Below are 51601 nucleotides of genomic sequence, written 5' to 3' on the forward strand. Positions count from 1 at the left end.
TGACAATGCCGCTGGTGGATATTCCGCAGGCGAATGACGCTCTATTGGACAACGAGGATCTGGCGTGACGCACTGCTTTGTCGATACCCACTGCCACTTTGATTTTCCACCGTTTACAGGGGATGAAGAGCAAAGTATTGCGAAAGCTGCTGAAGCAGGCGTTCAGGCCATCATTGTGCCGTCAGTTGAAGCTGCTTACTTTTCCCGTGTGCTGGATCTTGCCACGCAGTATCCTGCGCTCTATGCCGCGCTCGGCCTCCATCCGATTGTCATTGAACGACATCTTGATGAACATATTGAGAGGCTTGATGAGGTACTGCAGACCGCGGGAGAAAAACTTGTCGCCATCGGTGAGATCGGCCTCGATCTTTACCGTGAGGATCCGCAGTTTGAACGTCAGCAGACGATCCTTGATGCGCAGCTCAGGCTGGCAAAGCGTTACGATCTGCCGGTGATCCTCCACTCAAGACGCACGCACGATAAGCTGGCGATGCACCTGAAACGCATCGATCTACCACGGCGAGGTGTCGTACACGGTTTCTCCGGCAGCCTGCAGCAGGCGCAGCGTTTTACCGAACTGGGCTATAAAATTGGCGTGGGCGGAACCATCACTTATCCGCGCGCCAGCAAAACCCGCGACGTAATGGCTCAACTGCCCCTGTCGGCGTTATTACTGGAAACCGACGCCCCCGATATGCCACTTAACGGTTTTCAGGGGCAACCGAATCGCCCGGAACAGGCGGCACGCGTGTTTGCCACGTTGTGCGAGCTGCGTGATGAGCCAGAAGAGGTGATTGCTGATGCCTTGCTTGAGAATACGCGCTCGGTATTTGGTATCACACTATAGATAAAGCGCCGGGCGGATCACGGTTATCTTCTGTTTTTCCAGTGCGAGCGCCAGCGGCTCAACGTCTTCCGGTGTAGCGCTACGCCATGACGCCGCTTCGCCGTAAACACCCTGGGCATGAAACGCGTTGATACGCACCGGGACGTTTCCAAGCCCGTGGATAAACGTCGTCAGCGGTTTGATTTGTTCCATATAATCGCACTGATCCGGGATGACCAGTAAGCGCAGTTCCGTCAAACGGTGATGATCGGCCAGCCAGCGAATGCTTTGTTTAATCAGCGGGTTTTCGCGTCCTGTCAGGAAACGGTGATGCTCATTTCCCCACGCTTTTAGATCCAGCATCGCGCCATCCAGCACCGGCAGGAGTTTCTGCCAGCCGGTTTCACTTAACAGGCCATTGCTGTCCACCAGACAGCTTAGATGACTCAGGGCGGGATCTGTTTTGATCGCCGTGAAAAGCGCGATCAGAAAAGGAAGTTGCGTGGTAGCCTCACCGCCACTCACCGTAATACCCTCAATAAAGGGCGCAGCTCTGCGGATTTGCGTGAGGATCTCCTCCACACTAAAACGATGCGCCATGGGCGTTGCCTGCTGCTGGCACTGGTGGAGGCAGGTGTCGCACTGCTGGCAGTCACTTTCCTGCCACCAGACGCGCCCGGCATGAATGGTCAGCGCGTCGTGCGGACAGTGGGGCACGCAGTCACCGCAGTCGTTGCAGCGCCCGATGGTCCACGGGTTGTGGCAGGTTTTACAGCGCAGGTTACATCCCTGCAGGAACAGTGCCAGGCGACTGCCCGGTCCGTCCACGCAGGAGAAAGGGATAACCTGACTAACTAAAGCGCATCTGCTGTTCATGGCTAATCACGCGCGGCTGACGTTCCAGGATGCGGGTGTTACGCGCGGCTTCTTCTCCAAGCCACGTGGTATTAGTACGTGATCCGGTTTCACGGTATTTTTCAAGATCTGACAAGCGCACCATATACCCGGTCACGCGTACCAGATCGTTACCGGATACGTTAGCGGTGAATTCACGCATACCGGCTCTGAACGCACCAAGACATAGCTGAACCACCGCCTGCGGGTTGCGTTTTACCGTCTCATCCAGGGTCAAAATATCGCTGATCCCTGAGTGGTAGTATTTATGATGCGGCGCTACGGCCAGCAGATGGTTGATTGGGTCCGGTTCATCTCCATAGGGCAGACGCGCCCCCGGTGTCGTGCCGGAGTCAGAGCTGATCCCTGACTGAGCATGCAGCATTGCGCGTTGCTTCCAGCCGTGTTTCACCGGTGTGTTTTCCACAAATGCCGCAAGCTGCCCACTGATGCGGTAGCCCAGTGCGTTGGCATGCTCGTCTTTACCGTAGCGCCCTGCAATACCTTCCTTTTCGCAAAGTGTGTTCACTGCTTCTGCCAGACCGTACATCCCAAACATAGGCACAAACCGATCGGTATCAATCAGCCCCTCTTTTACCAGGAAGCTATTCTCAAAGAAGCCAGATTGCTCATACAGGAAACCGCAGCGTGCATCGATGATAGCAATTTGCTGCTGGCAGTAATGCGGGAGCGTGCGGGTGAAGAAGTCTTCAATGGATGTGCTGCGTTCAGCAATGGTTTTGAGGTTAAGGCGTACAAGGGTGCTCCCACCGCCTGCAAGCGGCAGGGAGTTGTAACAACTCACCACGCCGTAACGGCCTTTTGTGAAAATTTTATCATTAATTGGGCCATTAGAAATATGCGGTTTACTGCATTTACATATGTTTTTTGCCACCTCAAGCAGTAAATCGTCCGGGGTAATATCTGGATCGTAGATAAAGGTGAGGTTTGGCGCGACCTGCTTCAGCTCTGCATCGGCACGCAGAATTGCACGGGTGATGGGGCCGTCAGCAGGCCCGATGTTTGCGTGCATAAACGCATCCGGCAGCGTTCGGTCGAGATAGCGCCAGAAACGTTTTATTCGGCTATCAACTTCTTCTTGTGTTAGAATTCTAACATATGGTTGCAGTAACACATCAAGATGACCCAGATAAACAGGCATGGATGTTACGGATGGAACATGGTGGTAAAGGATGGTGAGTAGTGAAAGGGCGTCATCCAGGTCTTTCGCGCCTTCCAGCTCCAGCCATTCTGAGCCGTTGGCCAGAAATTTAGCATAATCCGGCAGAACATAGCGGGGTTTGTAGGGTGCGTGGCCTTCGAACATATCGCAGATAAAACCCTCGTCCAGCGCGGCGCGCGCAGCCTGAGGGAGTTCCGGATAAGGCAGGTTGTTTTCCGCTTCCAGCGCCAGGAAATGACGTTTTTGTTCCGGGGTTAACACCGGGCTTGTCACAATGTGCTGGCAACGTTGTTGCAGGGCGTCGGGGCTGGAGTGGGACATGATCGCTTCCTTGATTATTCTGCGGATGATGAACGGATTGTAGGAAGCCAGCCTGTTATGGCTTTTGATCCGACAGGGGGTATTGCTGCTTTAGTCGGCAATTAGCACGATAAAGTTTGAAGAAGATCTCATTACAGTAATGCAAATTTGTACGTAGTTTTCATTAACTGTGATGAATGTCGAAGTGTAGATGCGGGTGAATGTTAGAATACTCACAGACCCGCAAGGTAAAATTTATACGGCACTGCCGTTGGAGAATGTTATGACCGATTTAACTGCAAGCAGCCTGCGCGCGTTGAAACTGATGGACCTGACCACCCTGAACGATGACGACACCAATGAAAAAGTCATCGCCCTGTGCCATCAGGCGAAAACGCCCGTCGGTAACACCGCAGCTATCTGTATTTACCCGCGCTTTATCCCGATTGCCCGTAAGACGCTGAAAGAGCAGGGCACGCCGGACGTGCGTATTGCAACCGTGACTAACTTCCCGCACGGCAACGACGATATCGAGATTGCGCTGGCAGAAACTCGCGCAGCTATTGCTTACGGTGCAGATGAAGTTGACGTGGTATTCCCATACCGTGCGTTGATCGCGGGTAACGAGCAGGTCGGTTTTGACCTGGTGAAAGCCTGTAAAGACGCGTGTGCTGCGGCAAACGTACTGCTGAAAGTGATCATCGAAACCGGTGAGCTGAAAGAAGAAGCCCTGATTCGTAAAGCATCTGAAATCTCCATCAAAGCGGGTGCTGATTTCATCAAAACCTCTACCGGTAAAGTGCCAGTGAATGCCACCCCGGAAAGCGCACGCATCATGATGGAAGTTATCCGCGATATGGGCGTGTCCAAAACTGTTGGTTTTAAACCAGCGGGCGGCGTACGCACCGCGGAAGATGCACAGCAGTTCCTGGCCATTGCGGATGAACTGTTCGGCGCTGAATGGGCAGATTCCCGTCACTATCGCTTTGGTGCATCCAGCCTGCTGGCCAGCCTGCTGAAAGCGCTGGGTCACGGCGATGGTAAGAGCGCAAGCAGCTACTAAGGTTTGAATTGCCGGGTGACGCGAAGCGATCCCGGCTTATTTCGGGAGGTTACCGTGTTTCTCGCACAAGAAATTATTCGTAAAAAACGTGATGGTCATGCATTAAGCGACGAAGAGATCCGCTTCTTTATCAACGGCATTCGTGATAACACCGTCTCTGAAGGGCAGATCGCTGCGCTGGCGATGACCATTTTCTTCCACGATATGTCGATGCCTGAGCGGGTCTCGCTGACGATGGCGATGCGAGATTCAGGAACCGTTCTCGACTGGAAGAGCCTGAACCTTAACGGCCCGATTGTGGACAAGCACTCCACAGGTGGCGTAGGTGATGTGACTTCCCTGATGCTCGGCCCAATGGTGGCAGCCTGTGGGGGTTACATCCCGATGATCTCCGGGCGCGGCCTCGGCCATACCGGTGGTACGCTCGACAAACTGGAAGCCATTCCGGGCTTCGATATCTTCCCGGATGACAACCGCTTCCGCGACATTATTAAAGACGTTGGTGTGGCGATTATCGGCCAGACCAGCTCTCTTGCTCCGGCAGATAAGCGTTTCTATGCCACCCGCGATATCACCGCGACCGTTGACTCCATCCCGCTGATCACCGCCTCTATCCTGGCGAAGAAACTGGCCGAAGGGCTTGACGCGCTGGTGATGGATGTAAAAGTAGGTAGCGGCGCCTTTATGCCAACCTATGAACTTTCTGCCCAGCTTGCCGAAGCGATCGTTGGCGTCTCCAACGGTGCCGGCGTGCGCACCACAGCACTGCTCACCGACATGAACCAGGTCCTGGCCTCCAGTGCCGGTAACGCGGTTGAAGTGCGTGAGGCTGTACAGTTCCTGACTGGTGAATACCGCAACCCACGTCTGTTCGACGTCACCATGGCGCTGTGCGTTGAGATGTTAATCTCCGGCAAGCTTGCCAAAGATGATGCAGACGCGCGCGCGAAACTGCAGGCGGTGCTGGATAACGGCAAAGCGGCGGAGATCTTTGGCCGCATGGTGGCGGCGCAGAAAGGTCCTACCGATTTCGTGGAAAACTATGTGAAATACCTGCCAACGGCGACGCTCAGCAAAGCGGTTTATGCCGATAGCGAAGGCTTTGTGTCAGCCATGGATACCCGTGCACTCGGCATGGCGGTTGTCTCAATGGGCGGCGGTCGTCGCCAGGCATCGGACATGATTGATTACAGCGTCGGCTTTACCGATATGGCCCGACTGGGCGACAGCGTTGACGGACAACGTCCGCTGGCGGTGATCCACGCCAAAGATGAAGCCAGCTGGCAGGAAGCGGCGAAAGCCGTTAAAGCGGCCATTACACTCGACGATAAAGCACCGGAAAGCACACCAACGGTCTATCGTCGTATCACTGAATAGCAGTATACTGATCTGATCAATCATTTTTAAGCACTACGTACGGAGAACAATTATGAAACGTGCATTTATTATGGTGCTGGACTCATTCGGCATCGGCGCAACCGAAGATGCAGAACGTTTTGGTGACGTGGGTTCCGATACCATGGGTCACATCGCTGAAGCCTGTGCCAAAGGCGAAGCGGACAACGGTCGTAAAGGCCCTCTGACTCTGCCAAACCTGACCAGCCTTGGGTTGGTGAAAGCCCACGAAGGTTCTACCGGTAAAATTGCCGCGGGAATGGACGGCAACGCGGAAGTTGTGGGTGCTTATGCCTGGGCGCATGAACTCTCTTCAGGTAAAGATACCCCGTCTGGTCACTGGGAAATCGCCGGTGTTCCGGTTCTGTTCGACTGGGGCTACTTCTCTGATCATCAGAACAGCTTCCCGCAGGAACTGCTGGATAAGCTGGTTAAGCGCGCAAACCTGCCGGGTTACCTCGGTAACTGCCACTCTTCCGGTACCGTGATCCTGGATGAGCTCGGTGAAGAGCATATGAAAACCGGCAAACCGATTTTCTATACCTCTGCTGACTCGGTGTTCCAGATTGCCTGTCACGAAGAAACCTACGGCCTGGATAAACTTTACGAGCTGTGCGAAATCGCCCGTGAAGAGCTGACCGAAGGCGGATACAACATTGGTCGCGTTATCGCACGTCCGTTTATCGGCGACAAAGCGGGTAACTTCCAGCGTACCGGTAACCGTCACGATCTGGCCGTTGAACCGCCAGCACCAACCGTGCTGCAAAAACTGGTTGAAGAGAAAGACGGTCACGTGGTTTCCGTAGGTAAAATTGCGGATATCTATGCCAACTGCGGTATCACCAAAAAAGTGAAAGCCACCGGCCTGGACGCGCTGTTTGATGCCACCATCAAAGAGATGAAAGAAGCGGGTGACAAGACCATTGTCTTCACCAACTTCGTCGACTTCGACTCTTCCTGGGGCCACCGTCGTGATGTTGCCGGTTATGCAGCGGGCCTGGAGTTGTTCGACCGCCGCTTGCCGGAGCTGATGGAGCTGGTGGGTGAAGATGACATTCTGATCCTGACTGCGGACCACGGCTGTGACCCAACCTGGACCGGTACCGATCATACCCGTGAGCACATTCCTGTGCTGGTATACGGCCCGAAAGTGAAACCAGGCTCGCTCGGTCACCGTGAAAGCTTCGCGGATATCGGCCAGACCCTGGCGAAATACTTTGGTACGTCCGACATGGAATATGGCAAGGCCATGTTCTGAATCATGTTGGGTGCGGTCTGATGCCCTCACCCCGATCCTCTCCCGGTGGGAGAGGGTGAAAAGAATAAACAATTTAAAAGGAACTGAAGATGGCAACTCCTCACATTAACGCAGAAATGGGTGATTTCGCTGACGTCGTATTGATGCCGGGTGACCCGCTGCGCGCGAAGCACATTGCAGAAACTTTCCTCGAAGACGTGCGTGAAGTGAACAACGTTCGCGGCATGCTGGGCTTCACCGGGACTTACAAAGGCCGCAAAATCTCCGTGATGGGCCACGGTATGGGTATCCCATCCTGCTCCATCTACACCAAAGAGCTGATCACCGATTTCGGCGTGAAGAAAATCATCCGTGTGGGCTCCTGCGGCGCGGTTCGCATGGACGTTCAACTGCGTGATGTGGTGATTGGTATGGGTGCCTGCACCGATTCCAAAGTCAACCGCATGCGTTTCAAAGATCATGACTTTGCTGCAATTGCAGACTTTGGCATGGTACGTAACGCCGTTGATGCTGCGAAAGCGCTGGGCGTTGATGCTCGCGTAGGTAACCTCTTCTCTGCTGACCTGTTCTATGCACCAGACGGCGGCGAGATGTTCTACGTGATGGAAAAATACGGCATCCTGGGTGTGGAAATGGAAGCGGCAGGCATCTACGGTGTGGCAGCTGAGTTTGGGGCGAAAGCACTGACCATCTGCACCGTGTCTGACCACATCCGTACTCACGAGCAGACCACCGCTGCCGAGCGTCAGACCACCTTCAACGACATGATCAAAATCGCGCTGGAATCCGTTCTGCTGGGCGATAAAGAGTAATTCTGTCTCTTCCCTCCCTCTCCCGTTGGGAGAGGGCCGGGATGAGGGTACCAGACCGCATCTAGCGCACGGCCTGTGCTATCCACAGCGATAATTCACGCAACTCTTTCTCCTGCGCCGGGAAATCCCCGATCAACACCTCGCATTCCTGTTGCAGCATATCCGCCCGATACAAACAGCCCTGTAAACGTGCCGCAAGTGCTTCCAGTGGTGCCGGATTCAGGCTATCGGTAAACACCTGTGTGCGGGTGATATGACCTTTTTCAACGTCAAAGTGCAGCTCCACACCGCCCCAGGTAAAACGCTCATCCAGCAGGTGAGAAAATGCAGGTGCCTGACCGAAGTTCCATTCCCAACTGCTCTGACGGGCAAACGTCCCGGCAAAGTTGGGCAGGTCCGGGGTTTTGTCAGGGGAGATCACTTCTGCTTCTACGCGCTCGCCATAATGTTCAAAGAAAGCGTCACGGATCGCATTACAAATCTGCTCGTGAGTAATCCCCGGCAGCAGTTCCACCAGATTCGCCACGCGGCCGCGCACTGAGGTGATTCCTTTGGCCTGTAGTTTTTTCTTGTCCGGGTTCAGGTAGTTCGCCAGGCGGCTGAGATCGGCGTTCAGAAGAAGGGTACCGTGGTGGAAGCCGCGATCCATCGTTTCGCGGTAAGCCGAACCCGAGACTTTCCGGTCGCCTTCAGCGGTTTTCACCACCAGGTCGTTACGCCCGGAGGCCTCTGCCGTCACACCGAGCGCATTCAGGGCGTTCAGGACGATGGATGTTGAGATGGTTTTGTCGTACTCCGGTTTGCCCGCCATAAAGGTAAAGCAGGTATTGCCCAGATCGTGAAACACCGCGCCGCCGCCGCTACTTCTGCGCGCCAGGCGGACGTTATCCTCTTCCATACGCCGCGTATTGCACTCTTTCCACGGGTTTTGCGCGCGACCGATGACCACCGTGTCCGCGTTGCGCCAGAGAAACAGTACGCGTTGGGTGGCGGGCATCTGGCGGAAGATGCACTCTTCTACCGCGAGATTAAACCAGGGATCGTAAGAGTCAGAGATAAGCAGGCGCAAGGTGGTCATGGCAGAGTTCCTTTTCCGGGGCGTCCGCCTATTTTATCATTAATCTTTCTTCTCGCTCTCTTCCTCTTCGGGAATCGACTTGCTTGCGGTCAGCAGAAACGGCGACTGTTGCCAGCGAGTGCGCTTGCCCTGCAGCAACGTGCGTGCCAGCACGACGCCAATAGCCAGAGAGAGCAACAGCATCAGGCGGAGAATATTGGTGGTGTTATCCACCTGTTTGGCTTCGGTTGGCAGGGTGTGGGTGTCGAGCGTCATACGCAGATACCCCAGTGGACCATTTTTACCCTGGACAGGTTCGACAATCTGCTGGTTGAAATAGCCTCCGGCTTTTTTGCCGTCCAGTGCCAGCCTGTCACGCACGTCGACATGTTCGCCGGCGCGGGCAATCAGGTCTCCCTGCTCGTCATAAACGCCCGCATCCAGAATACGACTGTTTTCAGTGAGCAGGCGTAAGACCTGACCGATTCGCTTATCGTCCGGCGTCTCGGTACGCATATAGGGTGCGACGTTGAGTGTCACCTGACGCGCCAGCGTACGGGCCAGCTCTTCAAACTGTGGGTTACGTTGCCGTTGATGGTTCTGGCTAAACCACGACGCCCCCTGCATCAGCACCACGAGGAGTGCGAGACAGAAAAGGACAATCACGGCGCGATGAAGCCGGAATTTCAGTTTTGCGCGAGCCATATTCCACCTGTTGAAAATTTAGGGCTTAATGTTGCCAGAAGTGATGGTTACAAGGTAGCCTCATGCGTTATTTTCCCTCTGGAACCTTCCGGCGCGAACGAAATTACAGGAGCTTTAATGCCGAACATTACCTGGTGTGACCTGCCAACGGATGTCTCTTTATGGCCAGGATTGCCGCTCTCTCTTAGTGGCGATGAGGTGATGCCTCTGGATTACCACGCTGGCCGTAGCGGCTGGCTGCTGTACGGACGCGGCCTGGATAAGCAACGCCTTACCCAATATCAAACCAAACTGGGTGCCGCGATGGTCATTGTCGCTGCCTGGTGTGTCGAGGATTATCAGGTCATTCGCCTGGCAGGCTCCCTGACGCAACGTGCGACACGCCTGGCACATGACGCCGGGCTGGACGTTGCTCCACTGGGTAAAATTCCGCACCTGAAAACGCCGGGCCTGCTGGTGATGGATATGGACTCCACCGCAATCCAGATCGAGTGTATCGACGAGATCGCCAAACTGGCGGGTAGCGGCGACCTGGTGGCGGAAGTCACCGAGCGTGCGATGCGCGGCGAACTGGACTTCACCGCCAGCCTGAGGCAGCGCGTGGCAACCCTGAAAGGGGCCGATGCCAACATCCTGCGTCAGGTGCGCGATGTGCTGCCGCTGATGCCAGGGCTGACACAACTGGTGCTGAAGCTGCAGTCGCTGGGCTGGAAAGTCGCGATTGCCTCCGGTGGCTTTACTTTCTTCGCGGATTATCTGCGGGAAAAACTGCATCTGACCACTGTGGTGGCCAACGAGCTGGAGATCATGGACGGCAAGCTGACCGGCCAGGTGATCGGCGATATCGTGGATGCTCAGTACAAAGCTAACACCCTGACCCGTCTGGCGGAAAAATATGAAATTCCGCACGTCCAGACTGTCGCCATCGGCGATGGCGCGAACGACCTGCCGATGATCAAAGCTGCCGGGCTTGGCATTGCCTATCATGCTAAGCCGAAAGTGAACGAAAAGACGGAAGTGACTATACGTCATGCTGACCTGATGGGGGTGTTCTGCATTCTCTCTGGCAGCCTTAATCAGAAATAACGAGGTAAACCGTGGCGAAAGCTCCAAAACGCGCATTTGTCTGTAATGAATGTGGTGCGGATTATCCGCGCTGGCAGGGGCAATGCAGCGCCTGTCATGCCTGGAACACCATCACCGAAGTGCGTGGTGTGGCGGCTTCGCCGAGCGTGGCCCGCAATGAACGCCTGAGCGGCTATGCGGGTAATGCTGGCGTGGCGAAAGTACAAAAACTTTCGGATATCAGCCTTGAAGAGCTGCCGCGCTTTTCTACTGGCTTCAAAGAGTTTGACCGTGTACTCGGCGGCGGCGTGGTACCGGGCAGTGCCATTCTGATTGGTGGTAACCCTGGCGCGGGTAAATCGACCCTACTGCTGCAAACGCTCTGTAAGCTCGCCGAGCAGATGAAAACCCTGTACGTCACGGGTGAAGAGTCCCTGCAGCAGGTAGCAATGCGTGCGCACCGTCTGGGCCTGCCGACCGGCAACCTGAACATGCTGTCGGAAACCAGCATCGAGCAGATCTGCATGATTGCCGAAGAAGAGCAGCCGAAGCTGATGGTGATCGACTCCATCCAGGTGATGCACATGGCGGATATTCAGTCCTCGCCTGGTAGCGTGGCTCAGGTGCGCGAAACCGCTGCCTATCTGACGCGCTTTGCTAAAACGCGCGGCGTGGCGATTGTGATGGTTGGCCACGTCACCAAAGACGGCTCACTGGCGGGGCCAAAAGTGCTCGAACACTGTATCGACTGCTCCGTGATGCTCGACGGCGACGCAGATTCCCGTTTCCGTACCCTGCGCAGCCATAAAAACCGTTTTGGGGCGGTGAACGAACTGGGCGTATTTGCCATGACCGAGCAGGGGTTACGCGAAGTCAGCAACCCGTCGGCCATCTTCCTGAGTCGCGGAGATGAAATCACCTCCGGCAGCTCGGTGATGGTGCTGTGGGAAGGGACGCGTCCGCTGCTCGTTGAAATTCAGGCGCTGGTGGACGTGTCGATGATGGGCAACCCGCGGCGCGTGGCGGTCGGTCTGGAACAGAACCGCCTGGCGATCCTGCTGGCCGTGTTGCACCGTCACGGTGGGTTGCAGATGGCGGATCAGGACGTCTTCGTTAACGTGGTCGGCGGCGTTAAAGTCACTGAGACCAGTGCAGACCTGGCGCTGCTGCTGGCGATGGTCTCCAGCCTGCGTGACAGACCGCTGCCGCAGGATCTGGTGGTATTTGGTGAGGTCGGTCTGGCTGGAGAGATCCGTCCGGTGCCAAGCGGCCAGGAACGTATCTCCGAGGCGGCAAAACACGGCTTCCGCCGGGCGATTGTACCCGCCGCTAACGTGCCGAAAAAAATCCCGGAAGGGATGCAGGTTTTTGGCGTTAAGAAACTCGCAGATGCGTTAAATGTCTTTGACGACTTATAATTACGTATTCGATTTTGCAGGAGGCACCGTAATTGATGTCATCATTTGACTACATTAAGACCGCAATCCGCCAGAAAGGCTGCACGTTACAGCAGGTGGCGGACGCCAGCGGAATGACCAAAGGCTACCTTAGCCAACTGCTGAACGCCAAAATCAAAAGTCCCAGCGCGCAAAAGCTGGAGGCGTTACATCGCTTTCTGGGGCTTGAATTCCCGCGTATGCAAAAGAATATCGGCGTGGTATTCGGCAAATTTTACCCGCTGCATACCGGGCACATCTATCTGATTCAGCGCGCCTGTAGCCAGGTGGATGAGCTGCACATTATCATGGGGTACGACGAAACCCGCGATCGCCAATTGTTTGAAGACAGTGCGATGTCGCAGCAGCCGACCGTGCCGGACCGCCTGCGCTGGCTACTTCAGACCTTCAAATATCAGAAAAACATCCGCATCCATGCTTTTAACGAAGAGGGCATGGAGCCCTATCCGCATGGCTGGGACGTGTGGAGTAATGGCGTTAAAGCGTTCATGGAAGAGAAGGGCATTACCCCGAACTGGATCTACACCTCTGAAGAGTCAGACGCACCGCAGTTCCGCGAGCATCTGGGTATTGAAACGGTGCTGATTGATCCGAAACGGACATTTATGAACATCAGCGGGGCGCAAATCCGCGAAAACCCGTTCCGCTACTGGGATTACATTCCAACTGAAGTGAAACCGTTCTTTGTGCGCACAGTCGCCATTCTGGGCGGTGAGTCGAGCGGGAAATCGACACTGGTTAACAAACTGGCAAATATCTTCAACACCACCAGCGCGTGGGAGTATGGCCGCGATTACGTCTTCTCGCACCTCGGCGGTGACGAGATGGCGTTGCAGTATTCCGACTACGACAAAATCGCGCTCGGTCATGCCCAGTACATTGATTTCGCGGTGAAATACGCTAATAAAGTGGCATTCATTGATACTGATTTCGTCACCACTCAGGCGTTTTGTAAAAAGTATGAAGGGCGTGAGCACCCGTTCGTGCAGGCGCTGATTGATGAATACCGCTTTGACCTGGTGATCCTGCTGGAAAACAACACCCCGTGGGTGGCCGACGGGATGCGCAGCCTCGGCAGCTCCGTGGACAGGCGGGAATTCCAGAGCATGCTGGTGGATATGCTCAATGAGAACAACGTTGAGTTTGTGCATGTTGAAGAGTCTGATTACGACTCCCGTTTCCTGCGCTGCGTTGAGCTGGTGAAGGAGATGATGGGAGAGCAGAGGTAAGCTTTAACCTCCCTCTCCCGTTGGGAGAGGGCCGGGGTTAGGGAATCAGACCACTCAGAACTCAACCACCACTTTTCCGCGCATATGCCCGTCCAGCACTTTTCGGTGCGCCTCGGTAATGCTTTCCACGCTCAGCCCGTGCAATGTTTCACTCAGCGAACTCTCTACCACTCCGTTATCCACCAGTTTCGCCACTTCATTGAGGATCTCTCCCTGACGAGCCATGTCGGCAGTCTGGTACATGCTGCGGGTGTACATAAATTCCCAGTGCAGGGCGGCAGATTTTGATTTCAGCTTATCCTGGTTCAGCGGATGCGCATTCTCAACGATGGAGCAGATATGCCCCTGCGGTGCAATCAGCTCACTGACCGCATCCCAGTGGCCATCAGTGTCGTTGAGAATGAAAATGTAATCCACAAAGGTGATCCCCTGTTTTGCCAGTTCACCTTTCAGATCGCGGTAATTCACCACCACATCAGCACCACGATCGTGGCACCACTGGGCGGAATCCTCTCTTGATGCCGTCGCGATGATCTTCACCTTGCTGTTGTGCTTCGCAAACGGGATCGCCAGCGATCCTACGCCACCCGCACCGCCGATAATCAACAGCGTTTTATCCACCTCCGCATTCTGAATGTTCAGTCGCTCGAATAAACCTTCCCAGGCTGTCAGGGCGGTCAGTGGCAATGCGGCTGCTGCGGCCCAATTGAGGCTTGCCGGTTTGCGCCCGACGATACGTGCATCAATCAACTGGTGGGTAGTGTTGCTGCCCGGACGGGTGATATCCCCTGCGTACCACACCGCATCACCCGGTTTAAATCCGCTAACGCCAGCACCAACGGCTTTAACGATACCGCTGGCATCCCAGCCGAGAATACGCGGCTCCTGCAGGCCGTTTCTGGCAATACTGGCATGCACTTTGGTATCGACAGGGTTGATGGAAACGGCCTTCACCTCGACCAACAGATCATGCTCACCAGGTTGTGGCATTGGTTGGGTGATCTCAATAAAGGCAGAAGGGTTAGACGGGTTAACGGCAATGGCTTTAACGGACATGGTGTGCTCCTCAATGGAATGCGTTTTGTTGAGGCTAGTCTATTAAGTGGCCAGCTGCATGATAAGATGGACAATCAAGAACGAAGTGTTCGTACAGGGTGAACAATCATGTTTAAACAGCTGCAGGATATGGCGCTGTTTGCGCTGGTGGCAGAGATGGGAAGCTTTACCGCTGCGGCGCAGAAGGCTGAACTGCCTAAATCCAGCGTCAGTCAGCGTATCAGCCAGCTTGAGCAGCAGGTGGGGATCCGCTTGCTCAACCGTACCACGCGCAGGTTAAACCTGACGTATGCAGGGGAGCACTATCTGGTGCACTGCCGTGAGATGCTGGCGGCCAGTGAGCGGGCGGAGTACGCCATTCAACGGCTGCGCGAAAACCCGAGTGGGCGGCTAAGGATCACCTGCCCGGCAGGGATTGGCGCGACGCTGCTGGCGCATATGAACGCCGAGTTCCAGCTTCGTTATCCTGACGTTTCACTCGATGTTTCTATCTCAGACGATGTGCTTGATCTGGTCGGGTCTGGCTTTGACGTGGCGTTGCGTACTGGCAAGCCGCAGGACTCCTCCCTGATAGGCCGGATGATCGGCCACTGCCCGCGCTATATGCTGGCCTCGCCCGAATATCTTTCACGTCGGGAGCCGCTGACGCATCCCCGCCAACTGGTGGAGCACCGCTGCATTACGCACAAAGCCTGGTCTGAGTGGTTGCTACGCAGCGAGAGTGAGGATTACCGCTATCTACCGGATAACGCCCATATGACGGATAACCTGGTATACGCACGTGAGTGCGCCATTGCCGGTGCCGGGATTACGCTCTTACCCGCATTTCTGCTGGAAGATAAGGTGGAGAAAGGGGCGTTGGTAAAGGTGCTGCCAGAGTGGAATGTCGAGGGGAATGACCTGTGGCTGGCCTATCCAAGCCGGAAGCTGAATTCACCTGCGCTGATGAGCTATGTCGAGTTTGCGATGCAGTTCGATGAAGTGAAGCGGTATTACGTGGGCAAATAAACAAGCCGGGTAAGCGTGAGCGCCACCCGGCTTTTTAGACACTTACTTAGCAATACGCTTGTACTTAATACGCTTCGGCTCCAGCGCGTCTGCGCCCAGCGTGCGTTTCTTGTACTCTTCGTATTCGGTGAAGTTACCTTCGAAGAACTCTACCTTCCCTTCGTCCTGGTAGTCCAGGATGTGGGTCGCGATACGGTCCAGGAACCAACGGTCGTGCGAGATCACCATCGCGCAGCCAGGGAACTCCAGCAGGGCGTTTTCCAGCGCGCGCAGGGTTTCGATGTCCAGGTCGTTGGTTGGTTCATCGAGCAGCAGAACGTTACCGCCCACCTGCAGCAGTTTCGCCAGGTGCAGACGACCGCGCTCACCACCGGACAGCTCGCCTACGCGTTTGCCCTGATCAGTGCCTTTGAAGTTAAAGCGGCCAACATAGGCGCGGCTTGGCATCTCGGTGTTGCCGATACGCATGATATCCAGACCGCCGGACACTTCTTCCCACACGGTTTTGCTGTTATCCATCGCGTCACGGAACTGGTCAACGGACGCCAGCTTCACGGTTTCACCCAGAGTGATAGAGCCGCTGTCAGGCTGTTCCTGACCGGACATCATGCGGAACAGGGTGGATTTACCCGCGCCGTTCGGACCGATGATACCGACAATTGCGCCTTTCGGTACGGAGAAGCTCAGATCGTCGATCAGCAGGCGGTCGCCGTAAGACTTACGCAGGTTGCTGACTTCAACCACTTTATCCCCCAGACGTGCTCCAGGTGGAATAAACAGTTCGTTGGTTTCGTTACGTTTCTGGTATTCGGTATTGTTCAGCTCTTCGAAGCGTGCCAGACGGGCTTTGCCCTTAGACTGACGGCCTTTCGCGCCCTGACGAACCCACTCCAGCTCTTTCTCAATAGACTTGCGACGCGCCGCTTCCTGAGAGGCTTCCTGCGCCAGACGCTGATCTTTCTGCTCCAGCCAGGAGGAGTAGTTACCTTCCCATGGAATACCTTCACCACGGTCCAGCTCCAGGATCCAGCCTGCAACGTTGTCGAGGAAGTAACGGTCGTGGGTAATCGCCACAACGGTGCCTTCGAAGTCGTGCAGGAAACGCTCCAGCCACGCCACGGATTCTGCATCCAGGTGGTTGGTTGGTTCGTCGAGCAGCAGCATGTCTGGTTTTTCCAGCAGCAGGCGGCACAGCGCTACACGGCGGCGTTCACCACCGGACAGGTTTGCGATTTTTGCATCCCAGTCAGGCAGACGCAGGGCGTCAGCGGCGCGCTCCAGCTGCACGTTCAGGTTGTGACCATCGTGTGCCTGGATAATTTCTTCAAATTTACCTTGCTGAGCAGCCAGTTTATCGAAGTCAGCATCCGGTTCAGCGTATTTGGCATACACTTCATCCAGACCTTTCAGGGCGTTAACCACTTCGGACACCGCTTCTTCAACGGATTCGCGGACGGTGTGTTCCGGGTTCAGCTGAGGTTCCTGCGGCAGGTAACCAATCTTGATGCCAGGCTGCGGACGGGCTTCACCTTCGATGTCTGTATCGATGCCGGCCATGATGCGCAGCAGGGTGGACTTACCGGCACCGTTGAGACCCAGAACACCGATTTTTGCGCCCGGGAAGAAGCTCAGCGAGATATTTTTAAGAATATGACGTTTCGGCGGGACAACTTTGCCGACACGATGCATGGTATAAACGAATTGAGCCACGTTGGACTTCGCCTCTTTTATCGTAATGAGAAGGAATTTCAGCCTCGAAGTGTAGCCTTTTTCACGACCTAATCCCAGCCAGGAACGTCGGGAGTGTTAAAACGCGCAAGAAAGGTAAAAAAGTGTCCATGACGTGGCGCGTTGCAGGATGCCTGGTTAGCATAAGTTGATTAGACTTTGACGTGGCAAGACGCTGCAATTGACGAAAAACAAAGAGGAAGAGCTTGTGGAAAAAGCCAAACAGGTGGTCTGGCGTCTGCTCGCTGCCAGCGTATGCGTAATGGCGGTAAGCCAGGCAGTGCATGCCGATTCACTGGATGAACAACGTAATCGCTACGCCCAGATTAAACAGGCGTGGGACAACAAGCAGATGGATACCGTGCAGGCGCTGATGCCGACACTGAAGGATTACCCTCTGTATCCGTATCTGGAGTATCGCCAGCTAACTGACGATCTCATGAATCAACCGACCGTCGCGGTGAATAATTTTATTCAGGCTAACCCAACCCTGCCCCCTGCGCGAACACTACAATCTCGTTTTGTGAATGAGCTGGCTCGTCGTGAAGACTGGCGCGGGCTATTGGCTTTCAGCCCTGAAAAACCGAACACCACGGAAGCGCAGTGTAACTATTACTACGCAAAATGGGCCACGGGGCAGCAGGAAGAGGCGTGGAACGGCGCCAAAGACCTGTGGTTAACCGGTAAAAATCAGCCCAATGCCTGCGACTCTCTCTTTGGAGCCTGGCGCGCCTCTGGCAAGCAAGATCCACTGGCGTATCTGGAGCGTATTCGCCTGGCGATGAAAGCCGGAAACACGCGTCTGGTCACCGCACTGGCGGGGCAGATGCCATCGGATTATCAAACCATTTCCACTGCGGTGATTGGGCTGGCCAACGATCCCAACTCGGTGCTGACCTTTGCCCGCAGCACAGGCGCGACCGATTTTACCCGCCAGATGGCTGCGGTAGCCTTTGCCAGCGTGGCGCGTGATGATGTAGAAAACGCGCGGCTGATGATCCCGCAGCTGGTGCAGGCGCAGCAACTTAATGAAGAACAAACCCAGGAGTTGCGCGATATTGTGGCGTGGCGACTGATGGGCACGGATGTGACTGATGAACAGGCGCGCTGGCGAGACGATGCCATTATGCGTTCGAACTCCATGTCGCTGGTGGAACGTCGCGTGCGAATGGCGCTGGGCTCAGGCGATCGTCGTGGGCTCAATACCTGGCTTGCGCGCCTGCCGATGGAAGCGAAAGAGAAAGACGAGTGGCGCTACTGGCAGGCCGACCTGCTGATGGAGCGGGGACGTGATGATGAAGCGAAAGAGATCCTCCATACGCTGATGCAGCAGCGCGGGTTCTACCCGATGGCGGCCGCGCAACGCCTGGGGGAAGAGTACACCTTCCGCATTGATAAAGCGCCAGCTAATGCGAACCCTGCATTGACGCAGGGACCTGAAATGGCGCGCGTTCGCGAGCTAATGTACTGGAATATGGATAACACCGCGCGCAGCGAGTGGGCGAATCTGGTCACCAGCCGTACTACTGACGAGAAAGCTCAGCTTGCCCGTTATGCGTTTGATAACCACTGGTGGGATCTGAGCGTGCAGGCCACGATCGCCGGTAAGCTGTGGGATCATCTCGAAGAGCGTTTCCCGCTGGCTTACAAAGATCTGTTCGAGCGCTATACCAGCGGTAAAGATATACCGCAAAGTTATGCGATGGCGATTGCCCGTCAGGAGAGTGCCTGGAACCCGAAAGTTCGTTCCCCGGTGGGTGCCAGCGGTCTGATGCAAATTATGCCGGGCACGGCAACGCACACGGTGAAAATGTTTAATATCCCGGGGTACAGCAGCCCGTCACAGCTTCTCGATCCGGATACCAACATCAATATCGGTACCAGCTACCTGCAGTATGTTTATCAGCAGTTCGGTAACAACCGTATCTTCTCGTCTGCTGCGTATAACGCGGGCCCTGGTCGCGTGCGTACCTGGCTTGGCAACAGCGCTGGTCGCATCGACGCCGTAGCATTTGTGGAGAGTATTCCGTTTTCGGAAACGCGTGGCTATGTGAAGAACGTGCTGGCGTATGATGCCTACTATCGCTACTTCATGGGGCAGAAAGATACCCTGATGAGCGATGCCGAGTGGCAGAGACGTTACTGATCGGCGCGGGTTGTGTTATGCTGTACTCGCTAAAGAGTACAAGAGGCAGCATAACATGACCCAGCATTCCCCGTATTCATCGGCAATGGCCGAACAACGTCATCAGGAGTGGCTTCGTTTTGTGGAGTTGCTCCGCCAGTCTTACGATCAGGATTTGCATTTGCCCCTTATGCAGCTGATGCTCACGCCAGATGAGCGTGAGGCGCTGGGCACGCGCGTGCGGATCATTGAAGAGCTGTTGCGCGGCGAAATGAGCCAGCGTGAACTCAAAAATGAGCTCGGCGCGGGTATCGCAACGATTACCCGCGGTTCGAACAGCCTGAAATCGGCACCGGTTGAGCTGCGTCAGTGGCTGGAGTCTGTGCTGCTGGGCGATCAGCGATAAATCGCGTTATGGAACGGGCTTAAGGCCAGGATCACCGCCTGGTGGTAAACGCCTGAACGCGTCAGTGCGCCTGCAGTAAAGACGCCAATAGCCCCTTCTTTACGGCCAATCTCATCAATGCCGGTGTACTGTGACATCACCGGCCCCAGCGCTTCACCCGCGCGGACTTTTTCCAGAATGATCTCTGGCAGCGGCAGGGTGGCTGAACGCGCCTCTCCACGCAGTTCGCGGCTTTCAATCACCACCCAGCTAAAGGTTGCGCCTTCGTCGATACCCGCTTCGATCGCCACCCAGAAGTCAGCCTCAGGAGCCGCAACTTTGGCATTTGCGACGCGATTTCGTGCGCCAGCCCGCGTTTCCTCGCTGCCAAACGGCTGTTCAGGAACACCACTCTCGACGCCGATGGCATCAATATGGCAGGATCCTTCGCCGAAGATCTCTTCAAATGCCCTTAGAATTGCCTGAATTTTGGCAGGATTAGTGGTAGCAGAGACAACATGGTGCATAATTAAGCTCGATTCGAAAAAAAACTCATCGCAGTATAACGGAAAAAAAGCATGTTACAGGTATACCTTGTTCGCCACGGTGAAACGCAGTGGAACGCCGAGCGACGTATTCAAGGCCAGTCAGACAGTCCTCTCACTGAAAAGGGTGTGCAGCAAGCGTGGCAGGTGGCGGAACGCGCCCGAACGCTGGGCATCACCCACGTTATCACCAGCGATCTCGGTCGCACACAGCAGACGGCGCGCATCATCGCGGACGCCTGCGGCTGTGACGTCATGCTTGAGCCGCGCCTGCGCGAGCTGGATATGGGCGTGCTGGAAAAACGCCATATTGATACACTGACGGAAAAGGAGGAGGGCTGGCGTCGCACGCTGGTTAACGGTACCGAGGATGGCCGTATTCCTGAAGGCGAATCCATGCAAGAGCTGAGCGTACGTATGCATGCCGCACTCGCGGAATGCCTGAAGCTTCCGGCGGGAAGCCGTCCGCTGCTGGTGAGTCACGGGATTGCGTTGGGTTGTCTGGTGAGCACCATTCTGGGGTTACCGGCTTACGCTGAACGCCGTTTGCGTCTGCGCAACTGCTCCATTTCCCGGATTGATTACCAGGAAAGCGCATGGCTGGCGTCGGGCTGGGTGGTGGAAATGGCAGGGGACATTTCGCATCTCGATGCCCCTGCACTTGATGAACTGCAGCGTTAACGACGAATCGGAATTAAGAATTCCATACGCAGATTGATTGGGCCTTCTTCCGGTTTAGCATCCTGCGCCGGGTAGTAGCGCTCAATATCCTGACCTTTACGGCGATTCAAATTCAGCATTGGCATGCAGGTTCCGTAAACGGTCAGGATAAACTCCTGAACGCCCGTCCCCAGTCCTTCATAGGCGAACATCACGTATTCGCCGCCTTCCAGCACGACTGACTTCGAACCCTGAATGTAGCCATTGGCCATCTCTGGGGTCAGCGCGGTGGTGTAGAACACCTCCTGCTCGTCGTCTTTTTCCTGACTTGGATGCGTTTCGTTGAGGCCATACAGAATCGGCGGGATCGCCGGGGCGTGGCTCAGGAAGTCGCGCCAGAACTGGACACGCATCTGATGACGGAATTCAGAAATCTGCTCCAGAGAACAGGAGTAACTCTGCGTCGTGCCGATCAGATGGGTTTCAGGCAACGTGACAATTTCGTATTTTGGCATTGCGAACTCGCCCAGACGCAGCGGCGGACGCATACCAAACGAGCTCCAGTCAGGCGAGCGACGATAAAGTGCTGGCGTTAACGAGAACTGTTTTTTAAAGGCACGGGTGAAGGTTTGCTGCGAATCGAAACGATATTGCAGGGCAATATCCAGAATCGGCCGTGCCGTCAGGCGCAATGCCACAGCAGACTTAGACAGACGACGCGCGCGAATATAGGCCCCGATAGCATGACCGGTGACATCCTTGAACATCCTTTGCAGATGCCACTTGGAATAGCCTGCTTTAGCCGCCACATTATCCAGTGACAAAGGCTGGTCGAGATGACCTTCCAGCCAGGTGAGCAGGTCGCGAATAATTCCAGCCTGATCCATATACTATCCTCATCCTTAAAACAGCAGGTGCCTGATAACAGGTTAGCGGATAATAGCATTTTTTGATGTTTTAGCATTCAGTGTTTTTTTTGCGCATTCATGCTTTTTGGAGCACATTGTGGGCAAATATATTCTAATCCTGTGATCTTGCTACATTTTTGTCTAAAGTGTTGAATAATCGCCCAGTGTAATTTTAAAGAATGGTAACAATATGAAATACAAGACTTTGATCTTCACCGCGTTGATGCTGATGGTCGGGCGCGTGGCGCAGGCAGAACAGATTGGTTCCGTCGATACCGTGTTCAAAATGTTTGGCCCGGACCACAAAATTGTGGTCGAGGCGTTTGACGATCCGGACGTGAAGAACGTCACCTGCTATGTTAGCAGGGCGAAAACCGGCGGTATCAAAGGTGGCCTGGGGCTGGCGGAAGATACCTCCGATGCGGCTATTTCGTGCCAGCAGGTGGGCCCGGTTGAGTTAAGCGATAAAATTAAGAACGGCAAAGCGCAGGGCGACGTTGTGTTCCAGAAACGGACCTCGCTGGTGTTTAAAAAGTTACAGGTAGTGCGTTTCTACGATGCGAAGCGCAACACCCTGGCTTACCTGGCTTATTCCGACAAAGTGGTGGAAGGCTCACCGAAAAATGCGATTAGCGCGGTGCCAATCATGCCGTGGCGTTAATTCAGGGTCGAACCATGCAACTACCTGTGGTCTGGCTGGTTGAAGACGAAATCAGCATCGCTGACACACTTATCTACATGCTCCAGCAGGAAGGATTCGCGGTGAAGGCGTTTGAACGCGGTCTGCCTGTGCTGGAAGAGGCGCGGCGGCAGGTGCCCGCGCTGGCAATTCTTGATGTCGGGTTGCCGGATATCAGCGGCTTTGAACTGTGCCGTCAACTGCTGGCGCTGCATCCGTCGTTGCCAGTGCTGTTTCTGACGGCGCGCAGCGACGAGGTGGATAAGCTGCTCGGTCTGGAGATGGGGGCTGACGACTACGTCGCTAAACCTTTCTCACCGCGCGAAGTGTGTGCCCGGGTGCGGACAATTTTACGGCGGATGCAAAAATCAGCCGCGCCTTCGGATGTTGTGCGTATCGGCCAGTTTGAACTGAACGAATCTGCGGCACGAATCAGCTGGTGCGGTGAAGTGTTACCCCTCACGCGCTACGAGTTTTTGTTACTTAAAACGTTGTTACAGGCTCCCGGACGTGTGTACTCCCGCCAGCAGTTAATGGACAAGGTGTGGGGCGAAGACGGGGACAGTTTTGATCGTACCGTGGACACCCACATCAAAACCCTGCGCGCCAAGCTGCGGGCGGTGAACGAGGAGCTTTCACCCATCAGCACCCATCGTGGGATGGGCTACAGCCTGGGGCTTTATTAATGCGCATTGGGATGCGGTTGCTGCTGGGGTATTTCCTGATCGTCGCCATCGCCGCGTGGTTTGTGCTGTCGATCTTTGTTCAGGAAGTGAAACCCGGCGTGCGCAGGGCAACCGAAGGTACATTGATTGATACCGCAACCTTGCTCGCCGAAGTCGGGCGCGAGGATCTCCTTTCGGGCAATGCGCAGCAGGGCAAACTGGCGCAGGCCTTTTCACAACTTCATCAGCGACCTTTCCGCGCCAATATCGGCGGCATTCATAAAGTGCGCAACGAATATCACGTCTATATGACCGATGCGCAGGGCAGAGTGGTGTTTGATTCCGCGGGTCTGGCTGTGGGGAAAGATTACTCCCGCTGGAACGATGTCTGGCTGACCCTGCGTGGCGAATACGGCGCGCGGAGCACCCAGAGCAATCCTGACGATCCAGAGAGCACGGTGATGTATGTTGCGGCTCCGGTTGTGGACAACGGTAAGATTATTGGCGTGCTGTCGGTCGGGAAACCCAACAGTGCGATGGCACCGGTTATCCATCGCAGTGAGCGACGGATCCTGTGGGCGGGTGGAGCATTGCTTGGTATTGCTTTACTGATTGGCCTCGTTGTGGCGTGGTGGATCAATCGTTCTATCGGTACGTTGTCGCGCTACGCTGACGCGGTTACCACCGATTCACCTCTGCCATTGCCGAATCCCGGCAGCAGTGAACTGCGCAAGCTGGCGCAGGCGCTGGAGAATATGCGTATTCGCCTGGAAGGGAAAAATTACATCGAACACTATGTCCACTCGCTCACCCACGAGCTGAAAAGTCCGCTGGCCGCGATCCGGGGCGCGGCGGAAATTCTCGCTGAGCAGCCCTCACCGCAGGTCGCCAGGCGGTTTATCGACAACATCCTGGTGCAAAACGCGCGTATGCAATCGTTAGTAGAAAAGTTGCTTGCCCAGGCCAGGCTTGAAAATAGAGTGGAGATTGTTCCCGCAAGCGTCGATGTCGATGCCCTGTTTACGCGGCTGGCTGACGCTCGCTCGACGCAACTGACCGCTAAAAATATCACCCTGACCTGTAAAAGCACCGCGTTGCGTGTGGAAGGTGATGCGGAGCTGCTTGAACAGGCATTGGGTAATTTACTGGATAACGCCATCGACTTCACGCCGGAGGGCGGGGCTGTTCAGCTTGCAGCCCATGAAGGGGAGCAACAGATACACTTTACCGTCACTGACAGCGGCAGCGGGATCCCGGATTATGCCCTGACGCGAATTTTCGAACGTTTTTACTCTCTTCCTCGTGACAACGGTTTGAAAAGCAGCGGCCTTGGGCTGGCCTTTGTTCAGGAAGTGGCGCGTCTGCATCAGGGGGAGATCACATTGCGAAATCGTGATGAAGGTGGTGTGATGGCCACGCTGATACTTCACCGTCCCTTCACATAACTTCAAACTGGCCCCACATAGCCCGGTTACGCTCTCCTCATCACAAAGGAGACGTAATGATGAAATCCCCCCTGTTCTGGAAAGTAAGCACTCTGCTGGGGTGCATTCTGCTGTTGTTAGTCCCGCTGTTTATGGTCAGTAACCTGATTTCAGAGCGTGAAAACTACCGTAACGATGTCGAAAATACGCTGCGCCAGAGTACCAGCGGACCGCAAAAACTGGTCGGCCCGCTGATCGCCATTCCGATGACGGAGATTTTTTACAAGATAGAGGATGAGAAGAAGGTCGAATATAAGAAAAGCTATATGCATTTTATTCTACCGGAATCCCTGGTGGTCACCGGGAATCAGCACGTTGAGTCCAGAAGCATTGGGATCTATGACGGGCAAATATGGAATACCGATCTGAAGTTAAAAGCGCAGTTTAATACCGAGGCAATGCAGCAGCTGAAGGGCGAAACGATAACGGCAGGAAAGCCGTTTATCGTGATGGGCGTTGGCGATGCGCGGGGTATTGGCACGGTCAGTATCTCCAGAATCAATGGTGAGACATTAAGCGTGGAACCGGGGGCTGGCGTCTACGGGGCGCTTTCAGGTATCCATATCCCGCTCACCGACAAAGCGCTGGAAGCAAAAAACTTTGCACTTGAGGTGTCGCTAAATCTGGCGGGTACCGGCAGTTTTGCGGTGGTGCCGGTGGGGCGTAATAGCGAAATGATGCTCAACAGTAACTGGCCGCATCCGGGCTTCATGGGCGACTACCTGCCGGTTAAGCATCAGATAGGTGAGTCTGGGTTCCAGGCAAACTGGCAGAGCAGCTGGTTTGCAAATAACATGGAAAGTTGGTTCAACGATAAAGAATCCCCTGAGTGGGAGGCACTCCCGGCCTTTAGCGTGACGGTCGCGACACCTGCCGACCAGTACCAATTGACTGAGCGCGCGATTAAGTACGCGATTCTGCTGATTGCGCTGACGTTTATGGCGTTCTTTGTTTTCGAAACCTTAACCGGATTACGCCTTCATCCAATGCAGTATCTGCTGGTTGGGCTGTCGCTGGTCTTGTTCTACCTGGTGTTGCTGGCGGTGTCTGAGCACGCAGGGTTTACTCCAGCCTGGATTATTGCAAGCCTTGTTGGTGCGGCGATGAATGGGATGTACCTGCAGGCAGTGCTGAAAAGCTGGAGGCGCAGCGGGATGTTTGTGCTCTCGTTATTGGGGCTGGATGTGGTGATGTGGTTCCTGCTGCGGTCGGAGGATAGCGCATTATTGCTGGGATCAGCAGTGCTCGCCCTGGCGCTGTTCGCGGTGATGTTCCTGACCCGTCATTTTGACTGGTACTCGCTTTCTCAGCCGAAGCGTCCTGAACCTTCCGCGGAGCCTGATAACGATACACTGCGAATCTGGAAATAAAAAAAAACGGCGCAAAGCGCCGTTTTTTTATGTGTTGCGTGCGGGATTACTCCTGCAGATCGCCGCAGAAACGGTACCCTTCGCCGTGGATCGTGGCGATGATTTCCGGGGTATCCGGCGTAGATTCGAAATGTTTACGAATACGACGGATCGTTACGTCTACGGTACGGTCGTGCGGTTTCAGCTCACGGCCGGTCATTTTCTTCAGCAATTCTGCACGGGACTGAATTTTGCCCGGGTTTTCGCAGAAGTGCAGCATGGCGCGGAATTCACTGCGTGGCAGTTTATACTGCTCACCGTTCGGGCTAATCAGTGAACGGCTATTGATATCAAGTTCCCAGCCGTTGAATTTGTAGCTATCTACGCTACGACGCTCTTCGCTGACCGTACCCAGATTCATGGTGCGAGACAGCAGGTTGCGTGCACGAATGGTTAACTCGCGAGGATTGAACGGCTTGGTGATGTAGTCATCCGCACCGATTTCCAGGCCAAGAATTTTATCAACTTCGTTGTCACGGCCTGTCAGGAACATTAACGCGACGTTCGCCTGTTCACGCAGCTCGCGCGCCAGAAGAAGACCATTTTTGCCCGGAAGGTTAATATCCATGATCACCAGGTTGATATCATTTTCAGAAAGGATCTGATGCATCTCTGCGCCATCGGTCGCTTCAAAGACATCGTAGCCTTCTGCTTCGAAAATGCTCTTTAACGTGTTGCGTGTTACCAACTCGTCTTCAACGATAAGAATGTGCGGGGTCTGCATGTTTGCTACCTAAATTGCCAACTAAATCGAAACAGGAAGTACAAAAGTCCCTGACCTGCCTGATACATGTCGCAAATTAACATGACCGGCCTAACGTGACTAAAGTACGTAATTGCGTTCTTGATGCACTTTCCATCAACGTCAACAACATCATTAGCTTGGTCTTGGGTACTTTCCCTTTGGACCCGACAGTGTCAAAAACGGCTGTCATCCTAACCATTTTAACAGCAACATAACAGGCTAAGTGACACCAGACACCCAATAAAACTACGCTTCGTTGACATATATCAAGTTCAATTGTAGCACGTTAACAGTTTGATGAAATCATCGTAGCTGAATGCTAGCCTTTATCACAATTTTTCAATAAACCAACTAGTTGCGGACCTTGATTTATAAACGAAGTGAATCCAATCAGAATAGGGTATTCATGTCGCTATTATCATTATAAAACATAAGGATAATAGTCTTCTGTTAACATTCTAACTGATTGTTCAGACACAAAATAGTTTAGCGTTTTTAATTTGTTATGAAACGCTATTTCGGTGATTTGTGTTGCAATTTTGTAAATTCGCGCTGCGTAATATGTTGATGTGCATCACATTTTTACCCGCTAACTGATTAAAAAGAGAGCATAAATGCATCTGTCGATTGTACTTGTCGCCCCTGCAAGAGCTGAAAATATAGGCGCTGCCGCGCGTGCCATGAAGACCATGGGTTTTACCGATTTGCGCATCGTGGACAGTACGGCACACCTGGAGCCTGCTGCTCGTTGGGTAGCGCATGGTTCAGGCGATATTCTCGATAATATAACCACTTACGACACGCTCGCCGCCGCGTTGCACGACATCTCCTTTACCGTTGCCACCACGGCACGCAGCAGGGCGAAGTTCCATTATTACGCCACGCCAGCGGAGCTGGTGCCGATGTTGAGTGAGAAAAGCCAGTGGCTGGAGAAAGCGGCGCTGGTGTTTGGTCGTGAAGATTCCGGGTTAACAAACGAAGAGCTGGAACTCGCCGACGTGCTGACGGGGGCACCGATGGTGGCTGATTACCCGTCCCTGAATTTAGGCCAGGCGGTCATGGTCTACTGCTATCAATTAGCCTCACTAATGCAAATTCCTCAGCCTCAGGCTGAAGGGGCAAATGAAAACCAGCTGGCCGCACTGCGTGCTCGCGTTGAGCAATTGTTATCTCAACTGGGAGTTGCTGACGATCAAAAAATGGCTGACTGGCTGCAGCAGCGTCTTGGGCGTCTTGAACAACGGGACACTGCAATGTTGCATCGTTTGCTGCACGATATTGAAAAAAAATTGGCCGAGTAAAATACCGCCATAAGTTTTTAGTATGGCGAATAAGTCTGTCTGTATGGGTTGCACCCGGGGGAATCGGATGAAAATAAATCTGCAAGCAGCGGGACGTGAGAGTCTCCCGAAATGTGATCAAATTAAAAATCCATTGACTTAAGGTGCCCGATCCTTTAACCCTAAAAGAATACAGCACAGACAGATAATAATGACAGAGTACACAACATCCATGAAACGCATCAGCATCACCACCATTACCACAACCATCATCATTACCACAGGTAACGATGCGGGCTGACGCGTACAGGAAAAACAAAAAAAAGCCCGCACCTGAACAGTGCGGGCTTTTTTTTCGGCTAAAGGAAACGAGGTAGAACCATGCGAGTGTTGAAGTTCGGCGGTACATCAGTGGCAAATGCAGAACGTTTTCTGCGCGTTGCCGATATCCTGGAAAGCAACGCCAGGCAGGGGCAGGTTGCGACCGTGCTCTCTGCCCCGGCAAAAATCACGAACCATCTGGTGGCGATGATTGAAAAAACCATCGGTGGTCAGGATGCACTCCCGAACATCAGCGACGCCGAGCGTATCTTCGCTGACTTACTGCAGGGGCTGGCAGAGGCGCAGCCAGGCTTTCCGCACGCTCAACTGAAGTCCTTTGTTGAGCAAGAATTCGCGCAAATTAAACACGTTCTGCACGGCATCAGTCTTCTCGGCCAGTGCCCGGACAGCATCAACGCGGCGCTGATCTGCCGTGGCGAAAAACTCTCTATCGCCATCATGGCGGGCGTGCTGGAAGCGCGTGGTCATCACGTGACTGTAATCGATCCGGTTGAAAAACTGCTGGCGGTGGGCCACTACCTCGAATCCACTGTTGATATTGCCGAATCAACCCGCCGCATCGCCGCAAGCAAAATTCCGTCTGACCACATGATCCTGATGGCAGGCTTCACCGCCGGTAACGAGAAGGGCGAGCTGGTGGTGCTGGGCCGTAACGGCTCCGACTACTCCGCCGCCGTGCTGGCCGCCTGTTTACGCGCAGACTGCTGTGAGATCTGGACTGACGTCGACGGTGTTTATACCTGCGACCCACGCCAGGTACCGGACGCCAGGCTGTTGAAGTCGATGTCGTATCAGGAAGCGATGGAGCTTTCCTACTTCGGCGCTAAAGTCCTTCACCCGCGTACCATTTCTCCGATTGCCCAGTTCCAGATCCCTTGCCTGATTAAAAACACCGGTAACCCACAGGCACCCGGTACGTTGATTGGTGCGAGTACCGATGAAGACGGTCTGCCTGTGAAAGGGATCTCTAACCTCAACAACATGGCGATGTTCAGCGTCTCTGGTCCGGGAATGAAAGGGATGGTCGGTATGGCGGCGCGCGTGTTTGCCGCCATGTCCCGCAACGGTATCTCCGTGGTGCTGATCACCCAGTCTTCTTCGGAATACAGCATCAGCTTCTGCGTGCCACAGGCCGACTGCCTGCGCGCTCGTCGTGCGCTGGAAGAAGAATTCTATCTTGAGCTGAAAGAAGAACTGCTGGAGCCGCTGTACATTCAGGAGCGTCTGGCGATCATCTCGGTGGTGGGCGATGGCATGCGCACGCTACGCGGTATCTCCGCCAAGTTCTTCGCTGCGCTGGCACGCGCCAATATCAATATCGTGGCGATTGCCCAGGGCTCGTCAGAGCGTTCAATCTCTGTTGTTGTGGACAACGATGACGCCACCACCGGCGTTCGCGTGGTTCACCAGATGCTGTTCAACACTGATCAGGTCATCGAACTGTTCCTTATTGGCGTGGGTGGCGTTGGCGGCGCGCTGCTGGAGCAGGTGAAGCGCCAGCAGGCGTGGCTGAAGAAGAAACATATTGATCTGCGCGTCTGCGGGATCGCCAACTCAAAAGCGTTGCTGACCAACGTGCATGGCCTGAATCTGGAAAACTGGCAGGCGGAAATGAACGAGGCGAAAGAGCCGTTTAATCTGGGCCGCCTGATCCGTCTGGTGAAAGAGTATCACCTGCTCAACCCGGTGATTGTCGACTGTACGTCGAACCAGGCGGTTGCCGATCAGTACGCTGACTTCCTGCGTGAAGGCTTCCACGTGGTGACGCCGAACAAAAAGGCCAACACCTCGTCGATGAACTACTATCACCAGTTGCGCCTGGCGGCGAGTAAATCGCGTCGTAAATTCCTGTATGACACCAACGTGGGTGCTGGTTTGCCGGTTATCGAGAACCTGCAAAACCTGCTGAACGCGGGTGATGAACTGCAGCGTTTCTCCGGTATCCTCTCCGGATCGTTGTCGTTTATTTTCGGCAAACTGGATGAAGGCATGAGCCTCTCCGAAGCGACCCGTGCTGCGCGTGAACTGGGCTATACCGAGCCGGATCCGCGTGACGATCTCTCCGGGATGGATGTGGCGCGTAAGCTGCTCATCCTGGCGCGTGAAACAGGGCGTGAGCTTGAGCTGTCCGATATCGTGATTGAACCGGTCCTGCCCGCAGAGTTTGATAGCACCGGTGATGTCGCTGCCTTTATGGCTAATTTGCCGCAGCTTGACGATGCGTTTGCCGCACGCGTTGCGAAAGCCCGTGATGAAGGTAAGGTATTGCGCTATGTTGGCAATATTGAAGAAGATGGTGTGTGCCGGGTGAAGATTGCCGAAGTGGATGGCAACGATCCGCTGTACAAAGTCAAAAACGGCGAAAACGCCCTTGCGTTTTACAGCCACTATTATCAGCCATTGCCGTTGGTGCTTCGCGGTTATGGCGCAGGGAACGATGTTACAGCGGCGGGTGTGTTTGCCGATCTGCTGCGTACCCTGTCATGGAAGTTAGGAGTTTAACATGGTCAAAGTTTATGCCCCGGCTTCCAGCGCCAATATGAGCGTCGGATTTGATGTGCTGGGTGCGGCGGTAACGCCGGTTGATGGTTCTCTGCTGGGCGATACGGTCACGGTTGAAGCGGCAAATAGCTTCAGCCTGAATAACGTGGGCCGCTTTGCCAGCAAACTGCCGTCCGACCCGCGCGAGAATATCGTCTATCAGTGCTGGGAGCGCTTCTGTCAGGAGATTGGCAAAAATGTGCCGGTCACCATGACGCTGGAAAAAAGTATGCCGATTGGCTCAGGGCTGGGCTCCAGTGCCTGCTCGGTGGTCGCTGCACTGGTGGCCATGAATGAACACTGCGGCAAACCGCTGAACAATAACCGCTTGCTTGGGTTAATGGGCGAGCTGGAAGGGCGGATCTCTGGCAGTATTCACTATGACAACGTCGCGCCCTGTTTCCTCGGTGGCATGCAACTGATGATTGAAGAGAATGGCATCATCAGCCAGCAGGTGCCAGGGTTTGATGAGTGGTTGTGGGTGCTGGCCTATCCGGGCATTAAGGTGTCCACCGCTGAAGCGCGTGCGATCCTGCCTGCGCAGTATCGTCGCCAGGACTGTATCGCCCACGGCCGTCATCTGGCAGGCTTTATTCACGCCTGCTACACCCGTCAGCCGCAGCTGGCGGCGAAATTGATGAAAGATGTCATTGCCGAGCCATACCGCACAAAACTGCTGCCTGGTTTTAACGAGGCGCGACAGGCATCTTTGGATATTGGCGCGCAGGCATGCGGCATCTCCGGCTCCGGCCCGACGCTGTTCGCCTTATGCGATAAACCAGACACTGCGCAACGCGTGGCGGACTGGCTCTCTAAACACTACCTGCAAAATCAGGAAGGCTTTGTTCATATTTGCCGTCTGGACACGGCTGGCGCACGAGTACTGGGATAACGAATGAAACTCTACAATCTTAAAGATCATAACGAGCAGGTCAGCTTCGCGCAGGCGGTGACTCAGGGACTGGGCAAAAATCAGGGGTTATTCTTCCCGCATGACCTGCCGGAATTTCAGCTGACCGAGATTGATGAACTGCTGAAGCTGGATTTTGTCACCCGCAGTACCAAAATTCTGTCTGCGTTTATCGGCGACGAAATCCCGCAGGAACTGCTGGAAGAGCGCGTGCGGGCGGCGTTCGCTTTCCCGGCTCCGGTTCAGCAGGTGGAGCCTGACGTTGGGTGTCTGGAGCTGTTCCACGGCCCGACCCTGGCGTTCAAAGATTTCGGCGGCCGCTTTATGGCGCAGATGCTAACTCACATCAGCGGCGACAAACCGGTAACCATCCTGACGGCTACCTCCGGTGATACTGGTGCGGCGGTTGCGCATGCGTTCTACGGCCTGAAAAACGTTCGTGTGGTGATCCTCTACCCGAAAGGAAAAATCAGCCCGCTACAGGAAAAACTGTTCTGTACCCTCGGCGGCAACATTGAAACCGTGGCGATCGACGGTGATTTCGACGCCTGCCAGGCGCTGGTCAAACAGGCCTTCGATGATGAAGAACTGAAAGTGACGCTGGGGCTGAACTCCGCGAACTCCATCAACATCAGCCGTCTATTGGCGCAGATTTGCTACTACTTCGAAGCGGTTGCACAGCTCCCGCAGGAAGCGCGTAATCAGCTTGTTGTCTCTGTCCCAAGCGGTAACTTTGGTGACCTGACGGCTGGCCTGCTGGCAAAATCCCTGGGTCTGCCGGTGAAACGCTTTATCGCTGCTACCAACGCTAACGACACCGTGCCGCGTTTCCTGAAAGATGGCAAATGGGCACCGAACGCAACGCAGGCAACGCTCTCCAATGCAATGGATGTGTCGCAGCCGAATAACTGGCCGCGAGTGGAAGAACTGTTCCGCCGCAAAATCTGGCGTCTGGGCGATCTGGGTTATGCAGCGGTGACGGATGAAACCACCAAATCCACAATGCGCGAGCTGAAAGCAGTGGGGTATACCTCTGAGCCGCACGCGGCAATTGCTTACCGGGCATTGCGCGACCAGCTTAATCCGGGTGAATATGGCCTGTTCCTGGGAACGGCGCATCCGGCAAAATTCAAAGAGAGCGTGGAAGAGATTCTGGGTGAAACGCTGCCGCTGCCGAAAGAGCTGGCCGAACGTGCCGACCTGCCGCTGCTGTCTCATGAACTACCTGCGGATTTTGCCGCGCTGCGTAAGTTGATGATGAGCCGCGCGTGATTTTGTTGCCCGGTGGCGGTTACGCCTTACCGGGCCTACAACAGCGCTGAGCGAAGGCCGGGTAAGGCAAAGCCACCACCCGGCTTTCTGTTTTACTGCTCGTGGCGTTTAAACACCAGTTCACCTTTCCCTGACGACGCTTCGTCAAAGAAATACCCTTCGCTGTTAAATCCGGTCAACTGCTCCGGCTTCGTCAGTCGGTTCTGAATGATGTAGCGGCTCATCAGACCACGCGCTTTTTTGGCGTAGAAACTGATCACTTTGAACTTACCGTTTTTCTCATCAAGGAAGACTGGCTTGATGATTTCCGCATCCAGTTTCTTCGGCTTCACGGACTTGTAGTATTCGTCAGAGGCCAGATTAATCACCACGTTATCGCCCTGGGCATGTAGGGCTGCGTTTAGCTTGTCGGTGATGATGTCTCCCCAGAAATGGTAGAGATCTTTGCCTTTGGCGTTTTCCAGACGGATACCCATCTCCAGGCGATACGGCTGCATCAAATCCAGCGGACGCAGTACCCCGTACAGACCTGAGAGCATGCGCAGGTGCTGCTGGGCAAAATCGAAATCGGCTTCGCTGAACTCTTCCGCCTGCAGGCCGGTATACACATCACCCTTAAAAGCCAGCAGTGCCTGGCGAGCGTTGGCTGGCGTGAAATCCGGGTGCCACTCGTGGAATCGAGTGGCGTTAAGGTCCGCGAGCTTATCGCTGATGCTCATCAGCGAGGCGATTTGTGGCGCAGAGAGTTTACGTGCTTCGCGGATCAGCTGTTGTGAATAGTCCAGCAGTTCAGGTTGCGTATAGCGCTCGGTGGCAAGTGGGCTCTGATAGTCGAGCGTTTTTGCAGGTGAAATAAGAATCAGCATATCCAGTCCTTGCAGGAAATTTAGAGCGACTTTAGCAAAAAATCGCCCTGAATTGATCGATAGCTGTTATCGCCGGGGCAAATCATCCCAGGTGCCGGGAGCCAGTTGCGCTTCAACTTCGGGATAGCGCGTGGGATCAAATACCGGTGGAATCCCCAGCTTACGCTGACGAAGATAGTCCCGGGCAATAAGACTAACAATGGGCGAGAGCAGCAGGATCGCCGTGAGGTTGGTGATGGCCATCAGTGCCATGATGACGTCAGCCAGTTGCCAGACCAGCGGCATGCTGAGCAGGGAGCCGGCTATGATCATCAGGATCACCCCCAGACGCAACGCACTGATTGCGGCGCGGGAGTCGAGTTTCAGGAAAATAAGGTTATTTTCAGCGTAGAGGTAATTCACCACAATCGAGCTGAAGGCGAACAATATCAGTATGAGCGCGACAAATCCGGCACCCCAGCCGCCGGCAAGGTTTACCAGAGCCTGCTGGAGAAGCTGTATCCCGGCGGTTCCCGACGAATGCGGTACGGGGCCTGCCAGCAGCAAGATCATCGCGCTGGCAGAACAGATAATAATGGTATCGGTAAAGACGCCAATCATCTGCACAATGCCTTGTGCGGCCGGATGCGGCGGCCATGAAGAGGCGGCTGCCGCTGCATTGGGGGTTGACCCCATACCGGCTTCATTGGAAAACATTCCACGCTGAAAACCTGCCATCAGCGCCTGGCTAAAGGTGTAACCCAACGCGCCAGATGCCACCTCACGCCAGCCAAAGGCGCTTTTGAAGATGGTGGCAATGATTCCCGGAACCTGGTCGATATGCCGTGCGGCGACAAACAGGCTCGCGCCAACCCAGAGCAGCGCCATCATAGGAACCATCCACTGCATCAGGCGGGCGATACCTTTGAGACCAGCAGAAATGGTGAACAAAACGAAGAGGGATAAAACGATGCCTGTGATCCATTCCGGACAAGCGAAGGCATAGCGCAGGGCATTGGCGACCGAATTAGCCTGAACAGTATTAAAAATAAGGCCATAAGCGAGCAGTAAAAAAAGCGAGAACAGAACGCCCATCCAGCGCATCCCTAATCCACGCGCCATATACCAGGCCGGACCGCCGCGAAACTGACCGTGTTTGTCCCTCTCTTTGTACAGTTGTGCGAGAGAGCATTCGGCAAAGGAGGTGGCCATGCCAATGATCGCGGTGACCCACATCCAGAAGACGGCGCCAGGGCCACCGGCGCTGATGGCCAGCGCCACCCCCGCCAGGTTACCGCTACCGACACGTGCGGCGAGACTGGTACAAAGCGCCTGAAACGAGGTGAGTCCGCCTGGCTGCGATGTAATGCTGTTTTTCAGACTTCTGCCAAACTTACGTATATATCTAAACTGGATAAAACCACTGCGCAGTGTGAACCATATACCTGCTCCTAATAGCAGATATATCATTATCGAACCCCAGAGGATTTCGTTGATAAAGAAAAGGAAATCAGGCATTAACGTCCCTCTTGTTGATGCCAATATGAATATGTAAGCGCTACCACTGATTGAGCATGCTGTTACTTAGCAGCCTGTTAATATTCTGAGTTTATCATACTCTGTCTAAGCGCACTGTCTGCGGTTGCGCTACCTCTCACTCGTGTTATCATCTGGGCAGACCGGTTACATCCCCCTAACAAGTAAACCTGTCATTTTTCCGCTGCAGGCATGCTGTCGGTAGCGTGAATTATCCAGGGCACGTTAAAAGAGAAATACTATCATGACGGATAAATTGACCTCCCTTCGTCAGTTCACCACTGTCGTAGCTGACACCGGAGATATCGCGGCAATGAAGTTGTACCAGCCGCAGGATGCCACAACTAACCCTTCTCTGATCCTGAACGCTGCACAGATCCCTGAGTATCGCAAACTGATTGACGACGCTGTGACCTGGGCGAAAGCGCAGAGCAATGACCGCGCGCAGCAGATCGTTGATGCCACTGACAAACTGGCAGTGAACATCGGTCTGGAAATCCTGAAACTGGTTCCTGGCCGTATCTCAACCGAAGTGGATGCACGCCTCTCCTACGACACCGAAGCGTCAATCGCCAAAGCAAAACGTCTGATCAAAATGTACAACGATGCGGGTATCAGCAACGACCGTATCCTGATCAAACTGGCTTCTACCTGGCAGGGCATTCGCGCGGCTGAGCAGCTGGAAAAAGACGGTATCAACTGTAACCTGACTCTGCTGTTCTCCTTCGCGCAGGCACGTGCTTGTGCTGAAGCCGGTGTATACCTGATTTCTCCGTTCGTAGGCCGTATTCTGGACTGGTACAAAGCCAACACCGATAAGAAAGAGTACGCACCAGCTGAAGATCCAGGCGTGGTTTCCGTTACTGAAATCTACGAATACTACAAACAGCACGGCTATGAGACTGTTGTTATGGGCGCAAGCTTCCGTAACGTTGGTGAAATCATCGAGCTGGCTGGCTGTGACCGCCTGACCATCGCCCCTGCACTGCTGAAAGAGCTGGCAGAAAGCGAAGGCGCGATTGAGCGTAAACTGTCTTACACTGGTGAAGTGAAAGCGCGCCCAGAACGCATCACTGAATCCGAGTTCCTGTGGCAGCACAACCAGGATCCAATGGCAGTAGACAAACTGGCGGACGGTATCCGTAAGTTTGCTGTTGACCAGGGCAAACTGGAAAAAATGATCGGCGACCTGCTGTAATCATTTCTGCGTGACCGGGTTCCCGGTCACGCGACTTCTTTCGTACCCTGTCTGAATTTCCTCTCTGCGTGTATCATTCCCTTTAATCAGTATTTTTTAAATGGAATGGCTATGAATACCTTACGCATCGGCTTAGTGTCGATTTCTGACCGCGCCTCCAGCGGTGTTTACCAGGATAAAGGCATCCCGGCTCTGGAAGAGTGGCTGGGCAGCGCGCTGACTACCCCTTTTGAAATCCAGACCCGCTTGATCCCTGACGAACAGCCGATCATTGAGCAGACGTTGTGCGAGCTGGTGGATGAGATGAGCTGTCATCTGGTGTTGACCACGGGCGGAACCGGTCCTGCACGTCGCGATGTCACGCCAGATGCGACGCTGGCAGTCGCCGACCGTGAAATGCCGGGCTTCGGTGAGCAAATGCGTCAGATCAGCCTACACTTTGTTCCAACCGCCATCCTCTCTCGCCAGGTGGGTGTGATCCGCAAACAGGCGTTGATCCTGAACCTGCCGGGCCAGCCGAAATCGATCAAAGAGACGCTGGAAGGGCTTAAAGCCGACGATGGCAGCGTAATTGTGCACGGGATCTTCGCAAGTGTACCGTATTGTATACAGCTGCTGGACGGTCCGTATGTAGAAACTGATGAGAAAGTTGTAGCAGCTTTTCGCCCTAAAAGTGCACGCCGCGAGACAATATCCTGAAAATAATGATTATGTGACATTAGCTGAAGCAGCGATGGCGTGCTAAAGGTTTTACGGTATAGTAATTTTTTCTTTACGATTACTGTAAAAATAAATCCACAATACACGCATAATGGTTCGCTATGTCACATAACACCCGACCTCTGAATCGACAGGACTACAAAACCCTCACGCTCGCTGCTCTGGGTGGCGCGCTGGAGTTCTACGACTTCATCATCTTTGTTTTCTTTGCCGCCGTCGTGGGGGAGCTTTTCTTCCCGGCGGATATCCCGGAATGGTTGCGGCAGGTACAAACCTTCGGCATTTTTGCCGCCGGGTATCTGGCTCGCCCGTTGGGTGGCATTGTTATGGCGCACTTTGGCGATCTGGTCGGGCGTAAGAAGATGTTTACCCTCAGTATTTTGCTGATGGCTGTGCCGACGCTGGCGATTGGTTTGCTGCCAACCTATGCCTCGATGGGCCTTGTTGCCCCGCTATTGCTGTTGCTGATGCGCGTTCTTCAGGGGGCCGCGATTGGCGGTGAAGTGCCTGGCGCGTGGGTGTTTGTCGCGGAGCATGTTCCGGTGCGCCGCATTGGTATCGCCTGTGGAACCTTAACGGCGGGCCTGACCATCGGCATCCTGTTGGGCTCGGTTGTTGCAACTCTTGTGAATACCCATATGACGCAACAGGCCGTGCACGACTGGGGCTGGCGTCTTCCGTTCCTGCTGGGCGGGGCCTTTGGTCTGGTGGCGATGTACCTGCGCCGTTGGTTGCAGGAGACGCCGATCTTCCTTGAGATGCAGCAGCGCAAGGCACTGGCGCAGGAGTTACCGGTGAAAGCGGTGGTGGTCCGTCACAGAAGTGCGGTGGTGGTGTCGATGCTGCTGACCTGGCTGCTGTCGGCGGGTATTGTCGTCGTGATCCTGATGTCGCCGGTCTGGCTGCAAAAGCAATACGGTTTCGCACCAGCGGTCACCCTGCAGGCGAACAGTATTGCGACCATTATGCTCTGTTTTGGCTGTCTGGCGGCTGGCCTTGCTGTTGATCGTTTTGGCGCGAGCCGGACCTTTATCGTCGGCAGTCTGCTACTGGCTGCATCAAGCTGGGCGTTCTACCATCTGGCGGGTAGCCACCCGGAGCAACTGTTCCTGCTGTACGGGGTAGTCGGGCTGTGCGTCGGTGTTGTGGGGGCGGTGCCGTATGTGATGGTGCGTGCGTTCCCGCCAGAGGTTCGTTTCACCGGTATCTCTTTCTCTTACAACGTGTCGTATGCGATTTTTGGTGGTCTGACACCGATTGCCGTCACCATGCTGATGGGGATATCGCCGATGGCTCCAGCCTGGTACGTTCTCGCGCTCTCGCTGATGGGGCTGGTGTTAGGGGTCTGGCTTCGCAAAGGGTGGGAATGTCGTGCCCGCGAGGCAGGCACGACAGAGGGATCAGTGTTTTTCACCAATCGGTAGAATGGTGCGGTCAAACTGCTCGTTCAGCACTTCGCCCATTGCCAGGTAGATTGCGCTCGCGCCACATACCAGGCCAATCCAGCCGGCAACGTGAACGATGCCTTCGTTATCCACCAGGTGACCGATCGCCAGCAGGGCGAACAGTACGGTCAGACTCAGGAAGACGAACTGCAGCGCGCGGTTACCTTTCAGGGTGCCGAAGAACATGAACAGGGTGAAGACGCCCCACAGACCCAGATAAACGCCCAGGAAGTGGGCGTTTGCCGCGTCTGCCAGACCCATTTTAGGCATCAGCAGAATGGCAACCAGGGTCAGCCAGAAAGAGCCGTAAGAGGTGAAGGCGGTTAAGCCGAAGGTATTACCTTTCTTATATTCCAGCAGGCCCGCGAAAATTTGCGCGATGCCGCCGTAAAAAATGCCCATCGCCAGGATGATGCCATCCATCGGGAACATCCCGATATTGTGCAGGTTCAGCAGGATAGTGGTCATGCCAAAACCCATCAGGCCCAGCGGAGCCGGATTAGCCAACTTAGTGTTGCCCATAAGTCCTCAAAAAAATCATCATTAATATGGTGAAATGGTGAATCCCGCGTCAATACTCCCTGACGGGGCGCGGCATCATAATGGGCGCAATCGATGGCGTCTATGATCTCATCAGGGTGAAATTAAAATTTTTTTTATCCTTCCCCCTTGATGGATGCTGTGGCGACCCCATCTTGTAGTCAACCGCAGTGTGTGGACCTGAAAAAAATCAAATCTGGGCAGTTGAAAAAGCACGTTCTGCCCTTATTACAGGTACACAACCACATGTTGACTGAATTTTTAGTGGAGACGTTTAGATGGGTAAAATTATTGGTATCGACCTGGGTACTACCAACTCTTGTGTAGCGATTATGGATGGCACTACTGCACGTGTGCTGGAGAACGCCGAGGGCGATCGCACCACGCCTTCTATCATTGCTTATACCCAGGATGGTGAAACTCTGGTTGGTCAGCCGGCTAAACGTCAGGCAGTGACAAACCCGCAAAACACCCTGTTTGCGATTAAACGCCTGATTGGCCGCCGCTTCCAGGACGAAGAAGTTCAGCGTGACGTTTCTATCATGCCTTACAAAATCATCGCGGCAGATAACGGCGATGCATGGCTTGATGTGAAAGGCACCAAAACTGCACCACCGCAGATCTCTGCTGAAGTGCTGAAAAAAATGAAGAAAACTGCGGAAGATTACCTGGGTGAGCCGGTAACTGAAGCTGTTATCACCGTTCCTGCATACTTTAACGATGCTCAGCGTCAGGCAACCAAAGATGCTGGCCGTATCGCAGGTCTGGAAGTAAAACGTATCATCAACGAACCAACCGCAGCTGCACTGGCTTACGGTCTGGATAAAGAAGTCGGCAACCGTACTATCGCGGTTTACGACCTGGGTGGTGGTACCTTCGATATCTCTATTATCGAAATCGACGAAGTTGACGGCGAAAAAACCTTCGAAGTTCTGGCAACCAACGGTGATACCCACCTGGGTGGTGAAGACTTCGATACCCGTCTGATCAACTACCTCGTTGACGAGTTTAAGAAAGATCAGGGCATTGACCTGCGTAACGATCCGCTGGCCATGCAGCGCCTGAAAGAAGCCGCTGAGAAAGCGAAGATTGAACTGTCTTCTGCTCAGCAGACCGACGTGAACCTGCCGTACATCACTGCAGACGCGACCGGTCCTAAGCACATGAACATCAAAGTGACCCGTGCGAAACTGGAAAGCCTGGTAGAAGACCTGGTGAACCGTTCCATCGAGCCACTGAAAGTTGCTCTGCAGGACGCTGGCCTGTCCGTATCTGACATCCAGGACGTTATCCTGGTGGGTGGTCAGACGCGTATGCCAATGGTTCAGAAGAAAGTGGCTGAGTTCTTTGGTAAAGAGCCACGTAAAGACGTGAACCCGGACGAAGCTGTTGCTATCGGTGCAGCGGTTCAGGGTGGTGTACTGACTGGTGAAGTGAAAGACGTACTGCTGCTGGACGTTACCCCGCTGTCTCTGGGTATCGAAACCATGGGCGGTGTGATGACTGCACTCATCAACAAAAACACCACTATCCCGACGAAACACAGCCAGGTGTTCTCTACCGCTGAAGACAACCAGTCTGCGGTAACCATCCATGTGATTCAGGGTGAGCGTAAACGTGCGGCGGATAACAAGTCTCTGGGTCAGTTCAACCTGGACGGTATCAACCCGGCACCACGCGGCATGCCGCAGATCGAAGTCACCTTCGATATTGATGCTGACGGTATCCTGCACGTGTCTGCAAAAGACAAAAACAGCGGTAAAGAGCAGAAGATCACCATCAAGGCATCTTCTGGCCTGAACGAAGCTGAAATCGAGAAAATGGTTCGTGATGCAGAAGCTAACGCTGAGTCCGACCGTAAGTTCGAAGAGCTGGTTCAGACCCGTAACCAGGGTGACCATCTGCTGCACAGCACCCGTAAGCAGGTTGAAGAAGCAGGCGATAAACTGCCAGCGGAAGACAAAACTGCTATCGAAGCTGCACTGAGTGCGCTGGAAACTTCACTGAAAGGTGAAGATAAAGCGGACATCGAAGCGAAGATGCAGGAACTGGCACAGGCTTCCCAGAAGCTGATGGAAATCGCTCAGCAGCAGCACGCTCAACAGCAGGCAGGCGCTGACGCTTCCCAGAACAACGCGAAAGACGACGATGTTGTTGACGCTGAGTTCGAAGAAGTTAAAGACAAAAAATAATCGCCCTGATGCAGGGTAATTAATCGGCACGGGCGTAGGAGAACTCTCCACGCCCGTGCTCGCATGTTAAGGGGCTTAAAAAAACCAATGGCAAAGCAAGACTATTACGAGATTTTAGGCGTTCCGAAAACTGCGGAAGAGCGTGAAATCAAAAAGGCGTATAAGCGCCTGGCCATGAAATTCCACCCGGACCGTAACCAGGGTGACAAAGAGGCTGAAGCCAAATTTAAAGAGATCAAAGAAGCCTACGAAGTCCTGACCGATGCACAAAAACGTGCAGCCTATGACCAGTATGGTCACGCAGCCTTTGAACAGGGCGGCATGGGCGGCGGTGGATTCGGTGGCGGCGGCTTTGGCGGCGGCGCTGACTTCAGCGATATCTTTGGTGATGTATTCGGCGACATCTTCGGCGGTGGCCGTGGTCGTCAGCGCGCAACGCGCGGCGCGGACCTGCGCTACAACATGGAACTGACGCTGGAAGAGGCTGTTCGCGGTGTCACCAAAGAGATCCGTATCCCGACGCTGGAAGAGTGTGACGTTTGCCACGGCAGCGGCGCGAAAGCGGGAACCCAGCCGCAGACCTGCCCAACCTGTCACGGTTCAGGCCAGGTACAGATGCGTCAGGGCTTCTTCGCGGTACAGCAGGCCTGTCCTCACTGTCACGGTCGCGGTACGCTGATTAAAGATCCGTGCACCAAATGCCACGGCCACGGTCGCGTTGAGAAAACAAAGACCCTGTCCGTTAAAATTCCGGCTGGCGTCGATACGGGCGACCGCATCCGTCTGGCGGGTGAAGGTGAAGCTGGGGAACACGGCGCACCGGCAGGCGATCTGTACGTTCAGGTGCAGGTTAAACAGCACGCCATTTTCGAGCGTGAAGGTAACAACCTGTATTGCGAAGTGCCGATCAACTTCGCGATGGCGGCACTCGGTGGTGAAATCGAAGTCCCGACGCTGGATGGTCGCGTTAATCTGAAGATCCCTGGTGAAACCCAGACCGGTAAGCTGTTCCGCATGCGCGGGAAAGGCGTTAAATCCGTGCGTGGCGGTGCTCAGGGCGACCTGCTGTGTCGCGTCGTCGTGGAAACGCCGGTTGGCCTGAATGACAAGCAGAAACAACTGCTGAAAGAGCTTCAGGAGAGTTTTGGCGGCCCGACGGGTGAGAAGAACAGCCCGCGTTCCAAAAGCTTCTTCGATGGCGTCAAAAAATTCTTCGATGATTTGACCCGCTAATTCGTTAGCTGGCCTTAATCTGCAAAAGCCTGGAAGCAATTCCGGGCTTTTTCTTTTTGTAAGGATAGTTCGGTAAAACTGAATATATACTCAATATTAATCTGTTTTTGCCGAGCTATATGGCTTGGTATTATGGTTTTATCGAAGTATTGTTGTAAAAGAGAGAATTAAAGTGAAATTACTACACCGTTTCTTTAGCAGTGAAGCGTCCGGTGGCGTGATCCTGATTATTGCCGCTGCGGCTGCGATGGTGCTGGCTAACCTGGGGGTTACCCGCGATCTATACCACGCATTTCTGGAAACGCCCGTCGAGCTGAAGGTTGGGGCGCTGGAAATTAACAAGAACATGTTGCTGTGGATCAACGATGCACTGATGGCTGTGTTCTTCCTCCTGGTGGGGCTTGAAGTTAAACGCGAGTTGGTGCTGGGTTCACTTGCCAGCCGCCAGCGTGCGGCGTTCCCGATTATTGCCGCCATCGGTGGGATGGTGGTTCCGGCGTTGCTCTTCCTGGCGTTTACCTGGCAGGACCCCCTTGCGCGTCATGGCTGGGCGATCCCGGCCGCAACGGATATTGCCTTTGCGCTCGGTGTTTTAGCCCTGCTGGGCAGCCGCGTGCCGGTGGCACTGAAGATCTTCCTGATGGCGCTGGCAATTATTGATGATTTGGGCGCTATTGTGATTATCGCGCTGTTCTATACCAGCGAGCTGTCGATCCTGTCACTGAGTGTCGCTGCTGGGGCGATTGCAGTGCTGGCACTGCTGAACATTTTCAATGTGCGTCGCATCGGTATCTACATCCTCGTGGGGATGGTGCTGTGGACGGCGGTGCTGAAATCGGGCGTGCATGCCACGCTGGCAGGTGTGATCGTCGGCTTCTTCGTGCCGCTTAAGCCGCAGGACGGCAAGTCGCCTGCCAAACAGCTGGAACATGTGCTGCACCCGTGGGTAGCCTTTATGATCCTGCCACTGTTCGCATTTGCCAACGCAGGTGTTTCCCTGGGCGGTGTCACGCTGGACGGGCTGACGTCCGTACTGCCTCTGGGCATTATTGCCGGGCTGTTTATCGGTAAGCCGCTGGGGATTAGCCTCTTCTGCTGGCTGGCGCTGAAGCTGAAGATGGCATCATTGCCGCACGGCACAACCTTTGGACAGATTATGGCCGTTGGCGTGCTGTGTGGAATCGGGTTTACGATGTCGATCTTTATCTCGACGCTGGCATTTGGTACGCATGCACCGGAGCTTATCGTCTGGGCAAAACTTGGCATTCTTATCGGGTCATTGCTGGCCGCAGTGATCGGTTATACCTTGTTGAAGGTGAAGTTGTCTGGACAGGCTGTCCAGGCATAACGGAAACCGGGAGGAGGGGAGCCTTCTCCCGATAGACTATCAGGGAGCGAAGACGCAATGTCTCATTTGAATTACAACCATCTTTACTACTTCTGGCACGTCTACAAACAGGGCTCGGTCGTGGGCGCCGCAGAGGCGCTCTACCTGACACCACAAACCATCACCGGGCAAATCAAGGCGCTGGAAGAACGTCTGCAGGGCAAGCTGTTCAAGCGCAAGGGGCGTGGGATTGAGCCCAGTGAACTGGGTGAGCTGGTTTTCCGTTACGCAGACAAAATGTTTACCCTGAGCCAGGAGATGCTGGATATCGTCAACTACCGCAAAGAGTCTAATTTGCTCTTTGATGTCGGCGTGGCCGATGCACTGTCAAAACGGCTGGTGAGCGGCGTGCTGGATGCGGCAGTGGTTGAAGATGAGCAAATCCATTTGCGCTGCTTTGAATCCACTCACGAGATGCTGCTGGAGCAGTTGAGCCAGCATAAGCTGGATATGATTATCTCGGATTGCCCAATCGACTCCACGCAGCAGGAGGGCTTGTTCTCGGTGAAGATTGGTGAGTGTGGCGTCAGCTTCTGGTGTATTAACCCGCCGCCGGACAAGCCGTTTCCTGCCTGTCTGGAAGAGCGTCGTTTGCTGGTACCTGGACGGCGTTCTATGCTGGGACGAAAGTTGCTGAACTGGTTTAATTCGCAGGGGCTTAACGTGGAAATCCTCGGCGAGTTTGATGACGCGGCACTGATGAAAGCCTTTGGTGAAGCCCACAATGCGATCTTCGTTGCACCAACGCTGTACGCGCACGATCTCTATTATGATGACAAGATTACGGAGATAGGCAGAGTGGATAACGTGATGGAGGAGTATCACGCCATTTTTGCTGAAAGGATGATTCAACACCCGGCGGTACAGCGAATCTGTAACCGCGACTACTCTGCGCTGTTTACACCTCCGGCAATCTGAAGGCATAAAAAAACCCGCGTTAAGCGGGTTCTTTAAACAAGCAACAACAAATAGCGATTAAGCCAGTTTGTTGATCTGCGCGGTCAGGTTTGCTTTATGACGCGCTGCTTTGTTTTTGTGGATCAGACCTTTAGCAGCCTGACGATCCACGATTGGTTGCATTTCGTTAAATGCGTTCTGCGCTGCAGCTTTGTCGCCAGCTTCGATTGCTGCGTATACTTTCTTGATGAAAGTACGCATCATAGAGCGACGGCTTGCGTTGTGCTTACGAGCCTTTTCAGACTGAACGGCACGTTTCTTAGCTGATTTGATATTAGCCAAGTCCAACTCCCAAATATGATCTATGTGGACAATTCAAAGGCCGAGGAATATGCCCTCTTTGCCTTCTTTTGTCAATGGATTTGTGCAAATAAGCGCCGTTAATTAGCGACGCTACGTTACGTAGTGATGGCGCAGGATTCTACCAGCTTGTCTTCCCTGAATACAGCCTTTCGGCATAAAAATCGCAGTTCACGAGCAGATTTTTTCGCTGCGAAAGGTCAGCCTGATGAAATCATTACGGCTTTCTGTTTTGCGCGAACAATCGCCGGTTAACCTTAACCGCCGTACAAGGTATACTTTGGCGATTTTCACTGTTTTGAGCCAGACATGAAGCTGATACGCGGCATACATAATCTCAGCAGAGCACCGCACGGGTGCGTGCTGACCATTGGTAATTTCGACGGCGTGCATCGTGGTCATCAGGCGCTGTTGCAGGGATTGCGTAAAGAAGGGGAGGCCCGTGGCCTGCCTGTTGTAGTGATGATTTTCGAACCGCAGCCGCTGGAGCTGTTCGCGGGCGATAAATCTCCCGCCCGTCTCACTCGCCTGCGCGAGAAGTTGCGCTACCTGGCTGAGTCCGGTGTGGACTACGTATTGTGTGTACGTTTCGATCGTCGTTTTGCTGCACTGACAGCACAAAATTTCGTCAGTGACCTGCTGGTTGAACGTCTTGGTGTGCAGTTTCTTGCTGTGGGGGATGATTTCCGCTTTGGCGCTGGTCGTCAGGGCGATTTCTTGCTATTACAGAAGGCTGGTCTGGAGTACGGTTTTGACGTCACAAGCGCGATGACCTTCTGTGAAGGTGGCATACGCGTCAGCAGCACGGCGGTACGCCAGGCGCTGGCAGATGATGAACTGGATACGGCAGAAACCCTGCTGGGGCATCCGTTCACCATCTCAGGTCGCGTCGTTCATGGCGATGCGCTCGGCCGCACTATTGGTTTCCCGACGGCGAATATACCGCTGCGTCGTCAGGTTTCCCCGGTTAAAGGGGTCTATGCGGTGGAAGTGGCAGGACTGGGCGATAAGCCGTTTTACGGCGTCGCTAACATTGGCACGCGTCCAACTGTCGCGGGTGTGCGTCAACAATTAGAAGTGCACCTGCTGGATGTTGTAATGGACCTTTATGGTCGCCATATAGATGTGATACTGCGTAAAAAAATACGCAACGAGCAGCGATTTGCTTCGCTGGATGAACTAAAAGCGCAGATTGCGCGAGATGAATTGACGGCCCGCGAGTTTTTTGGGCTTTGAACCCGGCTTAAATGCCTACGTGATAAATACGGAACCGAGAATCTGATGAGTGACTATAAATCAACCCTGAATTTGCCGGAAACAGGGTTCCCGATGCGCGGCGATCTCGCCAAGCGTGAACCGGGAATGCTGGCGCGTTGGACTGATGATGACCTGTACGGCATCATTCGTGCAGCCAAAAAAGGCAAAAAAACCTTCATTCTGCATGATGGCCCTCCATATGCGAATGGCAGCATTCATATTGGTCACTCTGTAAACAAGATTCTGAAAGACATTATCGTGAAGTCCAAAGGACTCGCGGGATATGACTCGCCTTACGTTCCGGGCTGGGACTGCCACGGTCTGCCAATCGAGCTGAAAGTTGAGCAAGAGTTTGGCAAGCCAGGTGAGAAGTTCACCGCCGCAGAGTTCCGCGCGAAATGCCGCGAATATGCTGCCACTCAGGTTGATGGTCAGCGTGCTGATTTCATCCGTCTGGGCGTGCTGGGTGACTGGTCACACCCATACCTGACCATGGACTTCAAAACTGAAGCCAACATCATCCGTGCGCTGGGTAAAATCATCGGTAACGGCCACCTGCACAAAGGCGCGAAGCCAGTACACTGGTGTGTAGACTGCCGTTCTGCGCTGGCAGAAGCGGAAGTTGAGTATTACGACAAAACCTCTCCGTCTATCGACGTGGCGTTCCATGCCGTCGATCAGGATGCAGTAAAAGCCAAATTTGGCGTGTCGTCCGTTAACGGTCCGGTCTCTCTGGTTATCTGGACCACCACACCGTGGACGCTGCCTGCCAACCGCGCGATCTCCCTGTCCGGTGAGTTCGAGTACGCGCTGGTGCAGATTGACGGTCAGGCAGTTATCCTGGCGAAAGATCTGGTTGAGAGCGTGCTGAAACGCGCAAACATCACCGACTACACCGTGCTGGGCACCGTGAAAGGTGACGCGCTGGAGTTGATGCGCTTCAAACACCCGTTCCTGGACTTCGATGTTCCGGCGATCCTGGGCGAGCACGTCACGCTGGACGCGGGTACCGGTGCAGTACATACCGCCGGTGGCCACGGTCCTGACGACTACAACATCAGCCTGAAATACGGTCTGGAAATCGCCAACCCGGTTGGCCCGGACGGTTCATACCTCCCTGGCACCTACCCGGCGCTGGACGGTATCAACGTCTTTAAAGCGAACGACATCATCGTCGATATGCTGCGCACCAGCGGCGCACTGCTGCACGTTGAAAAAATGCAGCACAGCTACCCATGCTGCTGGCGTCACAAGACGCCGATCATCTTCCGTGCGACCCCGCAGTGGTTCGTCAGCATGGATCAGAAAGGCCTGCGTGAGCAGTCTCTGAAAGAGATCAAAGGCGTGCAGTGGATCCCGGACTGGGGCCAGGCGCGTATCGAATCCATGGTGGCTAACCGTCCTGACTGGTGTATCTCCCGTCAGCGTACCTGGGGCGTGCCAATGTCTCTGTTCGTGCATAAAGAGACGCAGGAACTGCACCCGAACACCCTGGAACTGATGGAAGAAGTGGCGAAGCGCGTCGAAGTTGACGGTATCCAGGCGTGGTGGGATCTCGACTCCCGCGACATCCTGGGCGCAGACGCTGATAACTACGAAAAAGTACCAGATACTCTGGACGTGTGGTTCGACTCCGGTTCTACCCACTCCTCAGTCGTTGACGTGCGTCCGGAATTTGCCGGTCACGCCGCCGACATGTATCTGGAAGGCTCTGACCAACACCGTGGCTGGTTCATGTCATCTCTGATGATCTCCACCGCCATGAAAGGTAAAGCCCCTTACCGCCAGGTACTGACCCACGGTTTCACTGTGGATGGTCAGGGCCGTAAGATGTCCAAGTCTATCGGTAACACTGTTTCTCCGCAGGACGTGATGAACAAACTGGGCGCAGACATCCTGCGTCTGTGGGTGGCATCCACTGACTACACCGGCGAAATGGCGGTGTCTGATGAGATCCTGAAACGTGCTGCTGACAGCTATCGTCGTATCCGTAACACCGCACGCTTCCTGCTGGCGAACCTGAACGGTTTTGATCCAGTGAAAGACATGGTGAAACCGGAAGAGATGGTCGTTCTGGATCGCTGGGCGGTAGGCTGTGCGAAAGCGGCGCAGGAAGATATCCTGAAAGCCTATGAGTCTTACGACTTCCACGAAGTGGTGCAGCGCCTGATGCGTTTCTGCTCCATTGAGATGGGCTCGTTCTACCTCGACATCATCAAAGACCGCCAGTACACCGCGAAAGCGGACAGCGTGGCGCGTCGTAGCTGCCAGACCGCGCTGTTCCACATCGCAGAAGCGCTGGTGCGCTGGATGGCACCGATCATGTCCTTCACCGCGGATGAAATCTGGGGTTACCTGCCAGGCGACCGTGAGAAGTATGTCTTCACTGGCGAGTGGTACGAAGGTCTGTTCGATCTCTCCAGCACCGAAGCAATGAACGATGCTTTCTGGGACGAACTGCTGAAAGTGCGTGGTGAAGTGAACAAGGTTATCGAGCAGGCGCGTGCGGATAAGAAAGTCGGCGGCTCTCTGGAAGCGACAGTGACTCTGTATGCAGAACCTGAACTGGCAGCGAAACTAACGGCACTGGGCGATGAATTACGATTTGTCCTGTTGACCTCAGGCGCGAAAGTTGCGGATTATGCCGAAGCTTCTGCTGATGCTCAGCAGAGCGAGCTGCTCAAAGGACTGAAAGTCGCGCTGAGCAAAGCCGAAGGTGAGAAATGCCCGCGTTGCTGGCATTACACCACTGATGTCGGCAAGGTGGCGGAACACGCAGATATCTGCGGACGCTGTGTAAGCAACGTCGCCGGAGACGGCGAAAAACGTAAGTTTGCCTGATGAGTAAAACTCTCTGTTCAACAGGACTGCGCTGGCTGTGGCTGGTTGTGGTGGTGCTGATTATTGATCTGGGCAGCAAATTCCTGATCCTCCAGAATTTTGCTCTGGGGGAGACGGTTTCACTGTTCCCGTCACTTAACCTGCACTATGCACGCAACTACGGCGCGGCGTTTAGTTTCCTTGCTGACAGCGGTGGCTGGCAGCGCTGGTTCTTTGCGGGTATCGCAATCGGTATCTGCGTGGTGCTGGCGGTGCTGATGTACCGTTCGAAAGCAACGCAAAAGCTAAATAACATCGCTTACGCGCTGATCATTGGTGGCGCACTGGGCAACCTGTTTGACCGCCTGTGGCACGGCTTTGTGGTCGATATGATCGACTTCTATGTCGGTGACTGGCACTTCGCGACCTTTAACCTCGCCGATAGCGCAATTTGTATCGGTGCGGCGTTAATCGTGCTGGAAGGCTTCTTGCCTAACTCGGCCGCGAAAGAGCAGGCGTAACAAACTCGCCCGGTGGCGTAGTGCCACCGGGCAAAACAAGCGAGCAATTTGCATGTCTAAATCCGTACAGAGCAACAGCGCGGTTCTCGTTCACTTCACGCTGAAACTGGATGATGGCTCTACAGCTGAATCCACCCGCAATAACGGCAAACCAGCCCTGTTTCGTCTTGGCGATACCTCCCTGTCTGAAGGTCTTGAACAACAGCTTCTCGGTTTGAAAGAGGGGGAGAAAAAGGCGTTTTCACTGGAGCCGGATGCTGCATTTGGCGTGCCAAGCCCGGATCTGATCCAGTATTTCTCGCGCCGAGAGTTTATGGATGCGGGTGAGCCGGAAATCGGGGCGATTATGCTCTTTACCGCTATGGATGGCAGCGAAATGCCTGGCGTGATCCGCGAAATCAATGGCGACTCCATCACCGTTGACTTCAACCATCCGCTTGCCGGGCGCACCGTCCATTTTGATATTGAAGTGCTGGAGATTGACCCAGTACTGGAGGCCTGAAATGCAGATCCTGTTGGCTAACCCGCGCGGCTTCTGCGCCGGTGTAGACCGCGCTATCAGCATTGTTGAAAACGCGCTGGAGATTTACGGCGCGCCGATTTATGTGCGTCACGAAGTGGTGCATAACCGCTATGTGGTCGACAGCCTGCGCGAGCGCGGTGCCATCTTTATCGAGCAGATTAGCGAAGTACCGGATGGTGCGATCCTGATTTTCTCCGCACATGGTGTTTCTCAGGCAGTGCGTAACGAAGCAAAAAACCGCGATTTGACGGTGTTTGACGCGACCTGTCCGTTAGTGACGAAAGTGCATATGGAAGTGGCGCGCGCCAGTCGTCGTGGTGAAGAGTCGATTCTGATCGGCCATGCGGGTCATCCGGAAGTTGAAGGCACCATGGGTCAGTACAGCAACCCGGAAGGGGGCATGTATCTGGTTGAGTCACCGGAAGATGTACTGACGCTGAATGTGAAAAACGAAGCCCGTCTGTCGTTTATGACCCAGACGACGCTCTCCGTGGACGATACCTCTGACGTGATTGACGCCCTGCGCCAGCGTTTCCCGAAAATCGTCGGGCCGCGTAAAGATGACATCTGCTACGCGACCACTAACCGTCAGGAAGCGGTGCGTGCACTGGCTGAACAGGCGGATGTGGTGCTGGTTGTTGGCTCGAAGAACTCCTCTAACTCCAACCGCCTGGCCGAGCTTGCGCAGCGTATGGGGAAAGCGGCATTCCTGATTGACGATGCAACGGACATTCAGGAAGCGTGGGTGAAAAATGCGGCCTGCGTCGGCGTTACCGCAGGCGCTTCTGCGCCGGATATTCTGGTGCAGAACGTGATTGTCCGTCTGCAGGAGTTGGGCGGTGGCGAAGCGGTTCCGCTGGAAGGACGCGAAGAGAATATCGTCTTCGAAGTCCCAAAAGAACTGCGTATCGACGCCCGCGAAGTGGAATAACTCCTTATTTGATGAAAGGCCAGCATCTCATGTGCTGGCCTTTTTTTGTGCACAGAAAACCCCCAGCTAGGCTGGGGGTTCCGGAAAGCTTTCAGCTTTAAGCCAGTTATAAAAACCCCTTTTGATTTGTTAAAACAACTTGCGGTCTGGCAACTGCAAGAGAGAAACAAGAAATCAAAAGGGGGTCCCAATGGGGGACGAAAAGAGCTT

48 protein-coding genes, 1 pseudogene and 1 other annotated feature (1 of these 50 running past the window's edge) are annotated in these 51601 nt (G+C 54.4%); of the genes and pseudogenes, 36 read left to right on the top strand and 13 right to left on the bottom strand.

Annotation, left to right across the window (positions count from 1 at the left end; translation table 11 throughout):
- On the top strand, positions 1-68 hold the 3' portion of the coding sequence (locus HED65_RS15590; RefSeq protein ID WP_114979245.1) for a patatin-like phospholipase family protein. The gene continues 985 nt to the left of window position 1, outside the view; 68 of the gene's 1053 nt are visible here — the last part of the coding sequence; its start codon lies beyond the left edge, outside the window; its stop codon occupies positions 66-68.
- Positions 65-847, top strand: a complete 783-nt coding sequence (locus HED65_RS15595; protein ID WP_114979246.1) for a TatD family hydrolase — start codon at positions 65-67, stop codon at positions 845-847. Before HED65_RS15590 ends, HED65_RS15595 begins: the two co-directional genes overlap by 4 nt.
- Here HED65_RS15595 and HED65_RS15600 read toward each other — a convergent pair.
- Positions 842-1702, bottom strand: a complete 861-nt coding sequence (locus tag HED65_RS15600; RefSeq protein ID WP_114979247.1) for a YjjW family glycine radical enzyme activase — start codon at positions 1700-1702, stop codon at positions 842-844. The two genes, HED65_RS15595 and HED65_RS15600, sit on opposite strands and share 6 nt — an antisense overlap.
- Positions 1677-3224, bottom strand: coding sequence for a YjjI family glycine radical enzyme (locus tag HED65_RS15605; RefSeq protein WP_114979248.1), 1548 nt, complete (start codon positions 3222-3224; stop codon positions 1677-1679). The genes HED65_RS15600 and HED65_RS15605 overlap by 26 nt, the downstream gene beginning before the upstream one ends.
- 262 nt (positions 3225-3486) lie before the next feature.
- On the opposite strand from HED65_RS15605, the gene deoC reads away from it, so the two are divergent.
- The 4 genes from deoC (at position 3487) to deoD (ending at position 7731) form a co-directional block, all read left to right on the top strand.
- Positions 3487-4266 (top strand): deoxyribose-phosphate aldolase, encoded by a 780-nt coding sequence (gene deoC / locus HED65_RS15610; RefSeq protein WP_032666764.1) that lies wholly within the window; start codon positions 3487-3489, stop codon positions 4264-4266.
- A 54-nt stretch (positions 4267-4320) separates the two neighbouring features.
- Positions 4321-5643 (top strand): thymidine phosphorylase, encoded by a 1323-nt coding sequence (deoA, locus tag HED65_RS15615; protein ID WP_114979249.1) that lies wholly within the window; start codon positions 4321-4323, stop codon positions 5641-5643.
- A gap of 52 nt (positions 5644-5695) precedes the next feature.
- Positions 5696-6919, top strand: a complete 1224-nt coding sequence (gene deoB / locus HED65_RS15620) for a phosphopentomutase (RefSeq protein ID WP_114979250.1) — start codon at positions 5696-5698, stop codon at positions 6917-6919.
- 89 nt (positions 6920-7008) lie between these two features.
- The gene (deoD, locus tag HED65_RS15625) at positions 7009-7731 is read left to right on the top strand and encodes a purine-nucleoside phosphorylase (protein WP_114979251.1); all 723 of its coding nucleotides are present in this window, start codon (positions 7009-7011) and stop codon (positions 7729-7731) included.
- A gap of 61 nt (positions 7732-7792) precedes the next feature.
- On the opposite strand, the gene lplA is transcribed toward deoD, so the two are convergent.
- Together lplA and HED65_RS15635 are read right to left on the bottom strand one after the other, a co-directional pair.
- Positions 7793-8809: a lipoate--protein ligase gene (gene lplA, locus HED65_RS15630; protein ID WP_114979252.1), complete on the bottom strand. Its 1017-nt coding sequence runs from the start codon at positions 8807-8809 to the stop codon at positions 7793-7795.
- Positions 8810-8848: 39 nt separating this feature from the next.
- Positions 8849-9493, bottom strand: coding sequence for a YtjB family periplasmic protein (locus HED65_RS15635; protein WP_114979253.1), 645 nt, complete (start codon positions 9491-9493; stop codon positions 8849-8851).
- 117 nt (positions 9494-9610) lie between these two features.
- Here HED65_RS15635 and serB point away from each other — a divergent pair, with 117 nt between their 5' ends.
- The 3 genes from serB to nadR are packed head-to-tail and all read left to right on the top strand — an operon-like array spanning position 9611 to position 13244.
- Complete coding sequence (gene serB / locus HED65_RS15640; protein ID WP_028016602.1) at positions 9611-10579, top strand: phosphoserine phosphatase; 969 nt, start codon at positions 9611-9613, stop codon at positions 10577-10579.
- An 11-nt stretch (positions 10580-10590) separates the two neighbouring features.
- The gene (radA, locus tag HED65_RS15645; protein ID WP_014068810.1) at positions 10591-11976 is read left to right on the top strand and encodes a DNA repair protein RadA; all 1386 of its coding nucleotides are present in this window, start codon (positions 10591-10593) and stop codon (positions 11974-11976) included.
- A gap of 35 nt (positions 11977-12011) precedes the next feature.
- Positions 12012-13244 (top strand): multifunctional transcriptional regulator/nicotinamide-nucleotide adenylyltransferase/ribosylnicotinamide kinase NadR, encoded by a 1233-nt coding sequence (nadR, locus tag HED65_RS15650; RefSeq protein ID WP_114979254.1) that lies wholly within the window; start codon positions 12012-12014, stop codon positions 13242-13244.
- Between the two features lie 54 nt (positions 13245-13298).
- On the opposite strand, the gene HED65_RS15655 is transcribed toward nadR, so the two are convergent.
- Positions 13299-14300 (bottom strand): zinc-binding alcohol dehydrogenase family protein, encoded by a 1002-nt coding sequence (locus tag HED65_RS15655; RefSeq protein ID WP_114979255.1) that lies wholly within the window; start codon positions 14298-14300, stop codon positions 13299-13301.
- 108 nt (positions 14301-14408) lie between these two features.
- Here HED65_RS15655 and HED65_RS15660 point away from each other — a divergent pair, with 108 nt between their 5' ends.
- Positions 14409-15308, top strand: a complete 900-nt coding sequence (locus HED65_RS15660; protein WP_114979256.1) for a LysR family transcriptional regulator — start codon at positions 14409-14411, stop codon at positions 15306-15308.
- A gap of 42 nt (positions 15309-15350) precedes the next feature.
- Here the strand turns inward: HED65_RS15660 and ettA are convergent, their stop codons facing one another.
- Positions 15351-17018, bottom strand: coding sequence for an energy-dependent translational throttle protein EttA (gene ettA, locus HED65_RS15665; protein ID WP_028016606.1), 1668 nt, complete (start codon positions 17016-17018; stop codon positions 15351-15353).
- 226 nt (positions 17019-17244) lie between these two features.
- Here ettA and sltY point away from each other — a divergent pair, with 226 nt between their 5' ends.
- Together sltY and trpR are read left to right on the top strand one after the other, a co-directional pair.
- Positions 17245-19182 (top strand): murein transglycosylase, encoded by a 1938-nt coding sequence (sltY, locus tag HED65_RS15670; protein ID WP_114979279.1) that lies wholly within the window; start codon positions 17245-17247, stop codon positions 19180-19182.
- Between the two features lie 55 nt (positions 19183-19237).
- On the top strand, positions 19238-19567 hold the full coding sequence (trpR, locus tag HED65_RS15675; RefSeq protein ID WP_080328985.1) for a trp operon repressor: 330 nt from the start codon (positions 19238-19240) through the stop codon (positions 19565-19567).
- Here trpR and yjjX read toward each other — a convergent pair.
- Positions 19558-20073 carry an inosine/xanthosine triphosphatase gene (yjjX, locus tag HED65_RS15680; protein ID WP_114979257.1) on the bottom strand — a complete coding sequence of 172 codons (516 nt, stop codon included), beginning with the start codon at positions 20071-20073 and terminating at the stop codon, positions 19558-19560. The genes trpR and yjjX overlap by 10 nt on opposite strands.
- A 51-nt stretch (positions 20074-20124) precedes the next feature.
- On the opposite strand from yjjX, the gene gpmB reads away from it, so the two are divergent.
- Positions 20125-20772: a 2,3-diphosphoglycerate-dependent phosphoglycerate mutase GpmB gene (gene gpmB / locus HED65_RS15685; RefSeq protein ID WP_048989680.1), complete on the top strand. Its 648-nt coding sequence runs from the start codon at positions 20125-20127 to the stop codon at positions 20770-20772.
- Here the strand turns inward: gpmB and robA are convergent.
- Positions 20769-21638 carry an MDR efflux pump AcrAB transcriptional activator RobA gene (robA, locus tag HED65_RS15690; protein WP_114979258.1) on the bottom strand — a complete coding sequence of 290 codons (870 nt, stop codon included), beginning with the start codon at positions 21636-21638 and terminating at the stop codon, positions 20769-20771. The genes gpmB and robA overlap by 4 nt on opposite strands.
- Before the next feature lie 211 nt (positions 21639-21849).
- On the opposite strand from robA, the gene creA reads away from it, so the two are divergent.
- Genes creA through creD form a run of 4 tightly spaced genes read left to right on the top strand, consistent with a single transcriptional unit; the run spans position 21850 to position 25857 of the window.
- Positions 21850-22320, top strand: coding sequence for a protein CreA (gene creA, locus HED65_RS15695; protein WP_028016612.1), 471 nt, complete (start codon positions 21850-21852; stop codon positions 22318-22320).
- Between the two features lie 14 nt (positions 22321-22334).
- A complete protein-coding gene (gene creB / locus HED65_RS15700) occupies positions 22335-23024 on the top strand; it encodes a two-component system response regulator CreB (protein WP_114979259.1) in 690 nt (229 codons plus the stop codon).
- Positions 23024-24448, top strand: coding sequence for a two-component system sensor histidine kinase CreC (gene creC / locus HED65_RS15705; RefSeq protein WP_114979260.1), 1425 nt, complete (start codon positions 23024-23026; stop codon positions 24446-24448). The genes creB and creC overlap by 1 nt, the downstream gene beginning before the upstream one ends.
- A 56-nt stretch (positions 24449-24504) precedes the next feature.
- Positions 24505-25857, top strand: coding sequence for a cell envelope integrity protein CreD (gene creD, locus HED65_RS15710; protein WP_114979261.1), 1353 nt, complete (start codon positions 24505-24507; stop codon positions 25855-25857).
- A 46-nt stretch (positions 25858-25903) separates the two neighbouring features.
- Here the strand turns inward: creD and arcA are convergent, their stop codons facing one another.
- A complete protein-coding gene (gene arcA, locus HED65_RS15715; RefSeq protein WP_003856501.1) occupies positions 25904-26620 on the bottom strand; it encodes a two-component system response regulator ArcA in 717 nt (238 codons plus the stop codon).
- Between the two features lie 95 nt (positions 26621-26715).
- Between arcA and yjjY the strand changes: the two genes are divergently transcribed.
- The 6 genes from yjjY (at position 26716) to thrC (ending at position 32986) form a co-directional block, all read left to right on the top strand.
- Positions 26716-26856, top strand: a complete 141-nt coding sequence (gene yjjY, locus HED65_RS15720) for a YjjY family protein (protein ID WP_085928893.1) — start codon at positions 26716-26718, stop codon at positions 26854-26856.
- A gap of 399 nt (positions 26857-27255) precedes the next feature.
- Complete coding sequence (locus tag HED65_RS15725; protein ID WP_114979262.1) at positions 27256-27942, top strand: tRNA/rRNA methyltransferase; 687 nt, start codon at positions 27256-27258, stop codon at positions 27940-27942.
- A 211-nt stretch (positions 27943-28153) separates the two neighbouring features.
- Positions 28154-28222 (top strand): thr operon leader peptide, encoded by a 69-nt coding sequence (thrL, locus tag HED65_RS15730; protein ID WP_015572623.1) that lies wholly within the window; start codon positions 28154-28156, stop codon positions 28220-28222.
- Positions 28161-28278 (top strand) — a sequence feature (Thr leader region). Its footprint overlaps the gene before it by 62 nt.
- Positions 28279-28302: 24 nt before the next feature.
- Positions 28303-30765, top strand: a complete 2463-nt coding sequence (thrA, locus tag HED65_RS15735; protein WP_114979263.1) for a bifunctional aspartate kinase/homoserine dehydrogenase I — start codon at positions 28303-28305, stop codon at positions 30763-30765.
- A gap of 1 nt (position 30766) precedes the next feature.
- Complete coding sequence (gene thrB / locus HED65_RS15740; RefSeq protein WP_028016618.1) at positions 30767-31696, top strand: homoserine kinase; 930 nt, start codon at positions 30767-30769, stop codon at positions 31694-31696.
- Between the two features lie 3 nt (positions 31697-31699).
- On the top strand, positions 31700-32986 hold the full coding sequence (thrC, locus tag HED65_RS15745) for a threonine synthase (RefSeq protein WP_114979264.1): 1287 nt from the start codon (positions 31700-31702) through the stop codon (positions 32984-32986).
- Positions 32987-33078: 92 nt separating this feature from the next.
- Here thrC and yaaA read toward each other — a convergent pair whose 3' ends face one another.
- Both yaaA and HED65_RS15755 read right to left on the bottom strand, forming a co-directional pair.
- The gene (gene yaaA / locus HED65_RS15750; RefSeq protein ID WP_028016621.1) at positions 33079-33852 is read right to left on the bottom strand and encodes a peroxide stress protein YaaA; all 774 of its coding nucleotides are present in this window, start codon (positions 33850-33852) and stop codon (positions 33079-33081) included.
- Between the two features lie 66 nt (positions 33853-33918).
- Entirely contained in the window at positions 33919-35349 is a 1431-nt protein-coding gene (locus tag HED65_RS15755; protein ID WP_114979265.1) for an alanine/glycine:cation symporter family protein, read from the bottom strand.
- Between the two features lie 262 nt (positions 35350-35611).
- On the opposite strand from HED65_RS15755, the gene tal reads away from it, so the two are divergent.
- From tal to HED65_RS15770, 3 genes are all read left to right on the top strand, one after another.
- Positions 35612-36565 (top strand): transaldolase, encoded by a 954-nt coding sequence (gene tal, locus HED65_RS15760; RefSeq protein WP_028016623.1) that lies wholly within the window; start codon positions 35612-35614, stop codon positions 36563-36565.
- Positions 36566-36676: 111 nt separating this feature from the next.
- Positions 36677-37264 (top strand): molybdopterin adenylyltransferase, encoded by a 588-nt coding sequence (mog, locus tag HED65_RS15765; protein WP_049005231.1) that lies wholly within the window; start codon positions 36677-36679, stop codon positions 37262-37264.
- 122 nt (positions 37265-37386) lie between these two features.
- Positions 37387-38709 carry an MFS transporter gene (locus tag HED65_RS15770; protein ID WP_114979266.1) on the top strand — a complete coding sequence of 441 codons (1323 nt, stop codon included), beginning with the start codon at positions 37387-37389 and terminating at the stop codon, positions 38707-38709.
- On the opposite strand, the gene satP is transcribed toward HED65_RS15770, so the two are convergent.
- Positions 38686-39252 carry an acetate uptake transporter gene (gene satP / locus HED65_RS15775; protein ID WP_028016626.1) on the bottom strand — a complete coding sequence of 189 codons (567 nt, stop codon included), beginning with the start codon at positions 39250-39252 and terminating at the stop codon, positions 38686-38688. The genes HED65_RS15770 and satP overlap by 24 nt on opposite strands.
- A gap of 296 nt (positions 39253-39548) precedes the next feature.
- Between satP and dnaK the strand changes: the two genes are divergently transcribed.
- From dnaK to nhaR, 4 genes are all read left to right on the top strand, one after another.
- A complete protein-coding gene (gene dnaK / locus HED65_RS15780) occupies positions 39549-41462 on the top strand; it encodes a molecular chaperone DnaK (RefSeq protein ID WP_108089544.1) in 1914 nt (637 codons plus the stop codon).
- 87 nt (positions 41463-41549) lie between these two features.
- Positions 41550-42695: a molecular chaperone DnaJ gene (gene dnaJ / locus HED65_RS15785; protein ID WP_028016628.1), complete on the top strand. Its 1146-nt coding sequence runs from the start codon at positions 41550-41552 to the stop codon at positions 42693-42695.
- Between the two features lie 172 nt (positions 42696-42867).
- The gene (nhaA, locus tag HED65_RS15790) at positions 42868-44043 is read left to right on the top strand and encodes a Na+/H+ antiporter NhaA (protein ID WP_114979267.1); all 1176 of its coding nucleotides are present in this window, start codon (positions 42868-42870) and stop codon (positions 44041-44043) included.
- Positions 44044-44100: 57 nt separating this feature from the next.
- The gene (nhaR, locus tag HED65_RS15795) at positions 44101-45000 is read left to right on the top strand and encodes a transcriptional activator NhaR (protein ID WP_114979268.1); all 900 of its coding nucleotides are present in this window, start codon (positions 44101-44103) and stop codon (positions 44998-45000) included.
- A gap of 57 nt (positions 45001-45057) precedes the next feature.
- On the opposite strand, the gene rpsT is transcribed toward nhaR, so the two are convergent.
- Positions 45058-45321, bottom strand: a complete 264-nt coding sequence (gene rpsT / locus HED65_RS15800; protein ID WP_003856458.1) for a 30S ribosomal protein S20 — start codon at positions 45319-45321, stop codon at positions 45058-45060.
- Positions 45322-45422: 101 nt separating this feature from the next.
- Here rpsT and HED65_RS22715 point away from each other — a divergent pair.
- The 6 genes and pseudogenes from HED65_RS22715 (at position 45423) to ispH (ending at position 51391) form a co-directional block, all read left to right on the top strand.
- Positions 45423-45641: pseudogene (locus HED65_RS22715) on the top strand (DUF2575 domain-containing protein).
- Between the two features lie 7 nt (positions 45642-45648).
- Complete coding sequence (gene ribF / locus HED65_RS15810) at positions 45649-46575, top strand: bifunctional riboflavin kinase/FAD synthetase (protein WP_114979269.1); 927 nt, start codon at positions 45649-45651, stop codon at positions 46573-46575.
- Positions 46576-46620: 45 nt separating this feature from the next.
- On the top strand, positions 46621-49437 hold the full coding sequence (gene ileS, locus HED65_RS15815) for an isoleucine--tRNA ligase (RefSeq protein WP_114979270.1): 2817 nt from the start codon (positions 46621-46623) through the stop codon (positions 49435-49437).
- Positions 49437-49937: a signal peptidase II gene (gene lspA / locus HED65_RS15820; protein ID WP_028016633.1), complete on the top strand. Its 501-nt coding sequence runs from the start codon at positions 49437-49439 to the stop codon at positions 49935-49937. The genes ileS and lspA overlap by 1 nt, the downstream gene beginning before the upstream one ends.
- 52 nt (positions 49938-49989) lie before the next feature.
- Positions 49990-50439, top strand: a complete 450-nt coding sequence (gene fkpB / locus HED65_RS15825) for an FKBP-type peptidyl-prolyl cis-trans isomerase (protein ID WP_013095528.1) — start codon at positions 49990-49992, stop codon at positions 50437-50439.
- A gap of 1 nt (position 50440) precedes the next feature.
- Positions 50441-51391: a 4-hydroxy-3-methylbut-2-enyl diphosphate reductase gene (gene ispH, locus HED65_RS15830; RefSeq protein ID WP_114979271.1), complete on the top strand. Its 951-nt coding sequence runs from the start codon at positions 50441-50443 to the stop codon at positions 51389-51391.
- The last annotated feature ends 210 nt before the right edge of the window (positions 51392-51601 follow it).

The organism is Pantoea sp. LS15 (assembly GCF_012241585.1).
Lineage (GTDB): Bacteria > Pseudomonadota > Gammaproteobacteria > Enterobacterales > Enterobacteriaceae > Enterobacter.

Bases quoted from the DNA above. Each gene is read 5' to 3' on its own strand.
- HED65_RS15725 (WP_114979262.1), top strand. From the start codon at position 27,256: ATGCATCTGTCGATTGTACTTGTCGCCCCTGCAAGAGCTGAAAATATA.
- ileS (WP_114979270.1), top strand. From the start codon at position 46,621: ATGAGTGACTATAAATCAACCCTGAATTTGCCGGAAACAGGGTTCCCG.
- thrB (WP_028016618.1), top strand. From the start codon at position 30,767: ATGGTCAAAGTTTATGCCCCGGCTTCCAGCGCCAATATGAGCGTCGGA.
- thrC (WP_114979264.1), top strand. From the start codon at position 31,700: ATGAAACTCTACAATCTTAAAGATCATAACGAGCAGGTCAGCTTCGCG.
- creC (WP_114979260.1), top strand. From the start codon at position 23,024: ATGCGCATTGGGATGCGGTTGCTGCTGGGGTATTTCCTGATCGTCGCC.
- HED65_RS15635 (WP_114979253.1), bottom strand. From the start codon at position 9,493: ATGGCTCGCGCAAAACTGAAATTCCGGCTTCATCGCGCCGTGATTGTC.
- deoB (WP_114979250.1), top strand. From the start codon at position 5,696: ATGAAACGTGCATTTATTATGGTGCTGGACTCATTCGGCATCGGCGCA.
- gpmB (WP_048989680.1), top strand. From the start codon at position 20,125: ATGTTACAGGTATACCTTGTTCGCCACGGTGAAACGCAGTGGAACGCC.
- HED65_RS15755 (WP_114979265.1), bottom strand. From the start codon at position 35,349: ATGCCTGATTTCCTTTTCTTTATCAACGAAATCCTCTGGGGTTCGATA.
- deoD (WP_114979251.1), top strand. From the start codon at position 7,009: ATGGCAACTCCTCACATTAACGCAGAAATGGGTGATTTCGCTGACGTC.
- satP (WP_028016626.1), bottom strand. From the start codon at position 39,252: ATGGGCAACACTAAGTTGGCTAATCCGGCTCCGCTGGGCCTGATGGGT.
- ribF (WP_114979269.1), top strand. From the start codon at position 45,649: ATGAAGCTGATACGCGGCATACATAATCTCAGCAGAGCACCGCACGGG.
- trpR (WP_080328985.1), top strand. From the start codon at position 19,238: ATGACCCAGCATTCCCCGTATTCATCGGCAATGGCCGAACAACGTCAT.
- creA (WP_028016612.1), top strand. From the start codon at position 21,850: ATGAAATACAAGACTTTGATCTTCACCGCGTTGATGCTGATGGTCGGG.
- dnaK (WP_108089544.1), top strand. From the start codon at position 39,549: ATGGGTAAAATTATTGGTATCGACCTGGGTACTACCAACTCTTGTGTA.
- creB (WP_114979259.1), top strand. From the start codon at position 22,335: ATGCAACTACCTGTGGTCTGGCTGGTTGAAGACGAAATCAGCATCGCT.
- HED65_RS15660 (WP_114979256.1), top strand. From the start codon at position 14,409: ATGTTTAAACAGCTGCAGGATATGGCGCTGTTTGCGCTGGTGGCAGAG.
- HED65_RS15605 (WP_114979248.1), bottom strand. From the start codon at position 3,224: ATGTCCCACTCCAGCCCCGACGCCCTGCAACAACGTTGCCAGCACATT.
- nhaR (WP_114979268.1), top strand. From the start codon at position 44,101: ATGTCTCATTTGAATTACAACCATCTTTACTACTTCTGGCACGTCTAC.
- lplA (WP_114979252.1), bottom strand. From the start codon at position 8,809: ATGACCACCTTGCGCCTGCTTATCTCTGACTCTTACGATCCCTGGTTT.
- tal (WP_028016623.1), top strand. From the start codon at position 35,612: ATGACGGATAAATTGACCTCCCTTCGTCAGTTCACCACTGTCGTAGCT.
- HED65_RS15600 (WP_114979247.1), bottom strand. From the start codon at position 1,702: ATGAACAGCAGATGCGCTTTAGTTAGTCAGGTTATCCCTTTCTCCTGC.
- yaaA (WP_028016621.1), bottom strand. From the start codon at position 33,852: ATGCTGATTCTTATTTCACCTGCAAAAACGCTCGACTATCAGAGCCCA.
- yjjX (WP_114979257.1), bottom strand. From the start codon at position 20,073: ATGCACCATGTTGTCTCTGCTACCACTAATCCTGCCAAAATTCAGGCA.
- mog (WP_049005231.1), top strand. From the start codon at position 36,677: ATGAATACCTTACGCATCGGCTTAGTGTCGATTTCTGACCGCGCCTCC.
- nadR (WP_114979254.1), top strand. From the start codon at position 12,012: ATGTCATCATTTGACTACATTAAGACCGCAATCCGCCAGAAAGGCTGC.
- robA (WP_114979258.1), bottom strand. From the start codon at position 21,638: ATGGATCAGGCTGGAATTATTCGCGACCTGCTCACCTGGCTGGAAGGT.
- fkpB (WP_013095528.1), top strand. From the start codon at position 49,990: ATGTCTAAATCCGTACAGAGCAACAGCGCGGTTCTCGTTCACTTCACG.
- dnaJ (WP_028016628.1), top strand. From the start codon at position 41,550: ATGGCAAAGCAAGACTATTACGAGATTTTAGGCGTTCCGAAAACTGCG.
- lspA (WP_028016633.1), top strand. From the start codon at position 49,437: ATGAGTAAAACTCTCTGTTCAACAGGACTGCGCTGGCTGTGGCTGGTT.
- deoC (WP_032666764.1), top strand. From the start codon at position 3,487: ATGACCGATTTAACTGCAAGCAGCCTGCGCGCGTTGAAACTGATGGAC.
- HED65_RS15655 (WP_114979255.1), bottom strand. From the start codon at position 14,300: ATGTCCGTTAAAGCCATTGCCGTTAACCCGTCTAACCCTTCTGCCTTT.
- thrA (WP_114979263.1), top strand. From the start codon at position 28,303: ATGCGAGTGTTGAAGTTCGGCGGTACATCAGTGGCAAATGCAGAACGT.
- ispH (WP_114979271.1), top strand. From the start codon at position 50,441: ATGCAGATCCTGTTGGCTAACCCGCGCGGCTTCTGCGCCGGTGTAGAC.
- HED65_RS15770 (WP_114979266.1), top strand. From the start codon at position 37,387: ATGTCACATAACACCCGACCTCTGAATCGACAGGACTACAAAACCCTC.
- arcA (WP_003856501.1), bottom strand. From the start codon at position 26,620: ATGCAGACCCCGCACATTCTTATCGTTGAAGACGAGTTGGTAACACGC.
- serB (WP_028016602.1), top strand. From the start codon at position 9,611: ATGCCGAACATTACCTGGTGTGACCTGCCAACGGATGTCTCTTTATGG.
- creD (WP_114979261.1), top strand. From the start codon at position 24,505: ATGATGAAATCCCCCCTGTTCTGGAAAGTAAGCACTCTGCTGGGGTGC.